The sequence below is a fragment of the Prosthecobacter sp. GW821-HT29F12 genome (assembly GCF_058803405.1).
The window spans coordinates 5956695-6014365 of the sequence record NZ_CM179517.1 but is presented as its reverse complement, the minus strand read 5'-3'; the positions used below and the strand labels follow the sequence as shown (position 1 = coordinate 6014365).

Below are 57671 nucleotides of genomic sequence, written 5' to 3'. Positions count from 1 at the left end.
CGCCAGGGCAAAGGTGGCGGCGGAGGTGGTTCAAATCCCGGGGGCGGGGGCGGGGGCGGGGGCGGGGGCGGTGCAGGCGCAGAAAGCGCTGAAGCAGCGCTGTCGGATCTGGGACCCGGCTCGGACGCAGAAACGAATGTGAACGCACGTCCGGTGGGCCAGGCGACCGGCAAGACAGGGCGTGAGCTGCCGGAAGAATTCAAGACCGGGCTGGATGCGTATTTCAACAAACTGGAAGCAGGAGGCGGGGCGAAATGATCAAGCTGATGCTGCTGGCAATTGTTCTCACCAGTTCCGGGGGAACGCAGGCACAGGCGCCATCACGGGCCGACCTGAAAAAGCCGCTTTCAGAAGCGGTCGAGAAGGTGCTGGCTGACTTTGTTCAAGCCTGCGTGCCGGAGAAACAGAAGCAGCTCACCGCCCATATGGAGGAGGTGGTCAAAACCATCGACGCAGAGGTCCAACTTTCGCCTGAGGAAAAGACCAAGCTGCAGGAGGAGTCCAAGAAAGCCGTGGAGGCGACGGTGAAATCCTGGCAGCCGCTTGCCGTGATGATGATGCGAACTTATTTGTCACGCACCTCGGACTCTGCGGCCATCCGGCACATCGGCATGTGGAAGCCGGATGTGGCAGGCCCCAACGAGCCCATCGAAGACTGGACGCCACCCGATGAAGACGCGACCTGGCTTGCCGCTTTGAAAGCAACACTCGGCGAAGCGCGCTACGCCAAATGGCATGAAGCGGATGAGAAGACCAGGCAGCAGGTGGACAAAGAGATCTCCGCTTATCTTGAACGCTGGGTGCGTGAATCACGCGGGCCGATGAATGAGGACCTGCGGGCCAAGATTGAGCTGATGAAGAAGAAGCTCGAACTCTCTGACGCGCAGACCACGGCCTTGAACAAGGCGGCTGAAACCCTGCTGGACCGGCTCAGCAACGCGGAGAGAAAACGGGCCACCAGCATGCTGCGCACACTGCCGCCTGCTGCGCGTGAGACCATGATGGGCCGCAACTACTTCTACATCCGCTTTGATCGTCCACGTGGCGAAGCCTGGGACAAGGCCTGGGAAGGCGCAGTGGCCGGCGTGCTGCCTGCAGAGCAGATCGCCGAATGGAAAAAGACCGACAAGGAGGAACGCAGCAAGGCAGAATCCGAGGTGGCCGACATGATCAAACCTTCCGAGCAGCAGGCGGAGCAGCAGATGGAGATTAGCATGGGTGCGGAGATCGACGGCATCGTCATGGCGCTGAATTTGAACAAGGAGCGGCAGAAGGCGCTGGAGCAGCTGTCCAAAGAAGCGATTCAGGAATCGCTGAAACAGGCACGCAAGGGCTGGCTGCAGCAGGCAAGGAATTATTCGGTCACGGAGCGCAAGCGCATCCGCGGCAACGTGTATTTTGGCGTCAACGAAGATCTTCAGGCCATCAAGCTGCCCATCTGGAAAGAGGGAATCAAGAAGCTGCTGACCGAAGAAGAGCGCACACGCATGGCGACTGAAAACAAGCAGCGCGAGCAGCGCAACAGTCTGGCGATCTCGCGCGTCTGCCTGGCGGAAATGGACAAGATGCTTGCACTCTCCCAGGAGCAGCGCGCGCAGCTGGAACCGCTGCTGGTGGAGCTGATGCAGCCGCTCATGGATCAGCGTCGGCAGCAGTACTGGAGCTACAATGTCACCCAGCTGTTTCAGAACGCAGGCAAAGTGAAAGAGGAGATGGCGCGCGCCATTCTGGACGATGTGCAGTTGAAACACTGGAAGGAATTGATCGTCTCCACCAACAATTCATCGCGCAACCTCATGCCTGACATGAACGGCACCTTCCCCGAGGCGCCGGACATGGAGGCGGCGATTTCGCAGCACCTTTACAAGATGTTTGTTGCGGAGCGCAACAGGACCATGGCGGCGATGATGCCGCAAGTCGAGGAAGCCTCACGCCTGCTGTCTCTTCCGGAACCTGCTGTCGCAAAACTCACCACAGCGGCAAAGGGAGCGGTGGAGACCAGCCTGGAATACTGGCGCCAGTTCACGGAAAACTTCGTGCGCCAGAGCGTACAGACTGCGACGCCAAAGAACCTGCTGCAAACGCTGGCAGGCACTGCACGCGCAAATTTCAGCCGTACTGATACCAAGCCGCAAAACACGGAACTGTGGAAAACGGCGCTGCAAACCACCCTGAATGAAGCCCAGCTGAAAAAGCTCAAGCACGTGGCCGATGAGCGGCAGGACTACCGCCTGAAGGCCATGGCGGCGATGTGCACCTCCGAACTGGACCGCCGCCGCAAGCTCTCATCCGATCAAAGCGCCAAGGTCGAAACCGCCGTCCAACAGGTGCTGGCCGAGTACCTGCCGGACATCGAACGCTACATGTCCCCCCAATGGTTTTTGCAATACTACTACGCCCTGGTCCCGCTGGCGGGTGTGTCGGAAAAAGAGATGCAGTCCATCCTCACTCCCGAGCAGTGGAAGCTGTGCAAGGATCGCGATCTGCCCGACGCGATGCAGTACTGGGAGGGCATCAAGAACAATCACGAACAGCGCAAAAAGCAGGGGGCGCAGGCCAACGGCCCCCAGATCCTTTTCAACGGCGGGCTCATGATTGATCAGTGACGAAACCCACATGACGAACAACGAACCATCCATGACGACAACCGCACTGACTGCCGCACACGACGTGGGCGCCCAGCGCGGCCTGCGCGGATTTTTGTCATTCCTGCTCTGCTGCCTGCTTGTCACCACGAATGCCTTCTCACAGGATCCCGCCCTGCGTTTCGGCGGTGCGATCCCGCAGGAAGTTGAAACCGTGTATGAGCGCGGCCTGGCGTGGCTGGCCTCCAAGCAAAGCGATGCGGGAAACTGGCAGGGCGGGCACGATGGAGCCGGCATCGATGGCATCTGCCTCATGGCCTTTCTTGCGAGCGGTGAAGATCCGAATTTTGGCCGTTATGCGCCCAACATACGCCGCGCACTGCGTGCGATCATCCGCAGTCAGGATGCGGCCAGCGGCTACCTTCCGAACAGCATGTACCATCACGGCTTTGCCATGCTCTCGCTTTCAGAAGCCTATGGCGCGGTGGACGAATCCCTGCTGTGGGAAGGCGGCAAGCCGGTGCGCACGATCGGGCAGGCGCTCGAACTTGCGATCCGCTGTGCTGGCACCGCGCAGAAGGCGAACCGCTGGGGCGGATGGCGGTACATGCCAAACTCAACTGACGCGGACACTTCGGTGACAGGCGCCGTGCTGATGGGACTGCTCGCTGCACGCAACGCCGGCATGGCGGTCTCCGATGAAGTCATCGACAACGCGCTGAACTACATGAAGCGCAGCACAGGCAAGGATGGCAGCGTGGCCTATGCCGGTGGTTTCGGTGGATTTGGCGAGTCCATGAATCGCAGCGCCATCGCCACGCTGGTGGCCGCCGTTTCAAAGCACAAGGACAGCGAGGAGTTCAAGGCCACGCTCAAGCACATCACCGAGCGTCTGGAGCACAACGAAGGCAGCTACAAGGAGTACTTCCGCTACTACATGGCGCAGGCCTTGTTTCAGGGCGACTACGCCTCCTGGCAGAAATGGAACGCCGCCACCGCACGTGTGCTGGGCGAAAGCCAGGCTGCGGACGGCAGTTTTGGCACGGGTGCGTATGAGACCGGCATGTCGCTGCTGGCCCTGGCTTTGAACTACCGCTTCCTGCCGATCTATGAACGCTAGACACTTCATCATAGCGCTGATGCTGGTGGGCAGCAGCAACCATGCTTCCGAACTGCACTGGCAGAACGGTGAGTGGGTCGGTGGTCACTTCGTGGGCGTCGAAGATGGTCAGGTGATCTGGCGCACGCCCATTTTCAGCGAGGATTTTAAAGTCAGCGTGGATGTGCTGAAGCGCGTGAACCGGTTCAAGACGGACGCAAAAACGGAGGAAGCTTTCAGCATTCGTCTTGCCGACGGCAGCCGCCTGTATGGCACGGTCACCGGAATGGATGCGAAGACCTTGAGCGTGAAATCCGCGCGCTTTGGCAGCATCCAGGTGCTGCGTGAATCAGTGGTAAGTGTGCAGCGCCTGAAAGCTGAAGGCATGCCTCTCCCCGCTCTGGCAAGCACCAGCGGCTGGATCGAATCCGGATCAGAGGGCAGCACACCATCCAAAGAAAAGCTCTGGCGCATGGTGCCGGGCGCGGCCTTGCAGCAGGTGGGCTGGAATCACCGCGCCACTCTTCCCGTCGAAGCTCCCGAGCAGGTGGAAATGCAGTTTACCCTGAGCTCAACTGTCAGGCCGGAATTTAAAATCGAACTCAAGGCGCCGGACGACGAGCGTGTGATCGTGGAGACCTGGGCGGATGATGTCGTGCTGCAAGGCCGCGTGTTTGAAAGCGTGCAAAAGCTCAGCGACGAGACACGGCGCGTCACGCTGACGTTGTTCTGGAATCGTAAAACCGGCCTGTGCTCGATCTATGGTGCCGATGGCAAAAAGCTGGCCCAGACAACCAAGCCGCCGGTGGACTCAGCGGAGCCGCCGAAAGACGCGAAGCCCGAGGAAAAAAAACCGGCCGCAAGAGCCGGTGGCGGCGGTGGTCTTTTTGGAGCACTGCTTGGCGTGGTGCAAGGCGTGGTGCAAGGCGCGGTGCAGGTCCGGGCAGAGGCTGTAAAGCAGGCGCAGGCGAATGCTGCTGGTGAAGTTAAAGAAGCCACCCCCACCGGCCTGACCCTGCTCAACAAAGGACCCGATCTGACACTGGAGGCGCTGCGCATCCGTGAATGGGATGGCTCACTGCCTGCAGACATCACCAATGTGCGACCACGCATCGAACTGACAGACGGGCGCTATCTCAAAGCGAAAGCCGTGAGCGCCGACGCCACGTCCCTGACCGTGCGCAACCAGGATGGCGGCGTGACAAGCCTGCCATGGGACAAGGTGCTGGCGGTGGAAATGATGGCCGAGGTCTCGCCGTTTTTCCAAGCCGCGCCCCCGCTCACGGAGATGTGGTTCACGGATGGTGAGTGGGTGAACGGCACGCTGATGCAGGTGCGCAATGAAGTGGCCACGTTCAAAACCACCTTTTCTGAGGCGCCGGTGAATTTCAAGATCACCACTCTGCATCATCTGGATTTCAAAGGCTTCGAGAGCGCTGAGAAGAAGATCGACCTGGCAACGCTCGACACGCTCTCCATCAACAACAATGTGCTGCACGGCACACTCGCCGCCGGTGGCGAGGCCCAGCCACGCTGGAAACCGGTCGGCGCTCTCAAGCCCGTCGCCATGGCCAGCACCGGCGAGATGGACATCACCCGTGCAGTGGCGGACCAGCCGGCAGGCATGCGCAGCGAAGCGCTGTTTTACCTGCAGGATGGCGATGTGATCCCCGGCAGGCTGCGGGCCATTGACGCAAAACAGGTGGATCTGGAATCCGACGTGGCTGAGGTGAAGCACCTGCCCGCCGACAAGATCCAGGCGATTCAGTTCGGAGGCGCCTCCTTGAATCTCGATGGGTTTGAAGATCCAGGCTGGCAGCGTGTGCGTGGCAATGCCGAGCAGGTGAAACGCAACGGCAAGGCGGAGATCGCTTTCAACTCGGGTGGCTCATGGGGGCATCCGGCCTTCATGCAGGTGAATGAAATCAACTTCACCCTGGTCAATAACGGCTTCTCCGCCCTGAGGATGCGTTTGTACTGCGATGGCATCAATCCCGCCGCACCGAGCACAAATCTCTTGTTCGGGCACATAGGCAGCGAGGTGTGCTTCGGCCTCGAAGCCAGCGACGAGCAGATGGACCGGCAGTTCCGCCTGCGCACCAGCGAATCCATGCCCGTCCGCATCGCCATCGCGGAGAACTCCATCGAAGTCTTTTTCAAAGGCGTCTCCGCGCGCAAAATTCAGCTCACCCCCAAAATGCGCTCCGGCAGCGGCATCATCATCGAGCCCTTCAGCCTGTGGGGGAATGGGGAGCGTGCGGTGAGGATCAATGCCTTCAGCGCACGCATCGCTCCCGGACGCGTGGCCGTGCCGCTGGTGGATGCAAGGGCCAAGGAGAACGCGCTCACCGTCCCGCGCTTCCGCAAAGAGGATCCGCCACGGCACGCGCTGCTCGCCGCGAACGGTGATCTGTTGCGCGGCGTTATCGAGGCGGCCACGGCAAATCACTTTGCGATCCGCTCAGGCTTGGAGACGATCCAGGTGCCGCGCGACCGCGTGAAGGCGGCCGTGTGGTTGATCAAACCGGCAGACGCCGTCAGCGCGGCTTTCGAAGCCCAGGACAAAGCCGGTGTGCCGCCCGTCATCACGCACTGGCTGCAGCTGAACAATGGCGGACGCCTTGGCTTGAAGGTGGATCGTTTCGCCGAAGATGCGGTATTTGGCACCAGCCCGCTTCTCGGCAACTGCCGCGTGCCGCTGCCGCAGATCTATGTGATTCGCACCACCACGCCTCCGGAGAGCGCCACCATGCTGGCCCTGCGTGAGTGGAAACTGAAGTTCGCGCCCGAACCCGTGCTCCCTGAATCCGGTGGGCAAAGCTCGCCGCTGCTCAATCAGGATGCGAAGCCGTTCAAGCTGCCGCTGCTCGCCGGTGACGATTTTGATCTGACCAAGGAGAAAGGCAAAGTCATCGTCCTCGACTTCTGGGCCACCTGGTGCGGCCCCTGCATTAAATCACTGCCGCAGCTGATCGATGCAATGGCGGGCTTTGATCCGAAACAAGTCCGCTTCATTGGCGTCAATCAGGCCGAAGACAAGGAGACTGTGAAAACCTTCCTCGAAACCCGTGGCTGGAAATTCGAAGTCGCCCTGGATGCCAGTCAGCGCGTCGGCCAGAACTTCGGTGTCGAAGGCATTCCCCACACCGTCGTCATCGGCCCGGATGGCAAGGTCGCGTATGTGAAGTCTGGGTATGATCCGGCTGGTGCCAAGGAAGTCGCGGAGATGGTGAAAAAGCTGATGAAGAAGTGATCGTGATCACGCCTGGTGGATCATGCAACGTTCCAACCGGCAAAACTTCATTCGGGGCCAGTTTTTTTCACTGTGGCTCTGTGCCTGATGCTATTTGCGTGCCTGCATTATGTGATCAGCCATGGCATGGGCAGTCTTTAATCAAAAATTAACAACGCCAGTTCATGAAGAACGGATTGTAATGTAAAAAGAACGCAATCCCCATGCCGCATCTTCCCGACCTGACCAGCCTCGACCAACAGCACATCTGGCACCCTTTCACCCCCATGCGGCAGTGGTGTGCGCCAGAGCACACCCCACTGATGCTGGTGGATGGGCATGGCTGCACTCTGCGAGACCAGTTTGGCAATGAGTACCTCGACGGCAACGCCTCCATCTGGACGAACGCCCATGGTCACACCCATCCGGTCATCAATGCAGCCATCATTGAGCAACTTGGCAAGGTGGCCCATACCTCCTTCCTCGGCTTCACCCATGAACCCGCGATCCGGCTCGCCAGGGAGCTCGTCAAACTGCTGCCCGGCAGCAAAATCAACCGCGCCTTTTTTACCGACAACGGCTCCACCGCCATCGAGTCCGCCGTCCGCATGGCCTTGCAGTACTGGAAGCAGAACGGCAGGCCGGAGCGTGACACCCTCATCGCCTTTGACCGCGCCTACCATGGCGACACACTCGGTGCCGCCAGCCTGGGTGGCATCCCTCTCTTCAAAGGCAGTGGCAACGACTTCGGCTACCGCGTCATCACCGTCCCCAGCTTGGACGCCCTTGACTCCTTGACCGCTGACGACCGCAGCCGCATCGCCGCCATCGTCATCGAACCGCTTATCCAAGGTGCCGCTGGAATGCGCCTCTGGCCGCAGGGCATGTTGAAAAAGCTGGATGACTGGTGCGCCGAAAAGGATGTATTTTTAATCCTCGACGAAGTGATGACCGGTTTCGGCCGCACTGGAAAGATGTTTGCCTGTGAGCATGAAGGCGTTGTGCCGGATTTCCTCTGCCTTGCAAAAGGTCTCAGCGGTGGCTACCTGCCCCTGGCCGTCACATTGACCACGGAACGTGTCTTTGAAGGCTTCTTGGGCGAGCCACTCGAAGGTCGCACCTTCTTCTACGGTCACAGCTTCGCCGGCAGCCAGCTAGGCTGCGCCGCTGCGCTTGCCAGCCTGCAGGTGTTCCGTGACGAACACGTATTGGATCAGCTCCCGGCCAAAATCGCACACCTAGGTACGCTGATGGCAGACCTACCCGGCTACCGCCAATGCGGCATGATCGCAGCGATGACCATCGACTCACCCGATCTGAGCCTTGGCTCCAAAGTCTGCCTGGCGGCTCGTAAACACGGCCTGCTGACGCGTCCCATCGGCAACACCATCGTCCTGATGCCACCACTCTGCGTCACGCTTGATGAAATCCAGCGCATGGTGGCCGCACTCAAGTCCGCCTTGGAGGAAGTCACGCCACCGGAGTGCCGAACAGCTTAAAGAGCAGATACCCCATCAGCCCGGTGGCTGGAATGGTCAGTACCCACGCCCAGAGAATCCGCGTGACCACGTTCCACTTGATCGCATTCAACCGCTTCGCCGTGCCGACACCCATGATGCTGGTCGTGATGGCATGCGTCGTAGAAACCGGCATGCCAAAATGCGCTGCTGTGAGCAGCACGGTGGCGGCAGTCGTTTCCGCCGCAAAACCATGCACAGGCTGCAATTTGACCAGCTTGTGACCCAGCGTCTTGATGATGCGCCAGCCCCCGGCAGCCGTCCCGGCAGCCATGGTCAGGGCACAGGCCACCTTGATCCAAGCGGGAATCTGATCGCTTTTCTCCCCCAACGACTCGATGCGCAGAAAGCCGAGCCAGTCGGGTATCTGGGCCAGGTCCCCGGACTTCGTTCCTGCCAGCAAGGCCAGGGCGATGATACCCATCGTTTTCTGCGCGTCATTTGAACCATGGCTGAAACCCATGAAGCCCGCGCTGAAGATCTGCAGCTTGCCAAAAACCCCGCTGACCATGTGCGGTTTGAGAACCCCAAACAGGTGGTTCAAGGTCGAAATCAATAGGTAGAGAAACGACATCACCAGGAACCCCAGCAACAGCCCGGCAATCGGTGAACTGATCATCGGCACCACGACTTTGTAGAGCAGGCCTCCGCCTTCAAACCATGGCTTCCCGGCTGCAGGTGCCTTGGACCAGATAAGCACTGACCAGTTGCCGCTGGCTGTCGCCAAGGTGGCCCCGGTAAGCCCGCCGACCAGGGCATGGCTCGAACTCGAGGGCATGCCAAACCACCAGGTGATCAGGTTCCAGATGATGCCTCCCAGCAGCGCACAAATGATGGTCTGCGTGGTGACAAATGCCGAATCCACCAGCCCCGAGGAGATGGTCTTCGCCACCGCCGTACCAAACAACGCACCCACCAGGTTCGTCACAGCGGCCAGGACGATCGCCATGCGCGGCGTGAGCACCTTCGTGGACACCACAGTCGCGATGGAATTGGCGGTATCGTGGAAACCGTTGATATACTCAAAGATCAACGCCACCAGCACCACGGTAAGAACGAGGGTCATGCGCGGGGGCGGTCAGGAGTTCTTCAAGACAATGTGGGCGACGACGTTGCCCGCGTCACGGCAGCGATCCACGACCTTTTCCATCAGGTCGTAGAGATCCTTGAGGATGACGACCATCACCGCGTCTTTCTCGGCCGTATAGAGCGTCCGCAGGCACTCGATCATGAGCTTGTCAGCATCCCCCTCGACCTGCTGGATCTTGTCGTTCAAAACCTTCACGCGTTCGAGATGCATCTTTTTGCGCAGCTCGACCACCATGGTGAGGACGATCTCAGCGGCAGCGTCCATCAGTTTGACCTGACGGGAAAAATCCACTCCAACCAGGCGCTCCGAGCATATCAGGAGGCGCTCGGCGATTTTTTCGACCGTCTTGGGAATCTTGTACAGCGCATTGGCCAGCGACTCGATGTCCTCACGCTCAAGCTCGGTGACAAAAGTTTTGCACAGGGCCTCGTCGATCTGCTGCGTGATCTTCTTGTCCTCGCGGCGCGCGGCGATGAAGGCATCGAGATTCTGAGGTGCGGCTGGGTCTGAAAGCAGCTTGTGCAGGGACTGGACGCTCTGCCGGGCGTGACTGGCGCTGGACTCGAGCAAATCGTAAAACACATCCGATTTGCCGAAAATCTTTTGGAATGAAATCATGGGGAGAACCCGTCAGTGGGACGGGGCCGCCATTTAGAGCGAGCACCATGGGTGCTGTCAAGGCAACCAGACCACCCCCATGTGACGAAACTGTCACAATGCAGCCCGAATCGAGGCAACAAAAAACCCACCGACGGCACGCCGCAGATGGGTTCTAAGTATGATTGGCAGTTTTGGGGGGGAAACTAGCTGCTGGAAACAGCATCGGCACCACGCTCGCCGGTACGGATGCGGATCGCGTCAAGCACAGCGCTGACGAAAACTTTGCCGTCGCCGATTTTACCCGTGTTTGCCGCCTTGACGATGGCATCAACCACTGCGTCAGCACGGCTGTCGTCAACGACGACCTCAATCTTCACCTTCGGGAGGAAATCGACGGTGTATTCACTGCCACGGTAGATCTCGGTGTGGCCCTTTTGACGGCCAAATCCCTTGACCTCAACAACAGTCATGCCTTCGACTCCGACTTCGGAGAGGGCTTCTTTGACATCCTCCAGTTTGAACGGCTTGATGATCGCTTCGACTTTTTTCATGGTTAACGGCAATTAGTAGTGTGGTTCACGAATTGCAACGATCAGAACCGTGGGAAGATGTTTTTTCCTGGCCCAATCTTTTGCGAAAATAGGTTTAAGCCGAAGTCGTGCCAACTTCCCAATTTATTTCTTCCGCATGCCTCAAGCCCCCAGTTCTTAGAGGAGAGCCGTATTGCAAACCCACGGTCTTTCGCTTACCTCGGGCCATGCTCCGCACCGCTGCGCTTCTGGCCACATCTTTTCTCTGCCTCTCCCTTTCTTCTCCTGCCCAGGATTCTCCGGTGGAGCTGAAGCTGCACTGGGAGCCCGGTGTGACCTACTTCCAGGAATCCGACACCGACACGACCAATTTTCTGACGGCTCTCGGCAAAACCACCGATCAGAAGATGCGCCTTCATCAGATCACTTCCATCACCGTCAGCAAGACGCCTGCAGACCAGACTGAAGCCAAGGTGCTCATCGCAGCCCTCCTGGGAGAAATGTCCTTCGAAGGCAAAAGCTATGTCTTTGATTCCAGGAACCCCGGCTCCTCAAGCCCCCAGCTGCAACAAACTCTCGGCGGGACCGCGGGCAAAGGCTTCACCCTCGTCTATGATGCCAAGGACAATTTCGTCGATGCCAAAGACATCGGCTCCATGGTCACAGGGGACGCCGAACCCGACCTGAACTCCATCGCCACCGCCCGTCAGCTCGCCACGCTCTACCGCCGCTCCCTGGAAATGGGTCTGCCCAAAATCCCCGTCAGGCCGGGTGACAAATGGATCTCCGACGAGCTCGTCCCCTTCCCCCAGGCCGGCACGGTGCAAGTGAAGCTGAACGCCAAATTCGACGGCGTCGTTGACCGCGAAGGTCGCCGTCAGGCCCAGATCGCCTTCGAAGGCACCATGAAATCCAAACCCGACAAAGACAGCACCGGCCGCGAACTCGACACCGAGCGCTCCGTGACCTTCGGGGACAATTCCAAAGTCAATGGCCACGTCTTCTATGATCTGGAACGCAAAACCATCTCCCTGGCCGTCTTTTCCGCCGCGATTCAGCTCAAAGTGGAGGGCAAGCCCATGCCCGTGCACCAGCAGGTCACCACCCGCCTGGTCTCCATGAAGCCGACTGCGGCAGCTCCCGAAGCCGTCAAACCGTGATTAAATCGCCGGTGTGGCTCGCGTCATATCCTGGCAGTTCATCAATCAGCCTGCGGTGCGCCCGGCTCCGTAGCAGGCGAATGAGCGCCTGAATGCGCGGATCGCGCTCCATGGTGGCCGAGAAACACAGATCGAGCGATTCATTGCGCACGGGCAGAAAGCGCAGCCCGGCATCCTCGGCGCAGAGCCTCACACACACCCCGGCCTCCGCCCAGCCACCGCGCACGGCCTCCACCACAGCCTGGTGGCTCAGCAGGATGCGCTTTGAGGCATGCGGCTTCCCCAGCAGTTCATCCAGGCACTCACGCGCCGCCGAGCCCGGCTCACGCATGGCCCAGTGGCGCACCTGCCGGGCGCAGGCCGCGATGCTCCGCGTGTGATCCTGCGCAGGCAGGGCTATGCCCTCCTCCCAGTCCGCGCTGCGGAGCAATCGATACCCTCCCCCGAGCCTCTCGCGAACCGTCTCCGCATTACGGCCCGGCTGCTCCACGGTGGAGCGGTGCAGCGCCGCCACATGCACCAGCCCCTGTTGCAATAGTTCCAGTGCAGCCCCCCCGCCGCGCGGAAAAGCCAGCAGCCGAAACCCCGATGCCGCCGCATACTCTGCCGCCAGCAGTCCCGCCGCCGGATCACAGCCTGCCAGCACAAGTGTCTGCTTGGGTTCCCAGTCGCCGCGTTCATGCAGCACTTTCTCACGGCAGAGACCGTCATGCGCCCACGTACTGCCAGGCAGCGTCTCCACCGGATACAGCCACTTGCAACCTCCAACCTCGGCCTCCCAATAACGACCCGAATCCGCCTGCGGCTTCCAGGCCCATGACCACTCCGCCCCCGCTTTCTTGTCATCCGGACCAAACAGCTCTTCCACGCTGCATTCCAGCGCCTGCGCCACGGCCAGTGCCGCAGTCACGGAGGGTGTCAGCCGCCCGGCCTCGATCGCGCTGACAGAGCTGCGTGGGACCCCTGCCCGTAGTGACAGGTCATCCTGCGACCAGCCAAGAGCCTTGCGCCGCGCCGCCACGGGATGCTGCTGAGATTGGGCTCGTGACATGATGCTGTCAAAGTGCGGTTGAATAGCAGCACAGTCAAACCAGTAGAAGGCCCGCTTCCTACCTGGACTATGCAACATCGGAACTCTGATTTTGCAGCAGCACGAACTTGGCGTAAAACCCCGCATGAACGTCCACATACTTCAGCATGTCCCGTTTGAAGGGCTTGGCAGCATGGAGCCATGGCTGCTGGCACGCGGCTCAGTGATCACCTACACACGCTTTTTTGAGTCTCACAGCCTGCCGGACATTGCCACCGTGGACTTCGTCATCGCCATGGGCGGGCCCATGAGTGTGAACGACGAAGCGGAGCTGCCCTGGCTGGTGCAGGAAAAACAGTTCATCCGCAACGCCATCCAACGAGGCATTCCCGTGCTCGGCATCTGCCTCGGCGCACAACTCATCGCCAGCGCACTCGGGGCACGCGTTTATGCAGGCAGGCAGCGCGAGATCGGCTGGTTTGACATTACAGCTGACCCAAGCTCTGAAGTCGCGTTTCAATTCCCGCACACAACAAGAGTATTCCACTGGCACGGAGAAACCTTCGATCTTCCGGATCATGCCATCAAGCTGGCCAGCAGCGCCGCGTGTGAGAATCAGGCATTTCAAATCGGTGCAAATGTCATCGGCCTGCAGTTTCATCTGGAGACCACGCCCGTAAGCGCCGACGCCATCATCACGCACTGTCGGAACGAATTGATCGAGGACACGTTCGTTCAATCCGAAGCCGCGCTTCGTGCCGCGGAGCCTGCTGCGTATGACCGCATCAATGCATTGATGGGTGAGGTGCTCGGCTATCTCCTCCGCCCCGTTGGTTGACACCGTCCGAGGCCTTCCAACAGCCACATCATTGCGGATTGGTTTTCATCAAACTCATGAATCGTCCGCATACAGAGCCTGTGTTTTTGGCTTGTGACATGATAATGTCGTGTTTATGACATTATCATGTCTCGGCACTCCCTCTTACCGCTCATTTTTCCAGTCCTCCTTGTTTCGACTCAGCATGCCGCAGAGCCTGAAGCTTTCGAACTTGGCGAAGTGGTGATCACTGCAGATGCCGAAACGGGGGCGGATACGATGGCCAGCCGCATCAGCGCGGGGAGCATCCGTAAATTTGAGCGCAATGATCTTTCTGACGCGCTGCGTCTCAGCCCCGGCGTCGTCACCAACAGCAACGGACCGCGCAACGAATCCGGTGTCTATGTGCGCGGCTTCGACCTGCGCCAGACCCCCGTCTTCATCGACGGCATTCCTGTTTATGTGCCGTACGATGGCTACGTTGATCTGGCTCGCTTCACCACGGCAGACGTCGCTGGCATCCGTGTTTCCAAAGGTTTCAGTTCCGCCACCTACGGCGCCAATACCCTTGGCGGAGCCATCAACATCGTCACACGCAAGCCGGAGAAGTCCTTCGAAGGCGATCTCCTCGGCGGCTGGATGCAGCAGGGCGGCTATCAGTCCGCCTTGAACGTCGGCTTCCGCAACGAACACTGGTATTTGCAGCTCGGCGGCTCCTTCCTCAGCGTACACAGCTACCCGATGTCGAAGGACTTTGTGCCGACTCCCAATGAGAACGGCGGTTCGCGTGACAATGCCTACCGTCAGGACTGGCGCATCAGCGCCAAGCTCGGTTACACGCCAAACAAGACGGACGAGTACGCCCTCGGTTACATTTTCCAGCGCGGTGAAAAGGGAAATCCCGTGTACGCCGGAACCCTGCCAGCCGCTCAACAGCCACGTCGTTTCTGGCAGTGGCCGCAGTGGGACAAGCAGACGATCTACTTCATCGGCCACACCCAGCTCACCGAGAACACCTACATCAAAGAGCGCCTCTACTTTGACCAGTTCATCAACTCGCTTTTTGCCTACAACAACGCCAGTTACAACACGCAGAACCCGCCGGCAGGATTCCAAAGCTACTACAATGATTACACGCTCGGCGGCAGCCTGGAATTCGGCACAAAACTGAGCACCAAAAACACGCTGAAAGCCGCGCTGCACGGCAAGTTTGACCGTCACAATGAGCACAATGAAGGCGCGCCGTTCTACATCTTCGAAGACACCACCTATTCCATCGGGCTCGAAGACACGCATCAGTTCACCAGACGCTTCAGCACCACCGTTGGCGCCAGTTATGACCGCCGCAGCGTCATCGAAGCCGTGGACACCAACACCGGTGCCGCACTCGGCGGCAAGACCTTCTCCGCCCTGAATCCTCAGATCGGCCTGTTCTACAAGCTGCCCGAGCATGGCACCTTCCACGCCACCATCGCCCGCAAGAGCCGCTTCCCCACCATCAAGGACCGCTACTCCTACCGCCTCGGCGCTGCCATACCCAATGCCAACCTACAGCCGGAACACGCGATCCATTACGACATCGGCTACGACGGCGATCTCACCAAAAAACTCTCCATCCACGCCAGCCTCTTTGCCACCACTGTTGATAACACCATTCAGCGTGTGGACAATGTGACGCCCGGAGTATTCCAGCTTCAAAATGTGGGCAAATCACGCAATCTCGGCACCGAGCTTGGCTTCACTTACAAGCCGCACAGCGCCATCGAGTTCGGCACCAACTACACCTACCTCGACCGCAAAAACATCAGCCAGCCGAATGTGAAGCTTATTGATACGCCCCGTCATTCCCTGTTTAGCTGGGCCGATATCCGCCCTGTCGAATGGCTCAGCATCATTCCGAGCGCCGAATACAACAGCTCCCGCTGGTCGCTCACCACAGGGCAGGGCGTCGGCGCTTATGCGCTGCTCAATCTCAAGATCGCCATCCGACTCCCCGGCCAGACCACGCTGAGCTTTGGGGCCAACAACCTCTGCGACCGCAACTACGCCCTCACAGAAGGCTACTATCTCGCCGGACGGACCCTGTTCGCCAACGTGCAGATCAAATTCTAATCCCAATTCTTCATGCGCCTGCTTCTGCTCCTCTTCTTCGCCACCCAGCTCACCGCCCAAACCCTGGAGGTTTCCGGCGAGGTGGAAAAGCCGCTCAAACTCTCCCTCGCCGAACTTGAACTCCTCCCTCATCAAACCGTTGATGTCGTGGAGCACTCGGGAGAAAAAGCGCAGTACACCGGAGTGCCAATATACCAGATCCTCAAAAGCGCTGGCGTGCCCATGGGCGAGCAGTTGCGCGGTCCGGCACTGTCCTTATACATCGTTGTCATTGCCTCGGACGGTTATCAGGCCGTCTATGCCTTGCCAGAGCTTGACCCGCTTGCCAACGAAGGCCCGGTGATCCTGGCAGATCAAAAAAACGGCAGTCCCCTTGATGAAGCCATCGGCCCGCTGCGCATCATTCTGCCCAAGGAAAAGCGCCACGCTCGCTGGGTGCGTCAAGTCATCAAGATCGAGGTTCGGCGGGCCGCCAAGCCCTAAAGCAAACAGCGCCGCCACCCGCAGGCGACGACGCTGTTTTCAACCTGACCAAAAGTTACTTCGTCCCCGCTGGATCACCACCCGTCTCGGCAGGCAGTGATTTGCCATTGAGCCAGACGTATTCCTTCCACGCACCTTCATAGAGGCGCACATTCGGATAACCCGCCACATGCTTCAGGTAGAACTGCAGCAGGCTGCCTTCACGCGAAGTGCCGCAGTAGGCGATGATGTTTTTGTCCGGGGTGATGCCTGCCTTCTCCAGCTCGGCCTTCACTTCGGCGAAGGGCTTGAACTTGTGCGTGTTGTCTTTCTCCATCAGGCGTGCCCAATGAAAGCTGATCGCACCGGGAATGTGGCCTTTGCGCAGCCAGACCTCGTCCTCGCCACGGAATTCATTGATCGGCCGCGCATCCACCAGAATGTTGCCCGGCTTGCCGACATGCGCCTGCACGTCAGTGACGTTGGCCGTGATGGTGGTGATGCCTTGCTCCGGCAGCGTGCCCTTGGGATTGCCGAAGTAATCCTGCACCGGCGCAAAGCCCTGCTTCTTCCATTCCGCGAGTCCCCCATCAACGATCTTGATGTTCTGCACGCCGAACTTCTCCAACACGTAAACAACCATGCTGCTACTGAGAATTTCATCATTCGGAAGTACATCGCCGGTGGCATAAATGAGATGCAGCCGGTCTTTGTCCACACCGGCACAAATGAGCAGCGCCTGCGTGAGATCGTCCGGCAGATACTGAACAGGCACAGCGTCATTCGTGCCGCGCAGAGTGTCGAAGTTGATGTGATGCGCGGTGGGCAGGTGGCCGCGGAAGTAGTCTTTGTAGCCACCGCGTGTGTCGAGCACGATGGGCCGCTTGGAGGCATCTGGATTTTCAATCAGCGTCTTGGCTTCAGCGCAGGTGATGAGGCCGATCTCGGCCTGTGCCGCTGAACTCAGCAGAGCAGCAATGACAAATGAGAGGATGAATTTCATGAGTCTGGTGGGTGGAGAATTAGAAGGTGACGACGTAGTTGATCGGAAACAGGAGGCGACCGAGGAGGAAAAGCACCGCCGCGACCAGCGCCGAAAGCGGAAGGGTGACGACCCACGCTGTGAGCACTGGGATGACCGTATGCCACTTCGCCTGGCGCGTGCTGATGCCGATGCCCAGCAGCGCGCCGACGGAAACATGCGTGGTCGAAACCGGCAGGCCGCTCAAATTGGCTGTCGTCACGAGCAGCGCTGTGGCGAGATTCGCCGCGAAGCCCTGTCCCGGATTCATGTCGGTGATTTTATGCGCCAGCGTCTCAGCGACCTGCCGCGCGCTGATCAATCCACCCGCCGCCATCGCCACGGCGATCAAGATCATGCCAGCACTTCCATGCAGCCAGCCCACGCCAAGCAGCAGCGCCGCCATCTTGGGCGTGTCATTCATGCCCCGCGCAAAACAAACGGCACCCGCGCTCAGAAAGTGCAGTGCATCCAGCGTGCGTGTGCGGTGGTCAGGCGCGAGGCGCAGGGTCTTCAAAACGAGGTAAATCACCGCGCCCGCCGCCACAGCGAGCACCGGACTGAACAGCAGGGGTTTGATAAAGCTCTCCCACAGCTTCACCACATTCACCTCACCGGCGATCCATCCCGCCCCCAGCAATGTTCCCGTAAGCACGTGCGTGGTCGAGACTGGAAAACCAAACCGGGTCGCCAGCAAACCCGTGACTCCCGCGCCCGCCGATACTGCGAATAAAAACAACGGCTGCGCGATCAGCGCCTCCGGCACCAGCCCCTTGCCAGAGAAGGTTTTCAGCATCCCCACAGACAGGTACATCGCCGCGACACAACCCACCGCTGTGGTCAGCGCCGCCCAGATCACCGCCGTTCGGTAGCTCGTTGTACCGCTTCCGAACAACGACGCCACCCCTTTGAAATTGGAATTCGCTCCGTTGGCGTAAGCCACGACGACAACGGCGATGGTGATGAGGAAAAGCATGCAGGCGGAAGAGATGCGTCTATTTGCGCATATTGGCAAATGTGCAAATAGAACCATTCATTCTGGCCATCTTCTCCACACGCGGAGAAAAATCGTCCCCTCACCCGCCCGCCAGCAGCTTTCGCGCACGCTCCTGGCAGATGTGAAAGGCCAGACCCAGGCCGGCACCGAAACCGAGGCCGTAAAAGACACCCCAGCTCAGCTTCGCATATAACGGATACTGTTTGATGAACGCGGCCTCCGAAATGCCGCCGACGAAATAACCAATCGAGTTCAATACGAACAGCGCGAGAAAAACTCTGACCACCACACGCAGCGCATCAAAGGCGGCCACCAGCATGCAGGCCATCAGCATCGTACCTGCGGCCAAACCCGCGATGCTGCCCAGGTGACCGCGCAGCGCCATCCAACCCGCGATCCACGCCACCGAATACGCGGTGAAGGAAAGTCCAAAGACCTTGTAGAAACGTGACACCGAACCCGGCCCGATGATGAGCCGGTGCAGCAGCGGTGAAGTCAAAGCGAGGAACACCACCGCACAGACTGCATACATGCCCGCCTCGCCCACCTGCTGTTGCAGCCATTTGCCAAACACTGCCCATGGCACGAAACCGGCCACGCTGACAACCGTGAAGCCAAACATGCCGCGCTTGAGAGAAGCCCAAAGTGTAGGGACAGGAGAACCTGCCGCACGGGCGCGTTTGGCGATGCTTGGGGGGTCGAGTTGGAACCAGCTCATGGGGATACGTGCAGATGAATATTCACTCTGACAACAGCCACTTCAGCCAGAACGCTCCTCCTCGCCGGATTCGTTCGCTGGAATGTACCCGGCATCTCGTGCGTTCTTTGATTCCACCCCTCAACCGCCCCTCCCATGACTTATCCCCGCCTCGCCTTCCTCTACCTCGCCCTGGCACTGTCCGCCGCTGCCGCAGATGCACCAGTTCCAGCGAAGAGCACACCCAAGCTGGAAATCCTGAACAAGCAGATCGCGGAAAACGCCGAAAACGCCCAGGCCTATTCCAACCGTGGTTATGTTCTGACGCTGCTCGGACGAAAAGAAGAAGCTCGTGCCGATCTGAAAAAGGCATTGTCTCTGAGTGACAAGCCCAACATGCACAACCGCGCGGGGTGGGCCTATTTCAATCTGGGCGACTATGCCGATGCGGTGCGTGAGTTTGAGCTGGCGGCCAAGCTTAGCGACCATCAGGCCCACTACGACTACTACTCCCTCGTGCTTGGCTACTGGGGCACTGGAGACATGCAAAAGGCGCTGGAGAACTACCAGCTGGCCGTGGGCAAAGACCCACGCCTTGGCAGCTACAAGACCCTGCTGGAGCGTACGCTGGAATGGACCCCGCTGGAACAGCGAGCGATGCACGAAATCTACGTGGTGTGGAGCAAGGCCTGGAAGCCTTAGCCTGCCTATGTCAGCCGTCAGTTCGACGGAACAGTACCAGTTTTCTGCTGAAGGCGTTTGATCTGGCCAGTGGCAAGATTGGCGAAGAGCACCTCGGCATTGCGCGGATCAAAACCGATGCCCGCAATGCCCGGATCTTGGGCGAGAGTTTCATCAGCCCAGATCGGTTTGCCCTCGTCCTTGAGAGCGATGACGCGCCCCGTGACGTAGTCGGCGAAGATGTATTTCCCGCCATGCTGCGGGAAACTCTTGCCTCGATACACGACGCCCCCCGTCACAGAAAGGCCAACGAGATGGGAGTATTCAAAGATGGGCGCGACGGGTTGGAAACCGGTCGGCTCTTGATCTTTACCAGGACCACTTGTGAAGGGATGCAGCGCCTCACGGTAGCTCCAACCATAATCTCCGCCGCCGACAATGAGGTCGATCTCTTCATAGAGATTCTGGCCTACATCACCGCAGAAGAGGCGGCCGGTGGGGACATCGAAGGAAATGCGCCAGGGATTGCGCAGCCCCGTGGCCCAAATTTCAGTGCGCACCGTTTTGGGATCGATGCTTTCGCCGTGGTGGCTGCTGCGACCGATGAAGGGATTGTCCGCAGGCACTGCGTAAAAGGCAGCGCCATTCGTGTCGAGCGAGATCGCTGGATGCGGATTCGGCGGCAGGTTTCCCGCCTTCTTGTCCACATCAATGCGCAGGATCGCCGCATGAAAGCCTTTGTTGATGAAGCGGGCGTTGTCGAACTTGTCATCCCCAGCACCGCCGTCGCCCACACTCACATAAAGATAGCCATCGGGCCCAAAGTGAAGATCACCACCGTTGTGATTGCTCGCTGGATCCTGCTGCGTGAAGAGCGGCTGCTCGCTGCTGTTGTCCACGCGGTTGGAGTCATTCGGAAACACTTGAAACCGCGACAGCCGCTGATGCAGTACGCCGCCGATTTTCAGGCTGTAATAAACAAAGCAGCGCCCGCTCTGCGCATGGTCCGGCGGGAAGGCGAGTCCCAGCATTCCGCACTCGCCCTCGGTCACCAGCGTGGCCTCCGAAATCTGTGTGAGATCGAGAAACAGCTTCTTCTCCGGCCTGTCCGTATCGAGCCCGGTGATGATCTGCACCCGACCGGTTTTCTCGACGACGAAAAGCCGCTTCTTGTCCCCCGGTGCACTGACGATTCCCAGCGGCATCTCAAATTTCAAACCCGGAAAAGCATCCACCATCTCGTAATCCGTCTTCACCATGACGATGGGTGGCGGCGGGGGCTTCGGCTTCTTCGTTTGCGCACCCAGCGGAGCGGTGACAGCGCAAACGGCAAGCAAGGCGATGATGGAGGGCGGAGGCATGAGTTTCATCACATGTAAAACGCACCCCGGCAATCAAACTGCCGTCACATTCTCCAATCAATCAGCAGCAGCCGCCCGTGGTTTCCATCACACTTCGCCATCGCGATGGGTCGGCGTGGGTTTGCCCGGGCGGAAATGTTCCTCGTGATCCAGCGTGGCTTTCAGGCCAAAGAAATTCAACGCCGTTTCATCCAGCCCATCCTTCACCGCTGCCATCAGCGAGGCGGGGTCGGCTTCGGCACGCAGGTTCACGATCAACTGCCCGCCCGTGGTCGGCTCGTCCAGTTCCATGCCGAGCTCAGCCACATAGTCGCTCCGCACGAGGTTGATGCTGGCCAGTTCTCCCGCGATGCCGTCATCGGGACTGAAGGTCATTTTGAAATGGGCGATCTCAGCTCCATTCTGCTGCAGACGTGCCTGCACGATCCTAGCGAGCTGCTTGAGAAACGCATTCGCATCAAACTCGTCATCCGCCTTCAGCGTCACCGTGGCATTCAGCCAGCCCAGCAGCGCCTCGCCGTCGGCATACACTTCGTAATCAACCGCCATCGGGTTGCGCCGCGCCTGCTCGTCCGTCATCAAACTCGCAAACAGTTCATCCAGCCCCGTCTCCTGCCTCGGTGAGGCTGTCACGATCTTCGCCAGCGGAAACTCCTTCGCCAGCACCGCGCGCAACTCCTCACGCTGCGCGTCCTCTATTAGGTCGCTTTTGCTGATGACGATGATGTCCGCTTCTTCGAGCTGCTTCTTGAAGATGTAAGCCACCTTGCCGGAGAATGTGCCGCCTTGATCCAGACCAAAGACGCGGCGTGCCCGGATAGGATCCACCAGCACGCTGAGCGGCGCGACCGTGAAGGCATCGCCATACATGCGGCGCAGCGGATACGTCACAGTGGCCACCAGATCGGTGCAGCTTCCTACCGGCTCGGCGATGAAGACATCGGGCTTCGCTTCATTCGCCAGCTTGCTCGCCGCATCGACGAGGGTGTTGAACCGGCAGCAGAAACATCCTCCCGCGATCTCCTCCGTCGCATAGCCTTGGCCACGCAGCAGCTTGGTATCCACCAAACCGCCGGCCTGATCATTCGTAATGAGGCCGACTCGGAGTCCCTGATCACTGAGGTGCTTGGCCAGACGGCCGACAGTGGTCGTTTTTCCGGCGCCGAGGAAACCCCCGATCATGATGTAACGTGCTTTGGTGGACATGGAGTTGGTTTGAAAGTTGGGCGCATTCTGCAAGCGGCGGCAAGAATGCAATAAACGGCGATGCGTCTTATCTTACTTGCACCTCTCGGCAATTATTATTTCACCCGATGTGCTTCGGGATTCTTGCGGGCACAGGGCGATCTGCTAAACATCCCGCCATGCCATCACGCACCGTGACACGCTCATTCGACTGCCTCACCGCCATGCGCGCGCTGGGAGAGCCGACACGTCTCCGACTGGTGCGTCTTCTCATCGGTGGTGCGAAGCCGGTCACCGAGCTGTGTGAAACACTGAACGTCACGCCGTACAACGTCTCCAAGCACCTGCGGGTCCTTAAGGAGGCCGGGCTGCTCGAAGTCGAGAAGCAGGGTCAGCAGCGCATCTATGCGCTCGCGGAAGCATTCAGCGAAAAACTCGCGAAAAATGCCAACACCCTCGACTTGGGCTGCTGCCAGTTTCATTTCGACAAGCTGCCGGAATAGGCGCAATTCAGCGAAAGCATGGGAACCTATCCGCGTTCTCAGCACCCATGCTTCGCTTCGCTCTTTTCCTCTGCGTTCTTTGCCCTTCGCTTTTTGCCGCTGCAAAACCCAACATCCTGCTCATCTGCGTCGATGACTTGAAGCCGCTGCTCGGCTGCTATGGCGACTCGGCGGTCAAGTCTCCCAACATCGACCGCCTCGCCGCACGTGGCGTGTTGTTTGAAAAGGCGTACTGCAATCAGGCCGTCTGCTCGCCCTCACGCAATGCGCTGCTCACCGGCCTGCGCCCACAGTCGCTGGGGATCTATGAACTGGCCACGAATTTCCGAAAAGCCGCGCCGGATGCCGTGACGCTGCCACAGCACTTCAAGGCAAACGGTTACCGTGCAGAAGGTCTGGGCAAAATCTTCCATGTGGGGCATGGGAATGTGAACGATGTGGCCTCATGGAGCGTGCCACACTTCACGCCGAAGACGATCAGCTATGCACTGAAGGAAAACAACCCGCCGGAGTCCACGCGTGAACAGGCGCTGTTTGAAAACAAGACAGAGGCCTGGAAGCTGCCGCGCGGCGCTCCCACGGAGTCGGCCGATGTGCCTGACAACCGTTACGGCGACGGCATGATCGCCGACGAAGCCGTGAAGCGTCTCGAAGCCGCGAAGCAGAAACCTGACGAGCCGTTTTTCCTGGCAGTCGGCTTTTTGAAACCTCATCTTCCCTTTGTGGCGCCGAAGAAATACTGGGACCTATACGATCCCGCTTCCTTCAAACTGCCTGCTCTGCAAACCGCCCCCGCAGGTGCGCCGGAATTCGCACCCTCGACCTGGGGAGAACTGCGCCAATACCGGGACATGCCGGAGCAAGGCCCGCTGACGCAGGAGCAGGCCATTCACCTCATCCACGGCTACCATGCCGCCACGAGCTACATGGACGCACAACTAGGCAAAGTGCTCGATGCCCTCGACGCAAGCGGCCTGGCCAGCAACACGATCATCGTCTTCTGGGGTGATCACGGCTGGCATCTCGGCGACCACGGCATGTGGTGCAAGCACACGAACTACGAACAGGCGGCGCGCATTCCCGTCATCGTCGCCGCACCAGGCATCCAGCCAGCGCGTACCCAGGCGCTCATTGAATCCTGCGATATCTACCCCACGCTGGCCGAGCTCGCTCAGCTCCCCGCCCCGCCCCAGGGCGATGGCCGCAGCTTCGCCAGCGTGCTCAAAGATCCCGCCACCACCGTGCGCGATCATGCCATTCACGTCTATCCACGTGGGGGCGGCTTGATCGGCCGCGCCATCCGCACCCAGCGCCATCGCCTCGTGGAATGGAAGAAGCCCGGCGCTGCGCCCGAGACCGCCATCCTCGAACTGTACGACTATGAAGCCGATCCTGCCGAGACGAAAAACCTCGCCGCCGAGCAGCCAGCCGTCGTCGCGGTGCTCCGACAATTTCTCTCCCAGCATCCCGAAGCAAAACCACAGATCTCCAGCAAACCAGAAGCGGCACCCAACAAGCCAGTTCAGGATCGCGGCAAGATGTTTGATCAACGCGACAAGGACAAGGACGGCCAGCTCACCAAGGAAGAGTTTCTGCTCAACCAGCCCGACCCTGACGAGGCTCCCAAACGCTTCCCAAAATTCGACACGGATGGCAACGGCACTCTGAGCCGCGACGAGTTCATTAAGGGCGGCAAGAAATAGCCGCTAAGCCCTTTGCCGCTTCCAGATCTGGCACATGTACCAGGCTTTGAAAGTGGCCGCCAGTTCCCGGTAATTGGAACAGCCCTTGAGCATCGTCCCGGCAAAACCAGCCGCCAGAAACTCAGTCGCAAACTCGCTGCGGTGGGCGCGTGACACATTCCCCTTGCGCATCTTGCCAAGGAAGTGCCCCATTTCACGCATGATCTGCTTCTGCAAGGCCCCGCGCAATGCAGCAGGCTGCCCCTTGGCAAAATCCTTCAACAGCGCTGCCACTTTGAGATAGCTGGAGATGCGATGATGCACTTTGTCAGCATCGCGCGACTGCGTCAGCGAGCTTGGATTGCTCCGGTAGCCATAACGCGGTGGCTGTGAAAACCCCATGCGTTTGACGGCCAGCGCCAGCTGCACCGTCCATGGGATGTCTTCATGAATCATGTCACGCCTGTATCGCATCTGCGCCTCTTCGATCACACTGCGACGGCAAAACTGCAGCCACACATAGTGGGGCCACTCGCACTGTTTGACACCCTGCACCAGCCAGTCGGATCCGCTCAAGATAGAATCCCAGGGCTGCCGGCTGAGAATGGCTGGCGGCTGAGAATTCAGGAGCACCTGCGGATCGGTCCTGAAGCTGAAACCGTTGCACAATAGGCAGTCCAGATCTCCCCGCTCAGCCTGCTGATGCCAGGCCGTCAAAGAGCCGGGGGCAATCCAGTCATCCCCATCAAGAAAGGCCAGCCATTTGCCCGAGGCACGGTCCAGCCCGGCATTCCGCGCCGCCGAGACACCCTGGTTGGCCTGCTCGATCACGACGATCCTTGGGTCACGCTCCGCGTGGGCTTTGATCTTGCTCAGCGACCCGTCCGTGGAGCCATCATCAATGACGATGATCTCCACCGACAGCTCCCCCTGCTCACACGCCGCCGTCAAGGATTCATCCAAATACAGCTCGTTGTTGAAGACGGGAATGATGAGTGAGACGTCGGGTTGCATGGAATGTGAACGAGCCGTTGAAAACTAGGCTGGTTGCCAACGTCCTGACCATTTGAAGCCAAGCTCACCCATCCTTCAAATGACATATTCGTAATTCATCCTCACGCCGCCTGTTCCACCCCGCTCAAGCGATACTCTGACGGCGATACCCCGGTATGGCGGCGGAACCACGCGGTGAAGTGGGACGCATGGCGAAAGCCCAGGGCAAAGGCGATTTCCTTGAGCGTGGCCTGATCCGCCACAATGCGCTCGCGTGCCACATCAAGCCGCCTCCGTTCCATAAACATGCGCAGTCCAATGCCAAACTGCTGCTGCATCAATTGTTCCGCGCGGCGGCTGCCAATCGGAAAATCCGGGGGCAAACTCGGCGTCGTTTGATCCAGCGGCAGCGCCTGCAGCCACGCAACGATTTGATCCACCCGGCGGCGGCGAATCCTCACCTGGAGTTCAGGCTGCACGCCGAGCTCCTGCACAGTTTCCATCCACACCGCAAACCAGACGGCGAATGCAGCCTCACGCGCAACCCACTCACTCGCGGAATACTTTGCAGCCTCAATGGCCTGACGATAGGTGACGACTTTCTGCGCACCGTGTATGCTGGCAAAAAGTTCCTGCGTCTCTTTTCGCAATGCGGGAGCCTCAGCGGCGAAATTGAGGGCATCGCCGAACATGGATGTGCCATCCGGCCACTGGCTGCGGAAGCCGACAGACAGCAGCCGGGTGTTTTCCGCAAACCAATGCCGCCGCAGCCGGGGTGATGAAAAAAACGCCTGACCGCGTGGCACAAGGATCTCCTTGCCATCCACCTGGATGCGCACTTCACCACTCTCCACGAAGAAGACTCCCGCAGGCACCGGGATCTCGGCCGACCACACCCCGCACTGCGGCACAGGTCCGCGATACACCCACAGCCACTCATGGCGCAGGCTGCGCCAGACATCGCCGGGTAGTTGGGTGACCTGCTTTTTGGGCATCATCCAGCTATGCGGGGAATGTAAGCGATTTCAATCCGGCATAATTCACCCCGGTTGCCAGAGCCACCTGCATGGCTTTGATCCCTGCATGAAATCCAACCTCCTGCTGCTCGCGGCATTCACAGGTTTTCTCGCCGCCGAGGAACCACGCCATGTCAGCGGCATCTACCCCAGCCTCGCCATGTTCAACAATGAAGGTGAATGCGGCACGGGTGCCGTGGTGCCCTGGGCGGACCGCCTCTGGGTCATCACCTACGGACCGCACCTGCCTTTTGGATCGAGCGACAAGCTTTACGAGATCACTTCGGATTTAAAACAGATCGTGCGGCCTGAGAGCGTGGGCGGCACGCCCGCGAACCGCATGATCCACCCCGAGTCACAGCAGCTTTTCATCGGGCCTTATGTGATAGGCTCCGACCGCGCCGTGCGGGTGATTCCACCGAACAAGATGCCGGGCCGGCTCACCGGGAATGCGCGCCATCTGACCGATCCCGCTGGAAAAATCTATTACGCGACGATGGAGGAAGGCCTCTACGAAGTGGACGTGAAATCACTGGCCGTCACCTCACTGATCCGCGACGGCAATCCTTTGAAGAAAGGCTTCGAAGTCACAACACCTCTCACCAAACTGGAGTCGAAGCTGCCCGGCTATCACGGCAAAGGACTCTATTCGACTCAGGGCCGCCTGATTTACGCCAACAACGGCGACCGCGACAAACGCGTGCTCACGGACCCCACGACACCCAGCGGCGCTCTGGGAGAATGGCGCAAGCCGGGAGATGACTGGCAGCTCGTGCGGCGGAATCAATTCACCGAAGTCACCGGCCCCGGCGGCATTCAGGGCAGCGCGGCAGACGCACCGGCGTGGAGCATCGGCTGGGATGCGAAATCTCTCATTCTAATGCTGCTGGACGGCGGCAAATGGCAGTCCTTTCGCCTGCCCAAGGTAAGCCACAGCTACGACGGCGCGCATGGCTGGAACACCGAATGGCCGCGCATTCGGGACATCGGTGAAGACGATCTGCTGATGACGATGCATGGCGCTTTCTGGCGCTTCCCACGCACCTTCTCCGCGGCCAACACGAATGGCGTTCGCGTGCGTAGCGCCTACATGAAGGTGATCGGCGATTTCAGCCGCTGGAACGACCGTCTGGTCTTTGGCTGCGATGATTCGGCGAAGTCGGAGTTTCTCAACAAACGCAAAGTCAAAGGCGGCATCGACAGCGTGGGGCAGTCGCAGTCCAATCTTTGGTTTACGAGTCCTGAGACGCCGGACAAGCTCGGCCCCGCGCATGCCAGCGGCGCCGTGTGGCTGCATGAGAGTGTGAAGGCGGGCGATGTGTCGGACCCGTTTCTTGTTGCCGGATGGAAGCACCGCAGCCTCTGGCGGATTGATCACACAGCAGGCACCGCCAAGCGCGAGGACATCAGCGGTGATTCAGAGTGGCTGACTGTGAAAGCCGAACAGGATGGCAAGGATGTGAGCATGATCATCACTCTCACGAATGGTGACTCACGCGGCATGCAAGCCGATGCGATCTTCGACGGCGTGGCGCGCGTGGAGGATGACAAAGTCCAGACCGGCATCTTCCGCGCGCGTGGCGAAAACAAGCGCACGCTCAGTCTCGCAGCCGACGCAGGCTATTACGAGCTGGACGCCGCTTTGAATCTGCAACGGGTCGAGGACACCAAAGCAGAGCAGTTTGTGAAGACAAAGGTCGCGATTCCTCAGCAGGTGATCACGCTCGATGAAGCCAGCGTTCTTGTCGTCGATGATCGTGGCCGCCGCTGGCGCCTGCCACGTGCCAGCACGGCTTTGGATGCTGCCACAAACGCAGGTAAGCTGCGCATCTGCCGTGAGGTGGCAACCGAGCGCGACATGCTGAGCACCTGCGGCACCTTCTTCGAGCTTCCCGCCGAAAATGCCGACGGCTTTGCCAAGATCCGCCCCGTCGCCTCGCACCATCTCCGGGTGACCGATTTCGGCGGCTACCGCGGCATGCTGCTCATAAGCGGGATCAAACCGGATGCGCCAGCCAATGAACATATCCTCCGCAGCTCCGATGGCAAAGCCGCTCTCTGGGCTGGTGCGATTGACGATCTCTGGAAACTCGGCAAACCACGCGGTGTGGGCGGTCCTTGGAAGAACACGAAGGTCAAAGCAGGCCAGCCGAGCGATCCTTACCTCATGTGGGGTTATGACAAACGCATGCTGACCCTGAGCCTTGATGATGCACAAGGAGTGAACCTGAAAGTCGAGCTGGATCTGACCGGCACCGGTCTTTGGGTGACCTACAAAGAGGCCAAATTGAAAGCAGGTGCTCAGCTCAGCATTGAGTTCGAGCCAGCGGTGCAGGCGCGCTGGCTCCGTGTCACGGCTGATGCCGCATGCACCGCCACAGCCCAGCTCAAATACGAGTGATTACTTCTTCCGCCGAAACGGATGGAGAAACTGCTGCCAGTAGCCCTTGGGCACCGGATGGCCGCCAATGCCATATCCCTCAGGCCAGCGACCGTTTTCCGGCATGTGGTGGGTGCCGAAGAGTTTGTCGAACAGCGGAAAGTGAATGGCAAAATTCACATCGATGGCTTCCTTCTCAATGCCATGATGCCAGTGATGGAAGCGGGGTGTGACGAAAAAATTCTCGAAGATGCCGAGCTTCCAGCCGAGATTGGAGTGCGCAAAGGTGGCGAAGAGATAAACGACCAGCACATACGCATTCACCGCCGTCTGGCTGAAGCCCAGCAGGATCATCGGAAAGACCGTGGTCCCGCGCAGCACGAGGATTTCAAAGAAGTGCATCCGCGCTCCGGCCATCCAGTCCATGCTTTGCGCCGAGTGATGCACTGCATGGAAGCGCCACAGCGCCGGGATGCGGTGAAACAGCCGATGGACCCAGTACTGCACCAGATCCGTGAGGAACATGATGGCGAGGAGCTGCACAAGAAACGGCAGCGCCGCCACCCAGGCGCGCATCTCCGTCCATGACGTGTGCTTAAACAACGTCTGCGCCGGCATGAAGCTCAGCCAGGTCAGCACCTGGACCATCATGCTGCTGACGAGGTAGTAGAACAGGTCCTCGCGCCATTCCTGGCGGAAGATCCCCTGCTCCGCCCGGTGCGGAAAAATCGTCTCCAGCGGGATGAAGAGAAAGCCGGTGAAAAGCAGCCGCAGGATGAAAAAATCGAGCCCAAAATACACCGGCGTCAGATCGGAGACCACCGCAGACGCCGAAGTGCCGCCAAACGTCACTGCCAGCAGTGTCGCCACCATGCCCGTGAGTCCAAGGGCCTTGCCCGGACGCAGCAGCAGGCTCAGCAGTGAAAACCCAAACGCCAGCACCATCAGGACAAACATGCCCGTGCGGAAGGCCGGATGTCCGATCACCGCTGCGTTCTCCTTCATGGTGAAGACCCCCGGAAAACGCATCATCACTACGCTGCCGAGCGCGGCCAGACCGAACATCATGCCCAAAACGCCGCTGATCCACCCGCTGCCGAACTTTCTCAAAGCAGGCGGTGCCTCCAGTTCACGGCGAATCTTCAGACGGGTCTCATGGAGAGCTTTCATGGCCCGATTTTAGTACTCCCTGCCTTGATTACAAGATTACCGGGGAGAATCCCGCGTTGTTTTTCCTCACTCAATCTCAGATGGAACATGAAAAAATTCATCGCTTCCACATCCGGCGATGTCACATTTGACGTATTCAAATTAAACCATGACTGCAAACTTCGGCCGGATGCTCACCGCTGCGCGTGAAAAGCGCGGCTTGTCCATTGAGGACGCTGCGCATGAAACACGCATTCCGGCGCAGCGCCTGCGTTACCTGGAGTCCGGCAACATTGCCGCATTCGGCAGCCTGACGTATGCGCGTTCGTTCATGCGTCAGTACAGCGATTTCCTCGAAGTGGACGCATCCTCTATGCTGGAGGAACTGCCCGAAGGTGCCCTGGGCGGAGAGCGGGATTATCGTTATCTGACACAATCCCAGGGGCCATGGCTGCGTGAGCCTGCCACGCATCATGAGCGTCTCACCGCACCCGCAGCGGGCCATGTGCACTCCATCAAGTCCCCGCTGCCGGCGGCCCTCGCGGTCTTTATGTTCGTTCTGGCCGGCACCGCCATGTGGGGAATGCATGTGGCCGATATGCGCAGCCAGGTGGAACCTGCCGCGCTGAAGGCGCTGCCAGTCGAGGATGATGACACCTCCTCTCCAGCCCCTTTGGCGGCCGCCCCAGGCACGGTCGGCACAGCAAATGTGACAACAAAACAGGTGGATTTTCCGGGCACCGCCCATAAAGCTACCCCTGTAAACTGATCTGCGAATGCCTGCGCCTGAAACCATTCCCCAAAAATCCCTGTGGTGGCTCGAATCCCTGCTCTGGTCTGCTGCCATCATCATTGGCGTCGCCGTTGCGGCTTATGTGAATGAAACCGCACGTGAGATCGTGGCTCAGGGGCTGGCCTATTTCTTCACCTTCTTCTCCACTCCATTTGTGCTGGAGACCAGCACGGCATTTGTCGGCTTCTGCATCGTGATGTTCATCAACGCCCGTCGTATCGAACGCGAAGGCGACGGCTGGGTGGAAATGGAGATCACGGATCCTGCCGTGCCGGAAAACCTCATGGCCGTTCAAACGCCCGGTGACAAAGCTTCCGAAGTCTGAAGTCTGACTGGTCTTCAGCACGTACCTGTTTCACCCTTCGGACCCCCCGAATGTGAACCTGACGCCTGCATGACTTCCGCCACCCCTTCTGTCCCCCTTGCGCCCGTGAGCCACGGGCAGCGCGTGGTGGCGGCCGGAAAGTTCCTGCAACTGGCCGATGGCACCCCTCATTTCATGCGCGGCGTCACCTACGGCCCGTTCAAACCAAACTCGCGTGGAGAGCCCTTCCCTGAAGACGACCAGCTCGCTGCCGACCTGCGCCACATCACAGCGCTGGGGTTTAATACCGTCAGGTTGTACGAGCCCCCAACGGCAGCCGTGCTGCGTGAAGTCGAAGCCCTTGGCCTGCGCCTGATCGTTGGCATCCCCTGGAGTGAGCATGTCGATTTCCTCGCCAGCCGCTCTCTTTGCCACGAAATCGAAACCCAGGTCGCCGCCACATGCGCCAGACTGGGTGATCACTCCTGCATCACCGCATTCCTCGTCGGCAATGAAATCGAGAAAACGCTGGTCCGCTGGATGAAGCCCCGGCGCGTGCGCGCTTTCATCGAAAAACTCATCAGGATCGCCCGCCGCCATGCGCCGCAGACGCTCATCAGCTACGCCACGTATCCGTCCACCGGCTATCTCGTGCCGCGTAATGCCGACTTCGTCGCGGTGAACGTGTATCTGGAATCTGCTGCAGCATTCAGCGCCTGCCTCGCCCAATGGCAAAATCTTGCAGGCAACCAGCCGCTGCTCATCACGGAATTTGGTCTCGATGTCGCCTCCCACGGACCGGAGCGACAGGCGGAAGTGATGCGCTGGCAGCATGACTGCCTGCTGAGCGGCGGCTGCGCGGGCGGAGTCTGGTTTGCCTACACGGACGAATGGTTCCGGGGCGGCAAGGAGATCACCGACTGGCAGTTTGGCCTGGTGGATCGTGAAAGAAAGGAACGCCCTGCCTGCGCCCTGCAGCGCGAGCTGGCACCCCTCTGGCTGCCGCCTGCCGCAGCGCCACGCATCTCTGTCGTGGTCTGCACTCACAACGGTGCCGCCACGCTGAGCCAATGCCTGGCTTCATTGGTCGCGCTGCGTTATCCCGATTTCGAAATCCTGCTCATCGACGACGGTTCCCGCCAGCACATCGCCGAGATCGCGAAAGCCCATCCGCAGGTGCGCTACCAGTTTCAGGAGCACGCCGGACTCAGCGTGGCCCGCAATCTGGGCGCCCAGCTCGCCACCGGCGCCATCATCGCCTACACCGATGATGACTGCATCGCGCACCCCGACTGGCTCCTCCACCTGAGCCATGCCTTTGCGGATGAAACCGTCGCCGCTGCCGGAGGTCCCAACATCCCGCCTCCACCACGCAATCGCATCGAGAAAATCGTCGCCGCAGCCCCGGGAGCACCAGCGCATGTGCTGCTCAATGACACCGAGGCCGAGCATCTGCCCGGCTGCAATCTCGCCATCCGGAAGGACGCGCTCGAACTCATCGGCGGCTTTCGGGCTGAATTCAAAACAGCGGGTGATGATGTGGACATCTGCTGGAGGCTCCGCGAAACCGGCAGGCGGCTGCTCTTCGTGCCCGGGGCGATGGTCTGGCATCATCGGCGCTTCACCATTCGGGCGTATTTGACGCAGCAGTTTGGCTATGGCTGCGCAGAGGCGCTCCTGATGAAGACGCATCCCGAACGCTTCGGGTTTCTCGGCGGCGCGCGCTGGCGTGGCGGCATCTATGGAGATCAGCATCCGGCGGATTATCCTGTCGAAGGCAGCATCTTTCACGGCCCCTTGGGGCTTGGTGCCTTCCAGGTGATCTACTCATCCTCCAGCTTCCGCTGGTGGGAGTGGTTCACCGGCCTGCTGTGGCTCGCGCTGCTGCTGCTGGCGCTGGTATGTCAGCAGCCGTGGCTGGCCCTAGGACTGCTGGGCTTCGCCGGTTGGTCTGCCTGGCAGGTCAGTGCTCGCAATGCTGCAGCAGCCAGCATCCATGGCCCGCTGGATCGCCTGCTGCTCTGGTGGCTGAGCTTCCTGCAGCCCGTAGTGCGCGAGTGGGCGAGACTACGTGGCATGCTGGCCTTGGGCGCACGGCCCAGCCGTCATCCGCTGCTGCCAGACATCATTCCGCCCACGCGGCCGCATAAAATCACCCTCAGCCTGGGAACACTGTGCTTTTGGAGCGAAACCGGCATCACCCGTGACGCTTGGCTGCAGGAAATGCGCAAGGCGCTCCGAGCTGCGCACATCATCTTTCGCGAGGACGACGGCTGGCGCTGGTTTGACATCGAGGCCTGGCCTTGGTCGGAGGTTTCCCGCGCCTTCTTAAGCGTCACGGAGTTTCATGCCAACGGACGCTGCCTAACGCGGGTGAAATTGCTCCTGCGCATCCGCCGCAGCTTCGGGTGGAATATGCTGCTATGGCTCATCGTCACCTCGATTTTGATGGCGGCAGGTTTGCACATGCTTCTTGTGCTGGGCCTCGTGGCGGTCCTCGCCATCGTCCTGCTGCTCCCGCTCGGCGTGTGGTTCATCCGCCGTGAAATGCGCAGACTCGTGCGGTCAGCGGCTGCCAGTGCCGGATTGATTGAAATGCGTTAGCGCTTCAGCATCCGCGCCGCGCCCAGCCATAGCAAAACAGGAACAATGGCGCTCAAGGCAAAAGCCCAGCCAGGTTCGCTCTGCCCCAGGTGGCCGATCGCCGCGAACACAAACCCCGTGGGCACCGAGCCGCAGGCCAGCGCCGGCAAAAAAACGCGCCAGCGCATGCTGGAAAGCCCCGCGAGGCAGGCCACCGCCTCTGGCAGCACCGGCATCCAGCGTGAGAGCGCCACCAGCCAGCCGCCGCGCTTCTCGAACACCTCTTCGCCTCTGCGCAGCCCCTCCTCGCCCGCAATCCTGCGCGCCGCACCACGCCCCAGCCAGCGGCAGGCAGCGTAGGCGATGACGCCGGAAAGCATCGACCCGGCAGCGCAAATCAGTCCGCCCAGCCACCAGCCATACATCCATCCCAGTGCCGACATGACCACCGTCGAAGGCACCGGCAGCACGATGTCGGCCACCAGCAGCACGATCCCCGCCACCCACGCCCATGCGCCGTAGCCTTCCATCCACTGGCGCGCGCCTACGAGGCTCAGGGTCTGGTCAAACTGCGCACCCCAGATCACAAATGGCACGATGATCCCCGTAAGGATCACGAGAGTCAGAAGAAGGAGCGAACGGCTGCCACGGGTCATGCCGCAACACAGCAGGCAATCGGGCTCAGGGCAAGAGCGCCGCCGCATTCTCCACCATGCCTGCCTCTCGTTGTCCGGAACCCGCACGTTTGAAATCGCCCAGGTCAGCGCGGGCTTTGTCAGTCAGCCGCATGAGGCGTTGCACCACCTCAGGATGCTGGGCCGATACTTCGCGTTCTTCACTCACATCATGGCGGACGTCGAACAGTTCCAGGCTGAAAGGCTCCTGCCTGCCGCTCAGAGTTTTAAACTTGCCGGTCAGCGGCAGGTAGAGCTTCCAGTCTCCTGCGCGAACCGCCTGCAACTGATCCATTCGATAATAGAAGAAACCATCCTCATCCCATGGCGAGGCAGTTTTGCTGGCATCAAAGAGCATCGAAGTGATGTCATGCCCGTCGATCTTGTGCGGCGGCAGACTGGCACTCGCAAGACCGGCAAAGGTCGGCAGCAGGTCCATCGTCGAACACAACGCGTCATTCACCGCTCCGGCGGCGATTTTTCTCGGCCAGCGCATCACGCAGGGCATGCGCATCGCCCCCTCAGACGTGTCGTAGCCTGAGCCGCGATAAGGTGCATTGCTGCCCTGCGGTGGATTGCGTTTCACCGCACCGTTGTCGGAGGTCCACACGATGAGCGTGTTGTCCGCGAGCTTCAGCCGCTGCAAAGCTGCCATGATCTCGCCGGTGCTCCAGTCGAGCTCCTCCACCGAGTCGCCATACTCCCCGTTCGCACTCTTGCCGCGAAAGTTCTCGCTCGAAAACGGATGCGCGGTCGATCCGGGCATCGTGTGCGGCAGGTAGAGAAAGAACGGCTCCGCCGAGTGCTTCTCGATGAAGCGCACCGCCTCTTCCGTGCAGCGTTTCACCAGATGATCGCGGTCCGCAGGCGCCTCGATCACTTTCTCTCCACGCATCAGCGGCAGCTCTGGCCACACGTCCGGCTTTTTGTCCTTCACCATGTCATCGCTGTAGGGAATGCCGAAGAAATCATCAAAGCCCTGCTTCGTCGGCAGAAACGCCTGCTGATCCCCGAGATGCCATTTGCCGATGCACATGGTCGCATAGCCGGCGCTTTTCAAAACCTCCGCCATCGTGACCTCGGCGGGATTGAGCCCCTTGCGAGCCACCGGCTGCAGCACCGCGCCGCCGGTGTCGCTCACATGCATGCCCACCCGGCGCGGATAGCAGCCCGTCATCAATGCTGCACGGCTCGGCGTGCAGACACCGCTCGCCACATAGAAGCTGGTGAACTTCGTTCCCTCCGCCGCCAGCCGGTCCACATTCGGCGTACGATGCAGTTTTGAACCAAAGCAGCCAAGGTCCCCGTTTCCGAAGTTATCGACGAAAATGACGATGATGTTCGGCTTTGCCGCGAGAGCACTGATGGAAAACAACAGGAGGAGGCAGAGTGTTTTCATAAGCTGTGACATCAGCCCAGCTATGGCGCGCCGGGGAAAGGATCTGCATTCAAACGGAGCTGTGCTTCTTGTTTGAGCGAAATTCCCTGTACAAACTCAGGCGGCATCACCCGTATCGAGGCCATGAGCAGTGCGGCGCCGATGATGAGCGTCAGTGCCGTCAGCCAGCGCGCAGAGAGCATCCAGCGGGAGTCCCGGCGCGTTGCAAACAACCGTTGAATCCGCACGCGCAGTCCCGAGCTACGGGCAAAGGACAGGGCGAATGCCGGCATCGGCATCTGGGTGGCATGGGCCATCAGCATTTCTCCATACTCACGACGGCTGCAGGCCGTGGCAGCCGCCTCATCACAGCAAACTTCGGACTCCGCCTCGTAGATACCGCACAGCACATGCATCGCAGGATTCCACCAGAATGCGGCACGCACGAGCGCCGCGCAGAAACGGTGCAGCCCGTCCATCTGCCGCGCATGCTGGCATTCATGTCGCAGGGTGGCACGCAGCGTGCCCTCAGGCCAGGAGGCCGCCGTCAGCGGCAGCAGCACACAGGGCCGCAGCCAGCCAGTCATGCACGGCCCTTCGATTTCCGCCGTGAAGCGCACTTCGACAGCACCTCCCGGATTCAGCGTGGACTTTTCTGCTTGGCGCACCAGACGCAGGATGCCAGCGAGGTCGTTCACCACTCGCAGTAGCAAGATCAAGCTGCCGATCGCCCAAACAGCAGTCAGCATCGGCCACCACAAATCAGACTGAGAAGTGCTGCTAGTCGCAAAGGTAATTGATGTCGTTGGAAGCCCCTGCCATGGCAGAGGCAACCAAGGGAGCACCCACAGCCCCCAGATGCCCAGCAAAGCAAACCGACGCCGCACTTGCGGATGCTGTACCGGCACCACCAGTGCAGCAACACTCATGAGCGTCGCCCACAGCGTGGCTTTAAGAGCGATGGCGATCCAGCAGGCGGTCATGATATGTGTGGGGAGTGGATCAGGAAGGCGACTGCTCGTCCAGCAATTTCCGGATCGCTGCGATTTCCTCCGGCGGCAGCTTGCGGTCTTTCGTCTCCAGCAGCGATGCCATCAGCTTGCCGGGTGAGCCGTCAAAAAACGTGCGCATGATCTTTCGCAGCGCCGTATCACGCGCCTTTTCACGCGAGATGGCCAGTTCATACACATAGCGGCGAGACTCACGCGTGTGCTTGAGCAGTTTCTTGCCCACCAGAATGCTCAGCAGCGCGCGCACCGCCGAATAGGACGGGCTGTCCGGCATTTCCTCCTGGATCTCCTCCGCCGTCGCCTTGCCCAGCCGATAGACAATGTCCATCGCCTGCCGCTCGCGTTTGGAAAGTTGATCGTCTTTGACTGCCATGTGCTGAAAATGCTGCATTTAAGCAGGATCGCAAGTGCAGATTGCTGCGCGCCTCCACGCAGGTTTTATTCTCTGGCACTAGAGTTAAATGCATATTTTTCAGCATTTAATCTTGCCAGAATTCTAAATGCTGATATTTCTGCATTTATGAACCCAGCCCAACTCCGCCGTTCGATTGCTGTTTGCTCCGTTTCATTGGTTGTCATGATGATGGCTTCGTGCACGACGATGAGAGCTCCCGAGCCGCCTCCGATATCATCCTCGGCTGGGCCGGTACCCCTGGGCAAAGCGAATAACATCTTCTTTGGAGGCGGCTCAGCAGGCAATATGACAAGCCCTTTTCCCTTCGGAGGTGGCCCCATCACCTCGGGCAATCGATCTGGCGGTTTTGCGATCAACAACAGTTCCATCGACAACCTTCTGGCGACCGGGTCCATCACCCGGGTCGGGGAGCGCCCCGGCCTCGGTACCTCTGCAGGTCGGGAGCAGTTTTCCCAGCTGCAGCAAACTCGGATGATTCGGAAGTCGAACACGCCTGATGCGGTGGACTCGTTTCACTACAATGACGAGGTGGGCGCGAAGACCATGGCGGAAATCATGGGCGGGAACATCAGCAAACGCAGCGGCTTGTTCCCGGTGGCAGGAGAACGACTGAAGGCAGGCCTGGTGCGCTACAGCAGCATCTACCCGCACTATGATGTGAACGGGAAGCGCATCATCATTGGTGACAGCGGCAGCCATTACGAGATAAGGCTGGAGAACCGCACCAAAAAGCGCATGGAGGTCGTTTTGAGCGTGGATGGTCTGAACGTTCTCACCGGGAAGGCTGCGAGCCCGAGCCAGCATGGCTTCATTCTTGAGCCGAAGCAGATGTACGATGTGGATGGCTTTCGCAAAGACAGCATGAATGTCAGAACGTTCGTGTTTGGCAGCGTGGCACGATCGCAAGCCAATGCCAAGGGAGCTGCGAGCAACGTGGGCGTCATCGGACTGGCAGTGTTTGAAGAAGATGAAGCCCGGGTGAAAGCCGAACTGCTGAAGGAGCAGCAAGCACGCGAAGGTGCGAACGCCTTTCCCGGAGCCCGCTGACTCAGGGTGCCGGAGCTTCCCAAACCGCCACCCCCATGTGGTAGTGATCACATTCCGGCGCGGCTTTGGAGTAGTAGGCGGTGGCGATTTTCCCATTCGCGAGCTGAACGCTGGAGGGATAGCCGCAATCGCCGACCTCACTTCGTGCGAGACGGATGGGAGCGCTCCAGGTCTTGCCATCGTCACTGCTGAACTTTGCGCAGACTCCGTGCTGCCCGGCGATGCGGACGCCATAGCTCAGCAGCAGACGCTTGTCCGCCAGACGTGTGAGGTGGCCGTTGATCTCATTGCGTGCGGTCACCTTCAGAGGTGCGCCCCAGGTCGCGCCATCGTCATCGCTGCGAAAGAGCTCCATCTCCGTGGTGCGCGCCGCAGCCAGCCAGCTTTTGCCGCCTAGAGGAAAAATGTCCGTCTCATTGTGGGTGGCACCAATGATGGACTGCGGCTTCCAAGTGGCGCCATCGTCATCGCTGCGGAAACACCAGGAGCGCCAGCCTTTGGTCTTGGACGATTTTGTCGGATCAGTGATCTGACCCTGATAGCATGAGGTTCGCAGCGTGCCGTCCTGCGCCCTCCAGATGTCGCCAAAAGGAATGTGCTCGGTCCATTCGTCGGACTCAGTCGCGGGAAAAGCATCACTCTTGCTCCAGGTGCGGCCAGCATCTTTGGAGCGCAGAACCCAGCTGCGCAGCACCGCATCACGAAACGGCTCCTGCTTGGGCCGCTGCGGCTGCTTCACATTCGTCCAGCCGGAGCAGAGCACGAGCAGATCTCCATTTTTCGCCAGTCCCGCCGCATGGTTCATGCGGATCGTGTTCGGCTCATGCTGCGTGACGGTGCTGCGCTTCTCCCACTTCACACCGTCGCTGCTGGCATAGCAGTCCACATCCCCCTGCATGGTGCCGTGGCCCGGCTGATTGAAAAGAATGGCGATGATCGTGCCGTCCGGCAGCAACGTGAGATTTGGCCACGCACACACATTCTCGATGGCGACGATGCGTTGCAGGCTTTTGGGCTCAGCCTCCTGCGCGTTCAAACCGGGCAGTAAAAACACGAACAGACATGCAGCGATGATTTTCATGGCCTACCAACGCTGCAAACTTCCTGCTCTTTACGGACGTTCCGCCACCATCAGCCGCGTGAACGGGCCGTCGCTGACATTGTAGTAGATGCGTTTGCCGTCCGCGCTGAAGACGGGATGCGGGTGATTGCGCCGCCAGGATTTGGCGCCGCCACTTTGGGCAAAACTGTGGAGCAGCACCCATTTGCCACCCTGCATGTCCGCCACCTGAATACCCCACTCATCGCCTTTGCCGCCGACGTTTTTGCTCATACCATCCGTGACCATCAGGGTACCATCTGGACTCACGGATGGATGCGTACCGCTGAGAACAGGCACCTCTTTGAGGCGGGTGTATTTGGCCGGGTTATCAGCAATGTCGAAGCTGATGTTTCCCGCTTCAAAAATGTGCTGTGAATCAGGCGTCCACGCAGGATGTCCCCACTGGTTGCGCTGCCAGACGCAGGCCGCTTTTTCAAAATCATAGACCACCGTGCCCTGGCGATGACTGGCGCGGCTGGACATGTAGTCGTCCCCGCCATTGCCTGCGGCGACCTTGAAAAACACGCGCTTCATGTCCGGGCTGAGCACGGGAAAGAAGACGGAACAGGGCTTGCCCGCGAACTCCTTCTGCAACCAGTCACCATACTTCGCCTCCACCTCGGAGATCTTGGCGTAGGTGGTGGTCTTGCCGGTGGATGCGTCCCAGACTTCGAGATCGCGAAACGGGCCGGGATTCCAATGGCAGCCGTACATGGGAACGAGATCGCCTTCGGGTCTGCCGAAGCCGACTTGATGGTCTTCGGCGACAATGGTCTTGGCGAGGGTGGCTACATCCACAACGACCACGCGCCATTTTTTATCGATGACTTCGTGGTAGGCCACGCGCTTGCCGCCGGAGAGCCACTGCTGGCAGGCGACGCGGTGCGCGTCCTCGGTGTGGATCTTGTCAGCGAGCACGGTTTCCTTTCCGGTGGCGCGCTCGATCATCCGAACCTCGCCGAGATGCCCCTGCGGATCGGTGGAAGTGAAAAACAGCACGCGGGTGCCATCCGGGCTTTCTGGATTGGTGAGGTAGTATGTGTGAATCGTGTGCCGCCCTTCAACGGATGACACCGGCTTGATGGTGACGTCTTTGGACCATGCGGCGACGGGGTCGGCCGCCAGGCCGTGGACAGTCATCAATGAAAGGAATGCAACGATGGATTTCATGGTGCTATGAATGAATGAGTACGGCGGATCAAATCAAGCTGTCAACTCACTCATCACACGCCCATGCACATCGGTGAGCCGCTGATCGCGACCACCGTGGCGGAAGATGAGTTTTTCGTGATCCACTCCCATTTGATGCAGAAGCGTGGCGTGGATGTCATGGATGTCCACGGGATCGCTGGCGACGGAGTTGCCAAAATCGTCGGTTTCGCCGAAGGCCATGCCGCCTTTGAAACCGCCACCGGCCATGAAGATGCTGTAGCCGTTCACATGGTGATCACGACCACAGGTCTCGCTGATTTTGGGCGTATGAGGCGTGCGGCCCATCTCGCCGGCCCAGAGCACGATCGTTTCATCAAGCAGGCCGCGCTGATCCAGATCGCTGATGAGAGCGGCGACGGATTGATCGGTGATGCGGGCATTTTTGGCGTGGTTTTGGCGAATCTGCCCGTGCTGATCCCAAGGCGAATTGTTGCCATCGAAACTTGGACAGGTGATTTCGACAAAACGCACCCCAGCCTCCACCAGGCGCCGTGCACGCAGGGCCTGGGTGGCATAAAAGCGCTGATGTTCATCGGTGGAATCCACGCCGTAGAGCTTGCGAATGTATTCAGGTTCGCCAGCGATGTCAGCAATGCCGGGAACCGCGCTCTGCATGCGAAACGCGGTCTCGTAGTTTGCAATGGCACCTTCAATGATTTGCGCATCCGAGGCGCCCGCCGCGAACTCGGCGTCCTGCTCTGCCAGCAGCGCGAGTTTGCGCCGCTGAATGACCGCCGCATCATGCGGAGCAATGTTATCGACCGGCACGCCCTTGGCGCGAACCATGGTGGCCTGATGACTCGCGGGCAGGAACGAACTGCCGAAGTTTTCGAGCCCGCCGTTTGGCACCCAGTCGTTGTTGAGCACGACGTAGCCGGGCAGATTGCGATTTTCCGTGCCGAGGCCATAGGAGACCCAGGAGCCGATGCTCGGCGCCTGGCCGAGGATGCGACCCGTGTGCAGCAGCAAATTCTGCTGACCATGCAGCGGGAGCTCACCGACCATGGAACGCACGACACAAAGCTTGTCCGCCACCTGCGCGATGTGCGGGAAAAGCTCGCTCACCCACAAGCCGCTCTGCCCGCGCTGCTTGAACTCCCAGGGACTGCCAAACCAGACACGGCCCGCATTTGACTGCGAGCGCTTTGACACCGCGCCACTGCCGATGGCTTTGCCCTCGAACTTTTTGAGCATCGGCTTGGGGTCAAAGGTGTCCACATGACTGGGGCCGCCGTCCATGAAGCAGAAGATGATGTTCTTCGCCCGTGCAGGGCGATGCAGCGGCACACCCGCCATGGCACGCAGCGCCAGCATGCCAAAGCCCGCGGCTGCCCCTGCCAGAATCTGGCGGCGCGAGCAAAGATGATGGTCATGCGGCATCATTTCAGCGGTAGTAGAGAAACTCCTTGGTGTTGAATAACGCATGGGCAAGCCGTTCCCATGCATCCGGCGTGTCACCGCCAAAATCCTGCAACGCGTTTGTCCAGCGTTTCAGCTCGGCTGCGTCCGGCGCACGAGCCATAGCCTGACGGAACATCTGACGCACGCGGTCTTCGCGGTTCACGTCCTGATGCTTTAACAAACCAGCCGCCCAGCATTTTGCCATCTCGTTCACAAACGGATCATTCAGCATGATCAGCGCCTGCGAAGGAACATTGGTCACGTCTCGTCTGCCGGCAGGCAGCTTCAAATCCGGAAGATTGAAACCGACGAGAAATTTCGGCGGGTCCATGATGGACATCTGCAGGTAGATCGAGCGGCGGCCATGACCATCGAGCGGACCGCTGAACAAGCGCTTGGCACCATCCTCGACACTGCGAAACGGCAGGACAGGACGGCCATAAAGCTGGGCGTCTAGACGACCGGAGATCGCCAGCAGTGAATCACGAATGGCCTCGGCCTCCAGCCGCCGTGTCGGGTAGTGATTTAGCAAGCGGTTCTCGGGATCACGTTCGCGCGCGGCATCGACCACGAGCCCGGACTGGCGGAAAGCCTGGCTCAAGACAAGTCGCCGCACCAGTTTCTTGGTGGACCAGCCTTCGCGAATGAACTCGCGTGCCAGCCAGTCGAGCAACTCGGGATGCGAGGGCTTGTCTCCGAGGCGTCCGAAATCATCCGGGGTGGCCACGAGTCCAGTGCCGAAGAGCCACTGCCATACCCGGTTCACATAGACACGAGCCGTCAGCGGATGCTCGGGATCCAGCAGGGACTCGGCGAGTGCCAGGCGGTCCGTCACCCGCGCCCTGGGGTCCAGCATTTTCAAAAATCCCGGTTGCACCAAAGTGCCGGGCACATCCACATTTCCGCGCACGTTGAGCGGGTAACTGGCCTGGGCCGTTTCCCGCTGGTCCATGCTGTTGACTGTACGCGAAAAATTAATGCCCGCCTCGACGCCCCGATATTCGGTCACCAGTGTCGCGAGCCTGCTTCCGGGTTCGGCCTTGTTTGGCAGCAAACCACTGGTGAGCAGCCACTCTAGAACAGGCTGATCTCCGGGCTGCGTTTTGCCGTCACACCACCGCGCAACGGCAGAGTTGAACCAGGCCGCGATTCGTTCCCAGGCGTCCGGTGAACCGCCGGCGTCATACAAACCAGCAAATGCATCCTGTTCATCCTGCGGCGTGCCAGCCTTGTCATGCGAGACAATGCCACAGACACTCAGCCAGCTGCGTTTGTCGTAGCCGAAGTCGTCATTTTTGAGCCCCTTTGCCAGACCGGTTCGCGGTGGGAAATTCGGATTCAACGACGAGGTGGCAAACTCCACCGTGACCTGCTGCACCCCATTCTTCAGCTCGGCATCGGCGAAGGTCCGCCATGCGGGGATGGTATTGGTGTAGAAAGTGATGGTTTCGTTTTGAAACGCATGGTCATCAACCACGAGCTGACCGCCGAATTCTCCGCCTGCGAGGTCAAGGCTCACGAACCTGCCCGGGATGAGATGCTCAGGAGGCATGCGCAGCGCTCCGGGCAGCTTGGATGACAAGGCGTGCGTGTGCCAGCCACGCGGCAGGAGGCGCGCAATGACGGCATCGCCTTCGAGCGCGATGAGGGGCATGCCTGCTTCAACAAAGCCGTGCTTCATCCCGTCGCCCTCCATCACCCAGCCGGGGGGTAGCTGCGCCTTGGTGGGATGGGCCAAAGGTTCGAAAATGGCGTTCGCGTTTTGCGCGGCCACGCGGGCCTTGCGCCACTCAGCAGCTTTTTGGGTGAACTGATCCGGCATGGCAAGCGGTGCACCGACTCCCTTCAATGCGGCGCTGTGTGCCTCCGCCCACTGTTTGAGGAAGGCCGCCGCGAACGGCTTTTTCCATGCAGCTGCCACCTCGGCTCGAATCGCCGCGCGCAGGTCTTTCAGTTTCGCGATGGCCACATCGTTTTTATTCGGCGCATCGATCACGCGGGAGGTCCAGCGCGGCGTGGTGAAGACGGCGGCAAGAGCATAGTAGTCATGCTGCGAGACGGCTTCGAGCTTGTGATCGTGGCAGCGCGCGCAGGCCACGGTGGTGGCGAGGAAAGCTTTGGAAAAGGCATCGATCTTGTTGTTCACCATCTCTTGGTGAATGCCGTTGAACATCAGGCTGCTGCCGTGGCGGTGCTCCCCCAGATGATAAAACATGGGGCCGATGAGACTTTCGTTGGTTTGTGAGGCGGTGTTGATTCGTGGCCTCGGCAGCAGATCTCCCGCAATCTGCTCGCGCAGGAACTGAGCGAAACTGATGTCGTCATTGAAGGCGCGGATGAGGTAGTCACGGTATTCGTAGGCACCCTTGGCCGGATTGTCCCATTCGTAGCCGTAGGTGTCCGTGTAGCGCACAACGTCCATCCAATGCCTTGCGAAGTGCTCGCCAAAGCGCGGGCTTTGCAGCAACATGTCCACATAGGCCTCGTCAGACAAAGATGCTGAAGCCGAGGATGGCGGCAGCCCCGTCAGCACAAAAGCAAGCCGTCGCCTCAGCACGCCAGGCTCCGCAGGGCGCGCAGGCTGGAGATTTGCAGCAGCCAACGCCGCACGCACGAAACGATCCACCGGCTCTTTTGACCACGCCACATCATCCACCTTCGGCGGTTCGATTTTGCGCATCGGCTTGAGGCTCCACCAGTCGAGCCGCTTGTGGAACTCCGCATCCCAAGAGTCGTCTGCCGCCAGATCCTGGGTGCTCTTCGCCACTGACTCGCGCGGATCGGGAGCCCCCAGCCGGATCCATTCCGCAAACACGGCAATCTCCGCAGCAGGAAGCATCTTCTTCGGCGGCATTTTGACATCCTTTTCGGCATGACTCAGCGCCTGCATCAGCAGGCTTGATTCCGGCTTTCCCGGAACAATGACGGGCCCGCTCTCGCCTCCCTTTTCCCAGCCTGACTTCGAGTCAAGAGCGAGACCTCCTTTGATTTTTTTCTCATGCGAATGGCACTCAAAGCAGCGCTGTTTCAGCAGAGGCTCCACCTTGGAGACGAAGATGTCCTCCGCGCTCATGACTGAGGCGGTGAGCAGACATGCAATGGTGGCGGACAACTTCATCGGTCTTGTGCAAATGAACCTACGCCACCAGAAAGCCATCTCTCTGTGGCCACACTCGCAAAAAATGGGAATATCCGGTCATCTGCCGTGAAACAACCTGCCTGCGTCCGGTGGAATGATTGAAATGCCGTTGAACTGCGCCTGCTTCCTGCTCTTGGTGGGGCCCGATGGTTCACTCTCTGCGCCGCCTCCTGCTGGGAATCTTTCTGATCATGGCCGCTGCGGCTGTGCTGCTGCTGTCTGACCTCGGCTCTCGCGTCAAAACCGCTGCGGCTCCGAAATCAGGACGCACCATGCGCGTGGCGCTGCTGCAGCATGCGTCGCAGCCAATTCTTGATCAGGGACGCGAGGGAATGATCACGGGACTGAAGGAGAAAGGCTGGGAGCAGGGCCGGAACCTCGAACTGAAGATCTACAATGCCGAGGGCGACAACGCCGTGTCACAGACGATCGCCAAAGAGATGGCAGGAGGTGGTTACGACCTGCTCATGACGATCAGCACAGTGTCGCTGCAAGCGGTGGCGAATGCGAACAAGGCCGGTGGCACGCCGCATGTGTTTGCGCTGGTGTCTGATCCTTCGGTGACAGGTGTTGGCGTCAGCAAAACAAACCCGCTCGATCATCCGGCGCATCTCGCAGGCTTTGGCACCATGCAGCCCATTCAGCAGGCCTTCAAAATCGCGCGTGAGATGAATCCCGCGTTAAAAAGAGTCGGCGTCGTCTGGAATGCAGCGGAGGCCAATTCCGAAGCACAGGTGAAGCTGGCGCGTAAAGTGTGCGCGGATCTCGGCATCGAGCTGATGGAATCGACTGTGGACAATTCCTCCGGCGTTGCCGAAGCCGCAGGCGCTCTCGTGGCACGCGGTGCGGAAGCCCTATGGATGGGAGGAGATGTCACGGTGATGACGGCTGCGGACAGCTTGATCTCCACGGCAAAGAAAGGCCGTATCCCGGTCTTCACCGTCATTCCGCCCAATGTGAAGAAAGGATCGCTCTTCGATCTCGGCGCAGATTACCCCGAAGTCGGCCGCCTCGCCGGAAATCTCGCAGGCGAAATCCTCAATGGTCGCAAACCGGCGGATGTGCCAATCACAAACGTGATGCCGGAGATGCTTGCCGTGAACCTGCAGGCCACGAAGGATCTGCAAACGCCCTGGCAGGTTTCGGACGAACTGCGAAAGCGTGCCAATCTCCTCATTGATGATGCGGGTGCAGAGCAGACGAAGGCCATCGCCGCCGCACCGAATCCCTCAGGCAAGAAGTGGAAGATCGCGATCGTGAACTACATCGAGTCCGGCCCTTCAGAAGACACGCTCGCAGGCATGAAAGTCGCCTGGAAACGCAGCAAGCTCGTCGAAGGCAAGGACTATACCATCAGCTACCGCAGCGCACAGGGAGACATCGCTTCGCTCAATGGCATCTTCGATGCCGTGCTCACCGAAAACGCGGACATCGTCGTGCCGCTCTCCACGCCGACGCTGCAATCGGCGCTGCAAAAAATCCGCGACAGGCCCATCGTGTTTTCCGTCATCGCCAATCCCGTCGTCGCAGGCGCAGGGAAAAGTTATACGGACCACAAGCCAAACGTGACCGGCGTCTCCGTGCTCGCCCCCGTCAGCGAAGCGCTGACGATGATCCAGAAATACTTCCCGCAGTACAAACGACTCGGCACCCTGTTCTGCCCTGCGGAAGCAAATTCGGTCGATTTGAAGGAGTCCTTTGAAAAACTCTGCAAGGAACGTGGCCTCACCCTCGAATGCGTCGCGGTGAACACTTCAAGCGATCTGTCAGATGCATCACTCTCACTCGTGTCGCGTCCGATTGACGCCGTGGTGCAAATCTCCGACAACCTCAGCAGCACCGGCTTCAACGCGATCACCAAAGCCGCGCGGCAGACGCAGAAACCCCTCATCAGTCTGAACAGCACCACCGTCCCACTCGGCGCACCGATCGCGCTGGGCCGCGATTACCACAACTGCGGCGAGGTCACGGTCGAAATGCTCGAGCGCGTCATCCTTGGCGAAGACCCCTCCAAGATGCCCTTCGTTCTGCCACCCCGTTTGTTTTACAGCGCCAGCCCTGCCAATGCCGCCGCCGTGGGCATGACCCTGCCTCCCGAACTGCTCAAGGAAGTGGATAAAGTTTCCCAGTAAATATGAAATGCCTACCAATCATCTTTATGTTCTTCGGCGTCATGTCGAGTCATGCCAAAGACCCGTCTGATAACACGCTTGTCATTCTGCGGCAGCCTCCAACCAGGGCTCTCACTGCTTACAAGACTTATGTTGAAAAGTATGCCCGCAAGACGGTCGTCGGCGACGTCGAACAGCGAGATCGTGATGAGCAATGGGCGATCTTTTCCCGCTATGCCAAAGCAATGTGGGACGTTTATGATTGCCTTGAAGAAGGCGACTCGATATTCAAATTTCCAGGCCTGCTATCGCATGGATCCATCCGTTGGAACGACGAGAAAAAAAGATATAGCATTTCGATTGGATTTCATCCGTTCTCTCCCGGTGACGGACTCGGTGACGCCGCCGTCTTTTTCGATATCAACGGCAAGGTCTTGGCCAAAAACAAAGCCAAATATCCATGGTAATAAAGTGATCAAGTGACTCATGGAAATCTCCCGCCAAACCTCCGGTGATCTCATCATCCTGCACCTCGCGGGACGGCTCGATGCGAACTGGTGCAACCACGTCGAGTCCGCGCTCTCCGCCGCAGTGCGCGATGGCGAGCACCGCCTGCATCTCGACATGAGCGCGGTGAGCTACATCAGCTCCGCAGGCATCCGCGTGCTCCTGACCTGCTACAAGCAGCTCCGCGCCATCAATGGCCTCTTCGGTGTGATCCGTCCGTCCGAAACGGTGCGCTCCGTGCTGGAACTTTCGGGCCTGCAGATGCTCATCACTTCTGAAATCGCCGCAAATTGCACGAACGACGATGTCGGCAAAAAACTCACCTCGCCAAGCGCCGCCTATGAGCTCTTCACGCTAGGCTCTGGAGGAATGAAGATCGAAGCCGTGGGCGATCCTGTACTGCTTTCTCAAGGCAGCAGCTTGCAGCCCGCGACTCGCCGCTTTGATTCAAGCACGGTCGCGCTCGGCATCGGTGCCCTCGGTGGCAATTTCGCGGAAAGCGCATCGCGCTGCGGAGAACTGCTCGCCGTCGAAGGCGTGGCCGCGTTTCAACCTGCGGACGGCTCCAGCCGCCCCGACTTCATGCTCAGCGAAGGCGCACTTGTCCCTGAGGGCCATCTCGTGCTCGGCTTGTCGGCAAAGGGCAGCTTCACCTCCCTGCTGCGCTTTGAGGCGAACGATGAAGGCCGCCGCATCGGCATCACCGAGCTGATGCAGACAGCACTGGAGTCCAGCGGTGCAAACGCAGCCGTTATTGTTGCCGTCACCGAAACGGCAGGACTCGTCGGCGCAACCTTGCGCCAATCTCCCACAGCAACCGCACCCGCGCAGGATGAACGCTTTCGCTTCCCGCAGATTCGCGAGTGGTTGTCGTTCACCAGTGAGCGTTCGTTTCGCGATACCACCTCGCTCATCGTGGGTGTCGTTGCAAAGCCTGGCACGGCTTTTGACACACTCCTGCGCCCACTCGCAAGCGGTACAGCTTTAATCGGCCATCTGCACGCCGCCGTCTTCCCGTATCGTCCGCTGCGCAAAGGCCGCATCGATTTGAACCCTGCCGTCACCAGCCTCTTCGACGGCCAGTCGTTGCAAAGCGTGCTCCACCTGATCTCTGACCCGCGCGGCTTCAATGGCGCAGGCGAGAGCGAACTCTATCGCGGTGCGGTCTGGATCGCCCCCATCACCAACTGACGCATGACACTTCTCATTGGCGCATTGATCATCGGCCTCATCCTGTCGCTCCTGGCGCTGGGCGTGCTGGTGTCGTTCCGCATCTTTTCGATGCCGGACATCACCACGGACGGCTCCATTACACTTGGCGCATCCATTACGGCCATCCTGCTCGTCAAAGGCGTGAATCCGGTTTTGGCAACAGCAGCAGGCGCACTCGGCGGTGCGGCGGCAGGCGCTGTCACCGGCATCCTGCACACAAAATTCAAAATCAACTCTCTGCTCTCCGGCATCCTCGTGATGACCGCGCTGTATTCGGTGAATCTGCACGTCATGGGCCGCAGCAACGTCCCCCTCATGCAGGCCACCACCGTGGCGAGTTATGGTGAAAAGCTTGGCGAATGGCTCGCAGGTGGCAAGACCATCCACATTTTCGGCTGGCCTGTGTCCTCCGCAGACGCGGCAGTGCTCTTCCTCGCGCTCCTCTTCACCGCAGCGGCTGGTGCCGCGATGTTCGCCTTCTTCCGCACGCAGCTCGGCACCGCCATGCGTGCCACAGGCGACAATCCGCAGATGATCCGCGCGCTGGGTGCGAATGTGGAGCTCAACATCATCCTCGGCCTCGCCCTCTCGAATGGATTCGTGGCCTTGGCAGGTGCGCTGCTCGCGCAGTATCAAGGATTCGCCGATGCGCAGATGGGCATCGGCATGGTGGTATGGGGGCTTGCCAGCGTGATCATTGGCGAGGCTCTCACCGGCACGCGCAGCCTTGGCCTGACCATCGTCGGCACCATCATGGGTTCCGTGCTGTTTCGCCTGCTTGTCGCCATCGCCTTGCGCTGGGGATTGAATCCGAACGACCTCAAGCTCATCACCGCTCTCTTCGTTTTCGCCGCCCTCGTGCTGCCCGGCTTCCTTGATCGCTTCAAACCCCGGCCCACCTCCGCCACCTGACCCGCCATGCTTGCGCTCTCCGGCATCCGCAAAACTTTCAATCCCGGCACGGTCAACGAAGTCCGGGCCCTGCAAGGCGTCGATCTCACCATCGAGCCCGGCTCTTTCGTCATCGTGCTCGGCATGAACGGCTCCGGCAAATCCACGCTGCTGAATGCCGTCGCAGGTTCGTTCTACGTCGATGAAGGCAGCATCCGCCTCGCCAATCACGACGTCACGAAATGGCCTGAGCACAAGCGCGCAAAGCTTATCGGCCGCGTGTTTCAAAATCCCTTCAGCGGCACCGCACCCACGATGTCCATCGCTGAGAACTTCGCGCTCGCCAGCAAACGCGGTCATTCACGCGGCCTCGGCTGGGCTTTGTCGCCCTATTTGATGAAGCCGCTGCGCGAACGCATCGCCACGTTGAAAATGGGACTCGAAAACCGCCTCGACAACGCCATCGGCTCGCTCTCCGGCGGCCAGCGTCAGGCGCTCACGCTGCTCATGGCCACCTGGTTGAAGCCCGAATTGCTCCTGCTTGATGAGCATACCGCCGCACTCGATCCCAAGAGCGCCGATCAAGTCATCCAGCTCAGCGACGAGGTCATCCAGAGCGACAACCTCACCACGCTCATGGTCACTCACTCCATGCAGCAGGCCGTCAGCCTCGGTGACCGCATCATCATGATGCACCGCGGCCGCGTGCTGCATGACATTCGCGGCGCGGAAAAGAAACGCCTGCGTCCCGAAGATCTTCTCGACCGTTTCGACGAAGTGCGCCGCCGTGAACTGCTTGACGAAAGCGCCGCCGCCATGCTCAACCAGCTCTACATCTGATCCGCCGTGCCAGTGAAGTCTCAAACTCTCACCATCACCGCCGACCTCGCCGAACTGGCGCGGGTGATGCAGACAATCGATGACTTTTGCGCCGACATGACTGCCAGCGCTGCCGATGTCTCCGCGCTGCATCTCGCGCTGGAGGAAATCATCACCAATGTCATCACGCACGGTTATCACAGCGATCCGACGCGCTTCGTAACCTTCCAGCTTGAAACCATCACGCCGGATCGCATTCGCGCCATCGTCACCGACGACGCCCCCGCTTACAACCCGCTCGCCCGGCCCGAGGTGAATACCACACTGCCGCTCGAAGCACGCCCCGTGGGCGGCCTCGGCGTGCATCTCGTGAAGAAGCTCATGGATGTCTGCGTGTATGAGCATCGCGATGGACAGAACCTCTTCTCCATCGAACGCAAACTCAGCCGCACGCCCGGAACTTCCGCGACCATCAACATCGCCACCTCCAGACTCGCCTCCTCCGCCACGCTTGCTCTCACCGGACGCCTTGACGGTCTTTCAAGTCCTGAGCTCGAGCAACAGGTCAGTGCTTTGATCGCATCCGGCGTCCGCACACTCACCCTTGACCTCTCCGGCCTTGACTACGTCAGCAGCGCCGGGCTGCGCGTTTTCATCATCGCCGCCAAGAAGCTCAAAGCCTCCGGCGGAGCCGCGCACTTCACCTCGCTCACGCCCGCCGTGCGTGACGTCTTCCACATCTCCGGCCTGCTCACGGCACTCGGCGTAGCGCCACCAGTGTGATGTCATCTGCCTGCGCCGCATCCCCTTGATGCACCAGCACCGCGGCGACCAAACGCTCCACGGTTTGCGCACTGTCGCTGATCGCTCCACCCGCCAGACATTGATGAATACGCTCGCTGCCGAACAAGTTGGACTGTGCATCCATCGCCTCCGACACGCCGTCCGAATACACCAGCAGCGTTTCATGCGGAGCAAGCACATGCCGCTGCGTGTCATAGACGGTCTCTTCAAACACCCCCAGCGGTGCCTGCCGCGGTCCTTCCAGCCAGGTGAGATTGCCCGATGCAGAAATCACGGCCGCAAGCGGATGCCCCGCATTGGCCCACGTCAGTTCACCACTGGCCGGATCAAAGAAAACCGCACAGGCCGTCACAAACTGCATCGTCTCATTGCGCTCACACAGCAAGCGGTTCACCTGCGCCAGCAGTTCGCCAGGATCTCTCAGTTTGCGTGCGAGCGTTCGTACCGCCATCGCCGCCAGGGCCATGAACACAGCAGCAGAGACTCCTTTGCCCGACACATCGCCCACCAGAGTGAAGAACCGGCCATCCGGTAGAAAAAAGCCGTCATAGAGATCACCCCCAGCTTCACGCGCCGGTTTGATGAACGCTGAAAAATCCACGCGCTGCCTTTCTACTGAACTAAGCGGTGGTGGCAGCAGGCTGGATTGAATGTCACCTGCGATGCGCAGCTCGCTCTCAATCGCCTCTCGCGCCGCAGTCTGCTGTCGCAGCGCCGCGATGTGGTCCTGCAGATGGCTCGCTAAAAACTCCATGGCCTGCGCCACCGCGCCCACTTCATCCCCACGTCGTGCCTCTTGCGCCACACCCGAATGATCCCAGCCAGCGCCGGAGAAATCACTCGTGGCCAGTCCACGCAGCGCATGCGCCAGACGCGCCAGCGGCTGCTTCAATTCCACATTGCTGAACCGCACGCGCTCCGCCAGCAGCGACGCCACATGCCGGTGCAGGGCGATGGCCAGCTGCGGATGGCGGCCTTCCACCTCGCGCAGTTTCTTTGCCGTCAGCCGCCACAGTTTCACCTCTCCCACCGCCTCCACCGTCGCCGTACGCGGTTCGGATCGATACAAAGCCATCTCCCCCAAAAACTGCCCGGCACCGAGGCGACGCAACTCGGAGCGTCCGGCGCCCTCCACCTCCAGCACTACGGCCAGCACGCCCGACTCGATCAGGAACATCGCATCCGCCGCATCGCTCTCACGAAAGAGCACCTCTCCCGATGCCAGTGAAACAGTTTCCAAGGATTCCATCCAGACGCACTGGTCCGCTTCATCTGGCGCGAATGCCGCGAGCGAGGCCGATGGAAACTGTGCGGGAGGATTCACGCCTGTTGTTTCCCACGCCAATGCGTCCGCCGCAACTCACGATGCAAAACAATGACGCCCTCACTCGCGCCAGTACAGCGACTCCTTCGGCACCGTGTAGGCCACCCCCATCTCCGGTGACTGAATAACCTCGCCCTTGCGATACAACGACTCCACCGCCGCAATCAGCATGCCTGAGGTCAGCAGCGTACGCTCAACAGGATATGGCGCACGGTTGTGCAGGATCATGTCCTCGATGTGATGGACGAGTGGATTGAAGAAGTCGGCCGTGGTCGAGCTTGAGCCCGGCATCGGCAAAAACATCTGGCAGGAGGTGATCTCGCCCGTCTCGGAGTTCAGCCCCGCATAGTTGAAATCACGCACGGGCAGCATGAAGAGCGTGGTGTGGAAGCCATCGCGATGCTCGATGAAGTAAGCGAAGGCATCAGGGAAGATCTTGCGCGCCCAATCAAAGCTCACCGGCTCCAAAGGATACCCCTCCACCGGCCAGGTGTGGCTGCGCGTGAGAGCAGCGCCAAGCAGTCGCTGCGTGTTCTTCCGCGTGGCGGCATGCTCCCACATCTTCGCACCACGCAGGGCCAGCACGCTCTTGATTCCCACCTCACCACCACGGCGGCGCTCAGACATGCACTGCGCAGTTTCGAGACCGTGGAAATCGTATTTCTCGACGCCACCGTAGCCGACGGCCACGCTCTCAGCCAGCGGCGTGCCCCAAGGCAGATCCACTGCAGGCAGGCGACGTGTCACAGGCAATGAGGAACCGGCGAGAAAGGGAAAACCAAGCCGTTTCGCATCGGCCACCATCTCGGTGCATTTGCTCCACTCGGTGGAGAGATGTTTATCGTTGAAGACGGGCACGCTGCGCCCGCTGGCCTCGAACACCTTCACGATTTCTTTGAAGAACTCGTATCGTGGGTAGAGCGTCTGCCCTTTCTCATTCTCAGGGTAGTCGCCGTGCTCACCGATGAGGACAACGCCATCCACCGCGAGCTTCCCAGTGCCGAGCGTGAGCGCCTCGGCGATGCTGGAATAGATGGGAATATGATAACGCTCCGAACGCCCGCGCGCGAGATCGCCCTCCGGAAACTGCGCAACGTACAACGACACCAGATCCGTTTGCGGCGGCAGCCACTGCCCGGCCCACACGTAGCCCATGGCAAGCCGATCCACGAAATGCATCGCATGCGAGTTCTTGAACATCACCGTGGCGATGAGCGCGACCTTTTTGCGGGCTGGCGCGGGTGCGGCATGAGCCGCGGCTGCTGCAGCGGCACTGGCCATGAGGAAGGAGCGGCGGGTCCAGGATGATGAGCTCATGATGATGAAGAACGTTCCGATTTGTTTTCCCAAAACAGCCACAGCGGCAGCACCGCGATGAGCGGCAGGCACGAGGCCAGCATCAGCCCCTGATCAAACGAGTGCGTGCGATCCGCGAGCCTTCCAAAGAACTGCTGCGCCTGCGCCGGCAGCACCCACGCAACGACTCCGGCAATGCCCGTGATCTTGCCCTGATGTTGTCCCGACAAGTCCTGCGTAAAAGCATGATACAACGGAAACACACCCAGCGCTCCGGCTCCCGCGAGCATGAAGACCGCGAGCAACACCCATCCATGCTCCAGCCATGGCGTGAATGCACAGGAGGCACACAAGGCCCCGCACCCCGCAAAGACAATCACACGCGCCGCATGCACCGAAAGCGTGCGTTTACCCAGCCACACCGCGAGCGCTCCAGCACCGAGACAGCCCACGTCCGTGGCCAGATACCAAGCCGACGTGAACCACAGCGTGTCCGCTTCGGAGTAGCCACGGCCTTCCTGCAAAATCTTCGGCAGCCATGCGCGCAGGATCTGCCACGTCGTGTTGATCCCCGCAATGACCACAAAGATGATGAGCATCCGTCGGCTGAAAATGACGCTCCACAGGCTGGTGCCATCACTCTTGTCCGAGGTCTCATTCGCACGAACCGGTGCAGGCAGGTCCGCTTTGCGCACGAGGGCAAACCAAAGTACCAGCCACCCAAAGCCGGTGATGCCAACGACTTGAAACGCCGTGCGCCAGCTCCCCAGTTCGGCCGTCATAAGCCCGCTCATGATCAGCGGCGTGATGATCGCCCCCACAGAGGTGCCGCTTTGCAGCACGCTGTTGCCGAAAGATCGCTCACGCGCATCCAGCAGCGCCCGCGTGGTGCGGATGCCGCAGGGCCAGTGACCCGCCTCAAAAAATCCCAGCGCCATGCGGCACCACAGCAGCTCCTGCTCATTGTGAACAAAACCCGTGGCCAGTCCGGCCAGCGACCACATCGTCAGCACGATGGCATACAGCCAGCGCACGGAGAAACGATCCGCCGCCCATCCAAAAACGATGGAACCCGCCGCAAAGGCATAGGCAAACACCGCCTCGATGTGGCCATACTGCTCCTGCGAAAGACGGAACTCCTTGGTGATGCGCACCGCCGCATTCGCCAGCGTCTGGCGGTCCATGTAGTTGATCGCCGACGCAAGCAGCAGCAGGCCGCAGATCATCCACTTCCAGGCCGCCGAACGATGCAGTGGATTCGGATCAGCGGCAGTCATGTCAGGTGCGGGTGAGGACTTGGAGATATTAAAACCTCACTTTGAATCTAAGCTCTGCTCGACGTGTTTGCTCAAATCGATTGCCTTGCCGACGAATTTGACTCCTTGAGGAAAGAGTGAATCAAATCCGAAGTGAGTTTCCATAATGATCGGCCCATCAATTACGTTGCCCTCCTGAATCTCTACAAACTGCGAGAGTGGAAACCGTATCTTGAGACCAGAGATTTTGAAATCGCGGTATTCCTCTGAAGGTGCCGTATTAGGACCAGAATCAGTGCGCTTAATTTTGGAAGTAAATTCACCCGTCAAAAAGATGGCCTGCTCCCACTTGAATCCCATGTGGTCTTCCACGCCTTTCGTGCCATGAATCCGCTTCTGTTGAAGCGCCTTAACCAATGCAAGACACTCGGGATCGGAATCGTGATCAATGATAATTGTCGTTTCTTTTCCCTTAGCATCATAGACGAGATCACAAAGACCAATGGCCTCTATGCATCTGAAGCGGTATTCGTCAGCTGCGCCAGGCCAAGTGAAAATAAAGAATAATAGCAGGAACAGCTTCATTTGATGGGCATTCCTGTTCATTGCTTTCATGCCAGCAGTTCATCCACCACCTTGGCACCCTGGTTGTCCGTGAGCGATGCGGCGAGGCCGTTGCGCTTGTAGGTCAGCTTGGTGTGATCAAGGCCGAAGGTCTTCAGCAGCGTGGCGTGGTAGTCGAAGTGCCTCACTTCGTCGATGACCGCCTTGTGGCCAAATTCATCCGTCTCGCCGTGCACATAGCCTTTCTTGAATCCGCCGCCGGCCATCCACATGCTGAAGCCATAGGTGTTGTGGTCACGGCCCCACTTGTCGCGGCCGGCATCGTTTTGCAGCACAGGCAGACGGCCCATTTCGCCGCCCCAATGGACGACCGTACTGTCCAGCAGACCGCGCTGCTTGAGATCAATGAGCAGCGCAGCACTCGGCTGGTCGGTGGCCTGGCAGTTCTTGGGCAGCGCCGTGATGAGCGATCCGTGCTGATCCCATGACTGGCCCGCATTGAGCACCTGCACGTAGCGCACACCGCGCTCGACGAGACGGCGCGCGATGATGCAGCGTGTGGCGTAGTCTTTGGTGATCGGATTATCGACGCCGTAGAGTTTTTTGACATACTCAGGCTCCTTCGAAATATCGAGCGCCTCCTTGGCAGCCACCTGCATCTTGGCCGCAAGCTCATAGCTGGAAATACGCGCCTGCAGATCGAGCTCGCCGGGATGCAGGGCGAGATGGTCCTCATTGAAAGCCTTCAACAGATCGAGCTGGCGCTGCTGCGGCGCACCAGCCAGCGAAGGCGGCGGATCGAGATTGAGAATGCGCGGCTCGGTGGCGCGCACCAGCGTGCCCTGAAACAGCGAGGGCAGCCAGCCATTGGTGAAATGCTCACCACTGAAGGTGGGCAGACCGCCAGGATGCGAGAGCACCATGTAGGCGGGCAGTTCGTCCGTCTCGCTGCCGAGACCGTAAGTCAGCCAGGAACCCAGCGCCGGACGCCCGGCGGTGATGCGGCCACCGTTCATCGCATAGAGACCCTGCGCGTGATTGCTCACACCAGAAGTCATCGAGCGGATCAGCGTGATCTCATCCACCACCTTGCTCAGATTCGGCAGCAGCTCGCTGATCTCCATGCCGCACTCGCCATGTTTCTGGAACTTCCACGGTGAGCCAAAGCACTTCGACGAAGCCTGCGCGAGGTTGTCATACTTGATCTCACCGGGAAACTTCTGCCCGTCGTACTTCGTGAGCATCGGCTTCGGATCAAACAGGTCCATCTGCGACGGCCCGCCCATCATGAACATCGAAATCATCGCCTTCGCCTGCGGCTCAAAGTGCGGCTTCTTCGGATGGAGATCGTAGCGCATCTCACCCGTGATGCTCTCGGGCTTCACCGGTGCGGCGAGCAAACCATCGCGCTCAAGCAACGAGGCGAGTGCCAGCGTGCCAAGGCTGTAGCCATTGGCATGCAGGAAGTGACGGCGGGAGCAGAGCTTGGGGCGGTTCATTCGACGTAGAGAAAACGGTTTGAGCTGCAAAGGATCTGGCACAGGCTTGCCATGGCCTCCTGCGGCGGATTGGGCACGACACCTTTCGGATGCTGGATGTCGTGGTGATACTGCGTGAGCGCCTTGGTCTGCTCATCGAGATACGCGAGGCCGCGTGTGACATCGGCCTGTGTCGCCGGTTTGCCAAAAAGCAGCTCCCAGGCGCGCTTGATCTGCTCCGTGCGATTCCCAGGGGCCGCAGCCTCCAGGCGGCCAGCGAGGCGGAGCGAGCTGTCGAGCACGAAGGTGTCATTCATCAGCAACAAGGACTGCGGAGCGACGGTGGTCTGCGCACGCAACTCGCAGTTCGGCGTCATGACGGGCGCATCAAAGGTGTCGAGCACGGTGACGGGCTTGCTGCGGCGCACCTGCACGTAGATGGAGCGGCGGAA

49 protein-coding genes (2 of these 49 cut by a window edge) are annotated in these 57671 nt (G+C 59.8%); 23 read left to right on the top strand and 26 right to left on the bottom strand.

What is annotated here, in order from left to right; genetic code table 11:
- The 5 genes from AC3RLQ_RS24885 to bioA all read left to right on the top strand — a co-directional run.
- Positions 1-258, top strand: partial view of a hypothetical protein gene (locus AC3RLQ_RS24885; RefSeq protein WP_493031344.1) — the 3' end only. Its footprint begins 3105 nt before the window's first position; 258 of the gene's 3363 nt are visible here — the last part of the coding sequence; the start codon falls outside the window, past its left edge; its stop codon occupies positions 256-258.
- Positions 255-2606 carry a hypothetical protein gene (locus AC3RLQ_RS24880; RefSeq protein WP_493031343.1) on the top strand — a complete coding sequence of 784 codons (2352 nt, stop codon included), beginning with the start codon at positions 255-257 and terminating at the stop codon, positions 2604-2606. Before AC3RLQ_RS24885 ends, AC3RLQ_RS24880 begins: the two co-directional genes overlap by 4 nt.
- A 10-nt stretch (positions 2607-2616) precedes the next feature.
- Complete coding sequence (locus AC3RLQ_RS24875; RefSeq protein ID WP_493031342.1) at positions 2617-3705, top strand: squalene--hopene cyclase; 1089 nt, start codon at positions 2617-2619, stop codon at positions 3703-3705.
- Complete coding sequence (locus tag AC3RLQ_RS24870) at positions 3695-6937, top strand: TlpA family protein disulfide reductase (RefSeq protein ID WP_493031341.1); 3243 nt, start codon at positions 3695-3697, stop codon at positions 6935-6937. The genes AC3RLQ_RS24875 and AC3RLQ_RS24870 overlap by 11 nt, the downstream gene beginning before the upstream one ends.
- Before the next feature lie 203 nt (positions 6938-7140).
- Complete coding sequence (bioA, locus tag AC3RLQ_RS24865; protein WP_493031340.1) at positions 7141-8415, top strand: adenosylmethionine--8-amino-7-oxononanoate transaminase; 1275 nt, start codon at positions 7141-7143, stop codon at positions 8413-8415.
- On the opposite strand, the gene AC3RLQ_RS24860 is transcribed toward bioA, so the two are convergent.
- The 3 genes from AC3RLQ_RS24860 to AC3RLQ_RS24850 form a co-directional block, all read right to left on the bottom strand.
- Positions 8387-9499, bottom strand: coding sequence for an inorganic phosphate transporter (locus AC3RLQ_RS24860; protein ID WP_493031339.1), 1113 nt, complete (start codon positions 9497-9499; stop codon positions 8387-8389). The two genes, bioA and AC3RLQ_RS24860, sit on opposite strands and share 29 nt — an antisense overlap.
- A gap of 12 nt (positions 9500-9511) precedes the next feature.
- Positions 9512-10141 (bottom strand): DUF47 domain-containing protein, encoded by a 630-nt coding sequence (locus AC3RLQ_RS24855; RefSeq protein ID WP_493031338.1) that lies wholly within the window; start codon positions 10139-10141, stop codon positions 9512-9514.
- Positions 10142-10326: 185 nt separating this feature from the next.
- Positions 10327-10674: a P-II family nitrogen regulator gene (locus AC3RLQ_RS24850; protein ID WP_184344828.1), complete on the bottom strand. Its 348-nt coding sequence runs from the start codon at positions 10672-10674 to the stop codon at positions 10327-10329.
- Between the two features lie 206 nt (positions 10675-10880).
- Between AC3RLQ_RS24850 and AC3RLQ_RS24845 the strand changes: the two genes are divergently transcribed.
- The gene (locus AC3RLQ_RS24845; protein ID WP_493031337.1) at positions 10881-11813 is read left to right on the top strand and encodes a hypothetical protein; all 933 of its coding nucleotides are present in this window, start codon (positions 10881-10883) and stop codon (positions 11811-11813) included.
- Here the strand turns inward: AC3RLQ_RS24845 and AC3RLQ_RS24840 are convergent.
- Positions 11803-12864: an XRE family transcriptional regulator gene (locus AC3RLQ_RS24840; RefSeq protein WP_493031336.1), complete on the bottom strand. Its 1062-nt coding sequence runs from the start codon at positions 12862-12864 to the stop codon at positions 11803-11805. The genes AC3RLQ_RS24845 and AC3RLQ_RS24840 overlap by 11 nt on opposite strands.
- Positions 12865-12988: 124 nt before the next feature.
- Between AC3RLQ_RS24840 and AC3RLQ_RS24835 the strand changes: the two genes are divergently transcribed.
- The 3 genes from AC3RLQ_RS24835 to AC3RLQ_RS24825 all read left to right on the top strand — a co-directional run bounded on the left by AC3RLQ_RS24835 (position 12989) and on the right by AC3RLQ_RS24825 (position 16255).
- Positions 12989-13681 (top strand): type 1 glutamine amidotransferase, encoded by a 693-nt coding sequence (locus tag AC3RLQ_RS24835; protein ID WP_493031335.1) that lies wholly within the window; start codon positions 12989-12991, stop codon positions 13679-13681.
- Between the two features lie 126 nt (positions 13682-13807).
- Positions 13808-15772: a TonB-dependent receptor plug domain-containing protein gene (locus tag AC3RLQ_RS24830; RefSeq protein ID WP_493031334.1), complete on the top strand. Its 1965-nt coding sequence runs from the start codon at positions 13808-13810 to the stop codon at positions 15770-15772.
- Between the two features lie 12 nt (positions 15773-15784).
- On the top strand, positions 15785-16255 hold the full coding sequence (locus AC3RLQ_RS24825; RefSeq protein ID WP_493031333.1) for a molybdopterin-dependent oxidoreductase: 471 nt from the start codon (positions 15785-15787) through the stop codon (positions 16253-16255).
- A 55-nt stretch (positions 16256-16310) separates the two neighbouring features.
- On the opposite strand, the gene AC3RLQ_RS24820 is transcribed toward AC3RLQ_RS24825, so the two are convergent.
- From AC3RLQ_RS24820 to AC3RLQ_RS24810, 3 genes are all read right to left on the bottom strand, one after another.
- Entirely contained in the window at positions 16311-17237 is a 927-nt protein-coding gene (locus AC3RLQ_RS24820; RefSeq protein ID WP_493031332.1) for a sulfurtransferase, read from the bottom strand.
- 19 nt (positions 17238-17256) lie between these two features.
- On the bottom strand, positions 17257-18231 hold the full coding sequence (locus tag AC3RLQ_RS24815) for an inorganic phosphate transporter (protein ID WP_493031331.1): 975 nt from the start codon (positions 18229-18231) through the stop codon (positions 17257-17259).
- A 100-nt stretch (positions 18232-18331) separates the two neighbouring features.
- Positions 18332-18970 carry a hypothetical protein gene (locus AC3RLQ_RS24810; protein ID WP_493031330.1) on the bottom strand — a complete coding sequence of 213 codons (639 nt, stop codon included), beginning with the start codon at positions 18968-18970 and terminating at the stop codon, positions 18332-18334.
- Between the two features lie 135 nt (positions 18971-19105).
- On the opposite strand from AC3RLQ_RS24810, the gene AC3RLQ_RS24805 reads away from it, so the two are divergent.
- The gene (locus AC3RLQ_RS24805) at positions 19106-19651 is read left to right on the top strand and encodes a tetratricopeptide repeat protein (protein ID WP_493031329.1); all 546 of its coding nucleotides are present in this window, start codon (positions 19106-19108) and stop codon (positions 19649-19651) included.
- A 17-nt stretch (positions 19652-19668) separates the two neighbouring features.
- Here the strand turns inward: AC3RLQ_RS24805 and AC3RLQ_RS24800 are convergent, their stop codons facing one another.
- Both AC3RLQ_RS24800 and AC3RLQ_RS24795 read right to left on the bottom strand, forming a co-directional pair.
- Positions 19669-20991: a PQQ-dependent sugar dehydrogenase gene (locus AC3RLQ_RS24800; protein WP_493031328.1), complete on the bottom strand. Its 1323-nt coding sequence runs from the start codon at positions 20989-20991 to the stop codon at positions 19669-19671.
- Between the two features lie 87 nt (positions 20992-21078).
- Complete coding sequence (locus AC3RLQ_RS24795) at positions 21079-22197, bottom strand: GTP-binding protein (protein WP_493031327.1); 1119 nt, start codon at positions 22195-22197, stop codon at positions 21079-21081.
- 158 nt (positions 22198-22355) lie between these two features.
- On the opposite strand from AC3RLQ_RS24795, the gene AC3RLQ_RS24790 reads away from it, so the two are divergent.
- Together AC3RLQ_RS24790 and AC3RLQ_RS24785 are read left to right on the top strand one after the other, a co-directional pair.
- Complete coding sequence (locus tag AC3RLQ_RS24790) at positions 22356-22679, top strand: ArsR/SmtB family transcription factor (protein ID WP_493031326.1); 324 nt, start codon at positions 22356-22358, stop codon at positions 22677-22679.
- A 47-nt stretch (positions 22680-22726) separates the two neighbouring features.
- Positions 22727-24382 (top strand): sulfatase-like hydrolase/transferase, encoded by a 1656-nt coding sequence (locus AC3RLQ_RS24785; RefSeq protein WP_493031325.1) that lies wholly within the window; start codon positions 22727-22729, stop codon positions 24380-24382.
- A 3-nt stretch (positions 24383-24385) separates the two neighbouring features.
- Here AC3RLQ_RS24785 and AC3RLQ_RS24780 read toward each other — a convergent pair whose 3' ends face one another.
- Complete coding sequence (locus tag AC3RLQ_RS24780) at positions 24386-25375, bottom strand: glycosyltransferase (protein ID WP_493031324.1); 990 nt, start codon at positions 25373-25375, stop codon at positions 24386-24388.
- A 101-nt stretch (positions 25376-25476) separates the two neighbouring features.
- A complete protein-coding gene (locus tag AC3RLQ_RS24775; RefSeq protein ID WP_493031323.1) occupies positions 25477-26352 on the bottom strand; it encodes a helix-turn-helix domain-containing protein in 876 nt (291 codons plus the stop codon).
- Between the two features lie 85 nt (positions 26353-26437).
- On the opposite strand from AC3RLQ_RS24775, the gene AC3RLQ_RS24770 reads away from it, so the two are divergent.
- Positions 26438-28771, top strand: coding sequence for a hypothetical protein (locus AC3RLQ_RS24770; RefSeq protein WP_493031322.1), 2334 nt, complete (start codon positions 26438-26440; stop codon positions 28769-28771).
- Here the strand turns inward: AC3RLQ_RS24770 and AC3RLQ_RS24765 are convergent, their stop codons facing one another.
- Complete coding sequence (locus AC3RLQ_RS24765; protein WP_493031321.1) at positions 28772-29920, bottom strand: sterol desaturase family protein; 1149 nt, start codon at positions 29918-29920, stop codon at positions 28772-28774.
- Between the two features lie 148 nt (positions 29921-30068).
- On the opposite strand from AC3RLQ_RS24765, the gene AC3RLQ_RS24760 reads away from it, so the two are divergent.
- The 3 genes from AC3RLQ_RS24760 to AC3RLQ_RS24750 all read left to right on the top strand — a co-directional run bounded on the left by AC3RLQ_RS24760 (position 30069) and on the right by AC3RLQ_RS24750 (position 33600).
- Positions 30069-30668, top strand: a complete 600-nt coding sequence (locus AC3RLQ_RS24760) for a helix-turn-helix domain-containing protein (protein WP_493031320.1) — start codon at positions 30069-30071, stop codon at positions 30666-30668.
- 7 nt (positions 30669-30675) lie between these two features.
- Positions 30676-31017 (top strand): hypothetical protein, encoded by a 342-nt coding sequence (locus tag AC3RLQ_RS24755; RefSeq protein WP_493031319.1) that lies wholly within the window; start codon positions 30676-30678, stop codon positions 31015-31017.
- Positions 31018-31086: 69 nt separating this feature from the next.
- On the top strand, positions 31087-33600 hold the full coding sequence (locus tag AC3RLQ_RS24750) for a glycosyltransferase family 2 protein (protein ID WP_493031318.1): 2514 nt from the start codon (positions 31087-31089) through the stop codon (positions 33598-33600).
- On the opposite strand, the gene AC3RLQ_RS24745 is transcribed toward AC3RLQ_RS24750, so the two are convergent.
- The 4 genes from AC3RLQ_RS24745 to AC3RLQ_RS24730 are packed head-to-tail and all read right to left on the bottom strand — an operon-like array spanning position 33597 to position 37014.
- Entirely contained in the window at positions 33597-34235 is a 639-nt protein-coding gene (locus AC3RLQ_RS24745; RefSeq protein ID WP_493031317.1) for a TVP38/TMEM64 family protein, read from the bottom strand. The genes AC3RLQ_RS24750 and AC3RLQ_RS24745 overlap by 4 nt on opposite strands.
- A 25-nt stretch (positions 34236-34260) precedes the next feature.
- Complete coding sequence (locus AC3RLQ_RS24740) at positions 34261-35652, bottom strand: sulfatase family protein (RefSeq protein WP_493031316.1); 1392 nt, start codon at positions 35650-35652, stop codon at positions 34261-34263.
- A gap of 20 nt (positions 35653-35672) precedes the next feature.
- Complete coding sequence (locus AC3RLQ_RS24735) at positions 35673-36614, bottom strand: M56 family metallopeptidase (protein WP_493031315.1); 942 nt, start codon at positions 36612-36614, stop codon at positions 35673-35675.
- 19 nt (positions 36615-36633) lie between these two features.
- On the bottom strand, positions 36634-37014 hold the full coding sequence (locus tag AC3RLQ_RS24730; RefSeq protein ID WP_493031314.1) for a BlaI/MecI/CopY family transcriptional regulator: 381 nt from the start codon (positions 37012-37014) through the stop codon (positions 36634-36636).
- Here AC3RLQ_RS24730 and AC3RLQ_RS24725 point away from each other — a divergent pair.
- Complete coding sequence (locus AC3RLQ_RS24725; RefSeq protein WP_493031313.1) at positions 36994-38103, top strand: hypothetical protein; 1110 nt, start codon at positions 36994-36996, stop codon at positions 38101-38103. The two genes, AC3RLQ_RS24730 and AC3RLQ_RS24725, sit on opposite strands and share 21 nt — an antisense overlap.
- Position 38104: 1 nt before the next feature.
- On the opposite strand, the gene AC3RLQ_RS24720 is transcribed toward AC3RLQ_RS24725, so the two are convergent.
- Genes AC3RLQ_RS24720 through AC3RLQ_RS24705 form a run of 4 tightly spaced genes read right to left on the bottom strand, consistent with a single transcriptional unit; the run spans position 38105 to position 44936 of the window.
- Positions 38105-39184 carry a sialidase family protein gene (locus tag AC3RLQ_RS24720; protein ID WP_493031312.1) on the bottom strand — a complete coding sequence of 360 codons (1080 nt, stop codon included), beginning with the start codon at positions 39182-39184 and terminating at the stop codon, positions 38105-38107.
- A gap of 30 nt (positions 39185-39214) precedes the next feature.
- Complete coding sequence (locus tag AC3RLQ_RS24715; protein ID WP_493031311.1) at positions 39215-40375, bottom strand: hypothetical protein; 1161 nt, start codon at positions 40373-40375, stop codon at positions 39215-39217.
- Between the two features lie 33 nt (positions 40376-40408).
- Positions 40409-41800 (bottom strand): DUF1501 domain-containing protein, encoded by a 1392-nt coding sequence (locus AC3RLQ_RS24710; protein WP_493031310.1) that lies wholly within the window; start codon positions 41798-41800, stop codon positions 40409-40411.
- Position 41801: 1 nt separating this feature from the next.
- A complete protein-coding gene (locus AC3RLQ_RS24705; RefSeq protein ID WP_493031309.1) occupies positions 41802-44936 on the bottom strand; it encodes a PSD1 and planctomycete cytochrome C domain-containing protein in 3135 nt (1044 codons plus the stop codon).
- Positions 44937-45103: 167 nt separating this feature from the next.
- Here AC3RLQ_RS24705 and AC3RLQ_RS24700 point away from each other — a divergent pair, with 167 nt between their 5' ends.
- From AC3RLQ_RS24700 to AC3RLQ_RS24675, 6 genes are read left to right on the top strand one after another with little or no spacing between them, the layout of a single operon-like run.
- The gene (locus tag AC3RLQ_RS24700) at positions 45104-47089 is read left to right on the top strand and encodes an ABC transporter substrate-binding protein (protein WP_493031308.1); all 1986 of its coding nucleotides are present in this window, start codon (positions 45104-45106) and stop codon (positions 47087-47089) included.
- Positions 47090-47091: 2 nt separating this feature from the next.
- Positions 47092-47535 (top strand): hypothetical protein, encoded by a 444-nt coding sequence (locus AC3RLQ_RS24695; RefSeq protein ID WP_493031307.1) that lies wholly within the window; start codon positions 47092-47094, stop codon positions 47533-47535.
- Positions 47536-47554: 19 nt separating this feature from the next.
- Positions 47555-48766, top strand: coding sequence for an STAS domain-containing protein (locus tag AC3RLQ_RS24690; RefSeq protein ID WP_493031306.1), 1212 nt, complete (start codon positions 47555-47557; stop codon positions 48764-48766).
- 3 nt (positions 48767-48769) lie between these two features.
- A complete protein-coding gene (locus AC3RLQ_RS24685) occupies positions 48770-49699 on the top strand; it encodes an ABC transporter permease (RefSeq protein WP_493031305.1) in 930 nt (309 codons plus the stop codon).
- 6 nt (positions 49700-49705) lie between these two features.
- Positions 49706-50518, top strand: a complete 813-nt coding sequence (locus tag AC3RLQ_RS24680) for an ABC transporter ATP-binding protein (RefSeq protein ID WP_493031304.1) — start codon at positions 49706-49708, stop codon at positions 50516-50518.
- Between the two features lie 12 nt (positions 50519-50530).
- Positions 50531-51280: an anti-sigma factor antagonist gene (locus AC3RLQ_RS24675; protein WP_493031303.1), complete on the top strand. Its 750-nt coding sequence runs from the start codon at positions 50531-50533 to the stop codon at positions 51278-51280.
- Here AC3RLQ_RS24675 and AC3RLQ_RS24670 read toward each other — a convergent pair.
- The 6 genes in view from AC3RLQ_RS24670 to AC3RLQ_RS24645 are tightly spaced (at most 60 nt apart) and all read right to left on the bottom strand, a layout consistent with a single transcriptional unit that may run on beyond the window.
- Complete coding sequence (locus AC3RLQ_RS24670) at positions 51249-52625, bottom strand: PP2C family protein-serine/threonine phosphatase (RefSeq protein ID WP_493031302.1); 1377 nt, start codon at positions 52623-52625, stop codon at positions 51249-51251. The genes AC3RLQ_RS24675 and AC3RLQ_RS24670 overlap by 32 nt on opposite strands.
- A gap of 60 nt (positions 52626-52685) precedes the next feature.
- Positions 52686-53942, bottom strand: a complete 1257-nt coding sequence (locus AC3RLQ_RS24665; protein ID WP_493031301.1) for a hypothetical protein — start codon at positions 53940-53942, stop codon at positions 52686-52688.
- Entirely contained in the window at positions 53939-55198 is a 1260-nt protein-coding gene (locus AC3RLQ_RS24660) for an MFS transporter (RefSeq protein WP_493031300.1), read from the bottom strand. The genes AC3RLQ_RS24665 and AC3RLQ_RS24660 overlap by 4 nt, the downstream gene beginning before the upstream one ends.
- Before the next feature lie 36 nt (positions 55199-55234).
- The gene (locus tag AC3RLQ_RS24655) at positions 55235-55792 is read right to left on the bottom strand and encodes a hypothetical protein (RefSeq protein ID WP_493031299.1); all 558 of its coding nucleotides are present in this window, start codon (positions 55790-55792) and stop codon (positions 55235-55237) included.
- Positions 55789-57240, bottom strand: a complete 1452-nt coding sequence (locus AC3RLQ_RS24650) for a DUF1501 domain-containing protein (protein ID WP_493031298.1) — start codon at positions 57238-57240, stop codon at positions 55789-55791. Before AC3RLQ_RS24650 ends, AC3RLQ_RS24655 begins: the two co-directional genes overlap by 4 nt.
- Positions 57237-57671 carry the 3' end of a PSD1 and planctomycete cytochrome C domain-containing protein gene (locus tag AC3RLQ_RS24645; protein ID WP_493031297.1) on the bottom strand. 2178 nt of this gene lie beyond the right edge of the window, so the window shows 435 of its 2613 coding nt (coding positions 2179-2613); the start codon falls outside the window, past its right edge — the gene reads right to left on this strand; its stop codon occupies positions 57237-57239. Before AC3RLQ_RS24645 ends, AC3RLQ_RS24650 begins: the two co-directional genes overlap by 4 nt.

What these genes read in the sequence shown, in the direction of transcription:
- AC3RLQ_RS24660 (WP_493031300.1), bottom strand. Translation starts at nt 55,198, where the DNA reads ATGACTGCCGCTGATCCGAATCCACTGCATCGTTCGGCGGCCTGGAAG.
- AC3RLQ_RS24770 (WP_493031322.1), top strand. Translation starts at nt 26,438, where the DNA reads ATGAAATCCAACCTCCTGCTGCTCGCGGCATTCACAGGTTTTCTCGCC.
- AC3RLQ_RS24730 (WP_493031314.1), bottom strand. Translation starts at nt 37,014, where the DNA reads ATGGCAGTCAAAGACGATCAACTTTCCAAACGCGAGCGGCAGGCGATG.
- AC3RLQ_RS24650 (WP_493031298.1), bottom strand. Translation starts at nt 57,240, where the DNA reads ATGAACCGCCCCAAGCTCTGCTCCCGCCGTCACTTCCTGCATGCCAAT.
- AC3RLQ_RS24830 (WP_493031334.1), top strand. Translation starts at nt 13,808, where the DNA reads ATGTCTCGGCACTCCCTCTTACCGCTCATTTTTCCAGTCCTCCTTGTT.
- AC3RLQ_RS24765 (WP_493031321.1), bottom strand. Translation starts at nt 29,920, where the DNA reads ATGAAAGCTCTCCATGAGACCCGTCTGAAGATTCGCCGTGAACTGGAG.
- AC3RLQ_RS24775 (WP_493031323.1), bottom strand. Translation starts at nt 26,352, where the DNA reads ATGATGCCCAAAAAGCAGGTCACCCAACTACCCGGCGATGTCTGGCGC.
- AC3RLQ_RS24745 (WP_493031317.1), bottom strand. Translation starts at nt 34,235, where the DNA reads ATGACCCGTGGCAGCCGTTCGCTCCTTCTTCTGACTCTCGTGATCCTT.
- AC3RLQ_RS24875 (WP_493031342.1), top strand. Translation starts at nt 2,617, where the DNA reads ATGACGAACAACGAACCATCCATGACGACAACCGCACTGACTGCCGCA.
- AC3RLQ_RS24805 (WP_493031329.1), top strand. Translation starts at nt 19,106, where the DNA reads ATGACTTATCCCCGCCTCGCCTTCCTCTACCTCGCCCTGGCACTGTCC.
- AC3RLQ_RS24785 (WP_493031325.1), top strand. Translation starts at nt 22,727, where the DNA reads ATGCTTCGCTTCGCTCTTTTCCTCTGCGTTCTTTGCCCTTCGCTTTTT.
- AC3RLQ_RS24740 (WP_493031316.1), bottom strand. Translation starts at nt 35,652, where the DNA reads ATGAAAACACTCTGCCTCCTCCTGTTGTTTTCCATCAGTGCTCTCGCG.
- AC3RLQ_RS24870 (WP_493031341.1), top strand. Translation starts at nt 3,695, where the DNA reads ATGAACGCTAGACACTTCATCATAGCGCTGATGCTGGTGGGCAGCAGC.
- AC3RLQ_RS24855 (WP_493031338.1), bottom strand. Translation starts at nt 10,141, where the DNA reads ATGATTTCATTCCAAAAGATTTTCGGCAAATCGGATGTGTTTTACGAT.
- AC3RLQ_RS24680 (WP_493031304.1), top strand. Translation starts at nt 49,706, where the DNA reads ATGCTTGCGCTCTCCGGCATCCGCAAAACTTTCAATCCCGGCACGGTC.
- AC3RLQ_RS24715 (WP_493031311.1), bottom strand. Translation starts at nt 40,375, where the DNA reads ATGAAATCCATCGTTGCATTCCTTTCATTGATGACTGTCCACGGCCTG.
- AC3RLQ_RS24780 (WP_493031324.1), bottom strand. Translation starts at nt 25,375, where the DNA reads ATGCAACCCGACGTCTCACTCATCATTCCCGTCTTCAACAACGAGCTG.
- AC3RLQ_RS24735 (WP_493031315.1), bottom strand. Translation starts at nt 36,614, where the DNA reads ATGACCGCCTGCTGGATCGCCATCGCTCTTAAAGCCACGCTGTGGGCG.
- AC3RLQ_RS24710 (WP_493031310.1), bottom strand. Translation starts at nt 41,800, where the DNA reads ATGATGCCGCATGACCATCATCTTTGCTCGCGCCGCCAGATTCTGGCA.
- AC3RLQ_RS24840 (WP_493031336.1), bottom strand. Translation starts at nt 12,864, where the DNA reads ATGTCACGAGCCCAATCTCAGCAGCATCCCGTGGCGGCGCGGCGCAAG.
- AC3RLQ_RS24800 (WP_493031328.1), bottom strand. Translation starts at nt 20,991, where the DNA reads ATGCCTCCGCCCTCCATCATCGCCTTGCTTGCCGTTTGCGCTGTCACC.
- AC3RLQ_RS24795 (WP_493031327.1), bottom strand. Translation starts at nt 22,197, where the DNA reads ATGTCCACCAAAGCACGTTACATCATGATCGGGGGTTTCCTCGGCGCC.
- AC3RLQ_RS24685 (WP_493031305.1), top strand. Translation starts at nt 48,770, where the DNA reads ATGACACTTCTCATTGGCGCATTGATCATCGGCCTCATCCTGTCGCTC.
- AC3RLQ_RS24820 (WP_493031332.1), bottom strand. Translation starts at nt 17,237, where the DNA reads ATGAAATTCATCCTCTCATTTGTCATTGCTGCTCTGCTGAGTTCAGCG.
- AC3RLQ_RS24760 (WP_493031320.1), top strand. Translation starts at nt 30,069, where the DNA reads ATGACTGCAAACTTCGGCCGGATGCTCACCGCTGCGCGTGAAAAGCGC.
- AC3RLQ_RS24850 (WP_184344828.1), bottom strand. Translation starts at nt 10,674, where the DNA reads ATGAAAAAAGTCGAAGCGATCATCAAGCCGTTCAAACTGGAGGATGTC.
- AC3RLQ_RS24755 (WP_493031319.1), top strand. Translation starts at nt 30,676, where the DNA reads ATGCCTGCGCCTGAAACCATTCCCCAAAAATCCCTGTGGTGGCTCGAA.
- AC3RLQ_RS24880 (WP_493031343.1), top strand. Translation starts at nt 255, where the DNA reads ATGATCAAGCTGATGCTGCTGGCAATTGTTCTCACCAGTTCCGGGGGA.
- AC3RLQ_RS24705 (WP_493031309.1), bottom strand. Translation starts at nt 44,936, where the DNA reads ATGAAGTTGTCCGCCACCATTGCATGTCTGCTCACCGCCTCAGTCATG.
- AC3RLQ_RS24835 (WP_493031335.1), top strand. Translation starts at nt 12,989, where the DNA reads ATGAACGTCCACATACTTCAGCATGTCCCGTTTGAAGGGCTTGGCAGC.
- bioA (WP_493031340.1), top strand. Translation starts at nt 7,141, where the DNA reads ATGCCGCATCTTCCCGACCTGACCAGCCTCGACCAACAGCACATCTGG.
- AC3RLQ_RS24860 (WP_493031339.1), bottom strand. Translation starts at nt 9,499, where the DNA reads ATGACCCTCGTTCTTACCGTGGTGCTGGTGGCGTTGATCTTTGAGTAT.
- AC3RLQ_RS24790 (WP_493031326.1), top strand. Translation starts at nt 22,356, where the DNA reads ATGCCATCACGCACCGTGACACGCTCATTCGACTGCCTCACCGCCATG.
- AC3RLQ_RS24810 (WP_493031330.1), bottom strand. Translation starts at nt 18,970, where the DNA reads ATGAGCTGGTTCCAACTCGACCCCCCAAGCATCGCCAAACGCGCCCGT.
- AC3RLQ_RS24695 (WP_493031307.1), top strand. Translation starts at nt 47,092, where the DNA reads ATGAAATGCCTACCAATCATCTTTATGTTCTTCGGCGTCATGTCGAGT.
- AC3RLQ_RS24655 (WP_493031299.1), bottom strand. Translation starts at nt 55,792, where the DNA reads ATGAAAGCAATGAACAGGAATGCCCATCAAATGAAGCTGTTCCTGCTA.
- AC3RLQ_RS24720 (WP_493031312.1), bottom strand. Translation starts at nt 39,184, where the DNA reads ATGAAAATCATCGCTGCATGTCTGTTCGTGTTTTTACTGCCCGGTTTG.
- AC3RLQ_RS24815 (WP_493031331.1), bottom strand. Translation starts at nt 18,231, where the DNA reads ATGCTTTTCCTCATCACCATCGCCGTTGTCGTCGTGGCTTACGCCAAC.
- AC3RLQ_RS24825 (WP_493031333.1), top strand. Translation starts at nt 15,785, where the DNA reads ATGCGCCTGCTTCTGCTCCTCTTCTTCGCCACCCAGCTCACCGCCCAA.
- AC3RLQ_RS24700 (WP_493031308.1), top strand. Translation starts at nt 45,104, where the DNA reads ATGGTTCACTCTCTGCGCCGCCTCCTGCTGGGAATCTTTCTGATCATG.
- AC3RLQ_RS24690 (WP_493031306.1), top strand. Translation starts at nt 47,555, where the DNA reads ATGGAAATCTCCCGCCAAACCTCCGGTGATCTCATCATCCTGCACCTC.
- AC3RLQ_RS24665 (WP_493031301.1), bottom strand. Translation starts at nt 53,942, where the DNA reads ATGAGCTCATCATCCTGGACCCGCCGCTCCTTCCTCATGGCCAGTGCC.
- AC3RLQ_RS24750 (WP_493031318.1), top strand. Translation starts at nt 31,087, where the DNA reads ATGACTTCCGCCACCCCTTCTGTCCCCCTTGCGCCCGTGAGCCACGGG.
- AC3RLQ_RS24845 (WP_493031337.1), top strand. Translation starts at nt 10,881, where the DNA reads ATGCTCCGCACCGCTGCGCTTCTGGCCACATCTTTTCTCTGCCTCTCC.